Here is a 57,671-nt window from a genome sequence, read left to right on the forward strand (position 1 = left end):
CTGGATACGTATTTCCTAATCTACAGCCTCTATGTCCAAGCATTGGGTTAAATTCTTCCAATTCAGAAATTTTACTCTTAACAGCTTCCAAGGAAATATGCATGTCTTCAGCCAACTCTTTTTGTTGAATTAATTGGTGAGGCACAAATTCATGCAATGGTGGATCTAACAATCTTACCGTAACAGGTAAGCCCTGCATAGCCTCAAAAATGCCTTCAAAGTCTTCACGTTGCATTGGTAATAATTGTTCCAAAGCATGTTTTCTACCTTTAACGGTGTCTGCTAAAATCATTTCACGCATGGCTTTAATACGATCTACTTCAAAGAACATATGCTCTGTTCTAGTAAGACCGATACCTTGAGCACCAAAAGTACGTGCTATTTTGGCATCTTTAGGCGTATCGGCATTGGTTCGTACTTGCATGGTAGCATATTTATCTGATAACTTCATGAGTTCAGCAAACTCTCCACTTAATTCTGGTTCGCTTGTGGCCACTTTACCTTCAATGATATTACCTGTAGAACCGTTTAATGAAATCCAATCACCTTCGTGATATTCTTTACCATCAACGGTTAAGGTTCTTGTTTTATAATTGATTTTCAAAGCACCGGCTCCAGATACACAACATTTACCCATTCCTCTAGCTACTACAGCAGCATGTGATGTCATACCTCCACGAGCAGTTAAAATACCTCGGGCAACATTCATGCCTTCCAAATCTTCTGGAGAGGTTTCAATACGTGTTAGGATGGTGTATTTATATTTATCGGCTTCATCAGCAAAAAATACAATTTGTCCTGTTGCCGCACCAGGTGATGCTGGTAATCCTTGAGCAATCACATGGGCACGTTTTAATGCTTTTGGATCAAAAACCGGGTGCAATAACTCGTCCAATTTGTTTGGTTCAATTCTAAGAAGTGCTTGTTTTTCATCAATTAGACCTTGTTTTAGCATATCCATGGCTATTTTAACCATAGCTGCTCCAGTACGTTTCCCGTTTCTGGTTTGCAACATCCAAAGTTTTCCATCTTGAATGGTAAACTCCATATCTTGCATGTCTTTATAATGGTCTTCCAGTTTTTGTTGGTAGTCATTCAACTCTTTATAAATACTTGGCATCAATTCTTCTAATGATGGGTAATTTTTTGCTCTGTCTTCTTCTTCTACTTTTGCTAATTCTGCCCAACGAAGTGATCCTAATTTTGTAATTTGTTGAGGCGTTCTGGTACCTGCAACCACGTCTTCTCCTTGCGCATTGATTAAATATTCACCATTGAAAACATCTTCACCGGTTCCGGCATCTCTGGTAAAGCAAACACCTGTACCAGAATTATCGCCCATGTTTCCGTAAACCATAGCTTGAACGTTTACGGCTGTTCCCCAATCTGATGGATATCCGTGCATTTTTCTGTAGTAAATGGCCCTATCACTGTTCCAACTATTAAATACCGCTATGACTGCACCCCAAAGTTGGTCCCAAGGGTTTGTTGGAAAATCATGACCTGTACGTTTTTTTACGGCTTCTTTAAAATCATAAACCAAATCCTTTAAATCCTGAATAGTAAATTCAGTATCCAATTGAATATTTCTTTTGTGCTTAAGCGCCTCCATGATTTCTTCAAACGGATCAATATCATCTTTTGATTCTGGTTTCATTCCCAAAACCACATCACCGTACATTTGAATAAAACGACGGTAAGAATCCCATGCAAAACGTTCGTTATTGGTTCTTTTGGCCAGTCCTAAAACCACCTCATCATTCAAACCTAAATTCAAAACAGTATCCATCATACCTGGCATGGAAACACGTGCTCCTGATCGTACTGATACTAACAGCGGATTTTCAGCATCTCCAAACTTGGCATCCATAATGGTCTCAATATTGGCAACAGATTGTTCTACTTCTGGAAGGATCATATTTACTACAGCTTCTTGACCAAGAAGATTATATTCTGTACAGACTTCGGTTGTAATTGTGAAACCAGGCGGCACCGGTATACCAATTAAACTCATTTCAGCTAAGTTAGCTCCTTTGCCTCCTAAAAGGTTTTTCATCTTGCTATTTCCATCGGCCGTTTTATTGCCGAATTTATAGACTCTGGTTTTTACCGACTCTAAGGTTTCCATATGATTCTGTTTTTTTTATGTTTTTTTATCTTTAATGTTGACAAAATTAGATAGTATAAAAGACCCATTCAATGACATAAATCATATAATTGAAGTTTTTTAAGTGTTACATAATGCACTCAATGCTTTAATAACAAAAGCCTTACTACTTGTACCGTGCTTTTTTTTGTCTTGCATTTGTAAATCATTTTTAATTTCCTATTTTGCAAGACACTAAACTTTTTAAATTACACCATGCCTGAGATTACCAGAATTTTTGATATTCCTCAATATCAACTTGAGACATACAATTTAAATGAAGCATTGAACACCAAGTATCATGGTGAATGGGTGTCTATTTCATCTCAAGAATATATCAATCAGGCAAATGCTATAAGTAGGGGCTTGCTTAGGCTAGGTGTTAAACAAAATGATAAGATTGCGGTTATTTCCAGCACAAACAGGACCGAATGGAGCGTTTTGGATATTGGTGCGCTACAAATTGGCGCTCAAAATGTCCCTATTTATCCAACTATTGCCAAGGAAGATTATGAATATATTTTAAATCATTCCGAATCCATTTACTGTTTTGTGTCAGATACTGAGGTTTTAGAAAAACTTAACGCTGTTAAATCAAGCACAAACTTAAAAGGAGTCTATACATTTGATGAGATTGCAGGAGAAAATAATTGGAAAGAAGTTATAGAACTCGGAACGGATGACAGTAACCAAAATGATGTTGATACCAGAAAAAAAAGCGTAAAACCCCATGATTTAGCAACTATTATCTATACATCTGGAACTACCGGAAAACCTAAAGGTGTGATGCTGTCCCATAACAATTTAATTTCCAATGTACTGGATAGTGAAAAGCGAGTGCCTTTTGAATATGGACAATCCAAAGCTTTGAGTTTTTTACCGATTTGCCATGTATTTGAACGCATGATACTCTATTTGTATCAGTATTGTGGTGTCTCCATTTATTTTGCTGAATCCATTGACAAAATGAGTGACAACCTAAAAGAGGTCAAACCCAATGTCATGACAGCCGTACCTAGACTCTATGAAAAAGTTTATGATAAAATTGTAGAAAAAGGTGCTGAATTAAAAGGCATAAAACGTGCTTTGTTTTTCTGGGCAATTGATTTAGGTTTAAAATATGAGCCTTACGGAAAAAATGGCTTTTGGTATGAACTGCAATTAAAGCTGGCCAGAAAATTAATCTTTAGCAAATGGAAAGAAGGTCTTGGCGGTAATTTAGACTTGATGGTTTCAGGAAGCGCCGCCCTGCAACCCAGATTAACACGCACCTTTGCTGCCGCAGGTATGCCTATTATGGAAGGCTATGGCTTAACAGAAACCTCTCCCGTCATATCAGTTAATGATATGAGAGATGGTGGTTTTAGAATTGGAACGGTTGGACGTGTTATTGATAACGTAGATGTAAAAATAGCTACTGATGGTGAAATATTGGTCAAAGGTCCAAACATTATGTTAGGGTATTACAAAGATCCTGAAAAAACGGCTGAAGTAATGACAGATGGTTATTTCCATACAGGTGATATTGGCGAAATTAGCGCCGATGGTTTCCTTAAAATAACTGATAGAAAAAAGGAAATGTTCAAAACCTCTGGTGGCAAATATGTGGCACCTGCGCTTATTGAAAACGAATTAAAACAATCGCATTTTATTGAACAGGTCATGGTGATAGGCGAAGGTGAAAAAATGCCAGCAGCCCTGATACAACCAGACTTTCAATTTATTAAACACTGGATAGAAAGAAAACATAAGGACATCAAGCCTGATAACGTTTCTATAGTAAATTCTCAAATACTTAAAGACCGCATTCAAATAGAAGTGGACAAAGCCAATAAAAAATTTGGACACTGGGAACAAGTTAAAAAGTTTGAACTAACTCCTGAAATATGGTCTGTTGAATCTGGACTCCTTACTCCTACCATGAAATTGAAACGTAAAGAAATAAAGGCACACTACAAAGATCTTATTGAGAAAATATACCGTCCTTAAGGAGTTTTATCTTATTTTGATATTAACAACTATTTAAAATTATAGGTTTAATTTAATAGTATTGATAAATATTTTATTAAAATTTTATGTTTTTATCATTATTTTAATATATTTAACATTACTAACTAATTAATTTCTATACAGATGAAAACAAAAAATTTCCTTGGTTCCGGTATTGCCGGTGGTATTGCAAATTTCTTATTGGGATGGCTTTTTTATGGAATCCTGTTTAAAGACTCATTCCCTCAGCCAGCTGAAAGCCCAAATACAATGCTTTTAATAGCGCTAGGTTCTTTGACTTTTGGTTTATTTATTGCCTACATTTTTACCAAATGGGCACAGATTTCAACCATAAGCTCTGGAGCTAAAGCAGGTGCTGTTATAGGTTTTTTCATATCCTTGTCAATGAATCTATTCAATTTGGCAATGAACAGCGATGCGACTATACAGATGCTACTTACAGACTTAGGAATCTCAATTGTAATGACTGGTATAACAGGTGCTGTTATAGCTTATGTTAACGGAAAAATGGGCTAATACATTATATAATATCATTTTAAAAACGCCTTTATGGGCGTTTTTTTATACACTAAATTCTTTGGCAAAACCTTTGTTAAATTATTATGCGTGCATAATAAATTTTTGTATATTTGGATTTGAAAAAATCAACCATGAAAGACAAAACCATTGATTATGTTCTGAGAACCACTTGGTTAGCAGTCTCAAAAATGTATAATGAGGAAGCACAGAAATTTGAAAGTACCATGGCTACAGGGTTAGCCTTATTAAACATTGATCAAGAAAAAGGAACACCATCAACCGCTTTAGGCCCTAAAATGGGCATGGAAGCCACCAGTTTATCGCGTATCCTAAAAACCATGGAAAAGCGAGGATTGATTGAAAGGCGTGCCAATCCAGAAGACGGCAGAAGCGTTCTGATTCATCTAACAGAATTTGGCAGAGAAAAAAGAGCATACTCAAAGGAAAAAGTGCTCACGTTTAATGAAGCCATCAGAAACAATATTTCTGAAGAAAAATTGAACCATTTTTATGAGGTAGCTGAATTAATCAATGATATGATCACCAATAAGAAAATTTATAATCAAACCTAATAAGTAGATTACTATATATAATGAGCAAACGCAGAATTAAAAAAATAGCCGTTATTGGTTCTGGAATTATGGGAAGTGGCATAGCTTGTCATTTCGCTAATATAGGTGTAGATGTCCTATTATTGGATATTGTACCCAGAGAATTAAATGACGCTGAAAAAGCAAAAGGATTAACTTTAGAAGATAAAGTAGTCAGAAATCGAATTGTAAATGATGACTTGGCCAAAGCTTTAAAATCAAAGCCCTCTCCTATTTATCATCAAAAGTTTGCTGATAGAATTACCACGGGCAACTTAGAAGATGATATTGCTAAAGTAAAGGATGTCGATTGGATCATGGAAGTGGTTGTAGAACGCTTGGATATTAAAAAGCAGGTGTTTGAAAAACTTGAAAAACACAGAGCTCCCGGCACTTTAATAACATCTAACACCTCAGGAATCCCTATTCATTTTATGAGTGAAGGACACAGTGAGGATTTTCAAAAGCATTTTTGTGGAACCCATTTTTTTAATCCAGCACGATACTTAAAATTATTTGAAATCATTCCTGGCCCAAAAACAGACAAATCTGTAATTGAGTTCCTAAAAGGTTATGGCGAACAATTCCTAGGTAAAACATCGGTTATCGCTAAAGACACGCCTGCCTTTATAGGAAACCGAATTGGCATCTTTGGCATTCAAAGTTTATTTCATCAAGTCAAAGAATTGGATCTAACAGTTGAAGAAGTTGATAAATTAACTGGCCCTGTTATTGGTCGCCCAAAATCAGCTACGTTCAGAACCGTTGATGTTGTAGGATTGGATACTTTAGTTCATGTGGCCAACGGTATTTATGAGAATTGCCCAAATGATGAAGCCCATGAACTTTTTAAACTACCGGATTTCATCAATACCATGATGGAAAACAAATGGTTGGGCAGTAAAACCGGCCAAGGTTTCTATAAAAAAGAGGGCAAAGACATTAAAACGCTTGATTTAAATACCTTAGAATATAGAGATAAAAAATCAGCCAAATTTGCAACTTTAGAACTCACCAAAACGGTTGATAAAGTGATTGACCGTTTTAAAATACTGGTCTCTGGGAAAGATAAAGCTGGCGATTTCTACCGAAAGAATTTTGCAGCCATGTTTGAATATGTATCCAATAGGATTCCTGAAATTTCTGATGAGCTCTATAAAATAGATGATGCCATGAAAGCTGGATTTGGTTGGGAGCACGGACCATTCCAAATTTGGGATGCCATTGGCGTCGAAAAAGGTATCGAACTCATGAAAGCCGAGGGCAAACAACCAGCCGCTTGGGTCCATGAGATGATTGCATCAGGAAACACCTCATTTTATACTGTTAAAGATGGTGCTACCTATTATTACGACATTCCAAATAAATCACAAGAAAAAGTACCTGGACAAGACGCCTTCATTATTTTAGATAACATTAGAAAATCCAAAGAAGTCTTTAAAAATTCCGGCGTAGTCATAGAAGATTTAGGTGATGGTATTCTAAACTGTGAATTCCAATCAAAAATGAATACCATTGGAGGTGATGTGCTATCAGGACTCAATAAAGCCATTGATTTAGCCGAAAAAGACTTTGCGGGATTGGTTATAGGCAATCAAGCTGCCAACTTCTCTGTAGGTGCCAATATAGGCATGATTTTTATGATGGCCGTAGAACAAGAATATGACGAACTCAACATGGCCATTAAACATTTCCAGGATACCATGATGCGCATGCGATATTCATCCATACCGACTATTGCAGCACCTCACGGAATGGCTCTTGGTGGCGGTTGCGAATTATCCATGCACGCCGATAAAGTAGTGGCAGCTGCAGAAACCTACATAGGTTTGGTAGAGTTTGGTGTTGGTGTGATTCCTGGTGGTGGCGGTTCAAAGGAAATAGCATTGAGAGCCTCTGATACCTTTAGAAAAAATGATGTGGAGCTCAATGTATTGCAAGAGTATTTCTTAACAATAGGAATGGCAAAAGTTTCTACGTCTGCCTATGAAGCCTTTGATTTGGGCATTTTACAAAAAGGCAAAGATATTGTTGTTGTCAATAAAGATAGACAAATAGCCACCGCTAAAGCCTATGCCAAATTAATGGCCGAACAAGGTTACACAAAGCCTGTAAAACGCAAGGACGTCAAAGTACTTGGAAAACAAGCATTGGGTATGTTTTTAGTGGGAACGGATTCTATGGAAGCAAGTCATTATATTTCAGAACATGATCATAAGATTGCTAACAAACTGGCTTATGTAATGGCCGGTGGCGATTTGTCCGAGCCCACTTTGGTCACCGAACAGTATTTGTTGGATCTAGAACGTGAAGCTTTCTTAAGTTTATGTACAGAACGCAAAACCTTAGAACGCATTCAACATATGTTGAAGACAGGAAAACCTTTAAGAAATTAAAAACATGAAACAAGCATATATAGTAAAAGCATACAGAACAGCCGTTGGCAAAGCCCCAAAAGGCACCTTCCGCTTTAAAAGGGCTGATGAATTGGGCGCAGAGACCATTCAATATATGATGAAAGAATTACCGAATTTGGATGTAAAACGAATTGATGACGTTATTGTTGGTAACGCCATGCCAGAAGGCTCCCAAGGCCTTAACATGGCCCGGTTTATTTCATTAATTGGACTAAACAGTGTGGATGTTCCTGGCGTTACGGTTAACCGTTTTTGTTCTTCAGGTATTGAGACCATTGCCATAGCAGCTGCCAAAATACAGACAGGAATGGCCGATTGCATTATCGCAGGTGGCGCTGAAAGCATGAGTTCCGTACCCATGACCGGTTTCAAACCAGAGTTAAATTACAACACAGTGAAATCCGGTCATGAAGATTATTATTGGGGTATGGGAAATACAGCCGAAGCAGTGGCCAATCAATTCAACGTCTCACGTGAAGACCAAGATGAGTTTGCTTATAATTCTCATATGAAAGCATTGAAAGCGCAAGCAGAAAACCGTTTTCAAGATCAAATTGTACCTATCAAGGTTGAGCAAACGTATGTTGACGAAAACGGTAAAAAAGCTACTAAAACATATACTGTCACCAAAGATGAAGGACCTCGTGCCGGAACAAGCATTGAAGCCTTATCCAAATTACGCCCTGTATTTGCAGCTAACGGAAGTGTAACTGCGGGCAATTCGTCACAAATGAGTGATGGCGCAGCCTTTGTAATGGTCATGAGCGAGGATATGGTGAAAGAATTAAATTTAGAACCTATAGCCCGATTGGTCAATTATGCGGCGGCTGGAGTTGAACCCAGAATCATGGGAATTGGCCCCGTAAAGGCCATTCCTAAAGCTTTAAAACTTGCAGGTTTAAAACAAGATGATCTGTCATTAATTGAACTGAATGAAGCATTTGCTTCGCAATCATTGGCCGTTATAAGAGAATTAAAGCTAAACCCAAATATTGTCAATGTAAACGGTGGCGCCATAGCACTTGGCCATCCTCTTGGCTGTACAGGGGCCAAATTATCCGTACAGCTATTTGACGAAATGCGCAAACAAAACATGAAAAACAAATACGGAGCGGTCACCATGTGCGTTGGAACCGGACAAGGGGCTTGTGGCATATTTGAATTTTTAAATTAAAATATAAAATTAAAAAATGGAAACAACAGATAAAGATATTCTAAGAGGAGGTCAATTTCTTGTAAAAGAAACTAACTGTAACGATGTGTTCACGCCTGAAGATTTTTCAGAAGAACAAAAAATGATGAAGGATGCAGTTAAGGAATTCAATGATCGAGAAATCATTCCCAATAAACCTCGTTTTGAAGCAAAAGATTATGCCTTTACAGAAGCCTGTATGAAAAAAGCAGGCGAATTAGGTTTTTTGGGGGTCGCAGTTCCTGAAGCTTATGGCGGATTGGAAATGGGCTTTGTTTCCACGATGCTTGTTTGTGATTATATCTCAAGTGGTACAGGCTCATTTAGCACCGCTTTTGGTGCACATACCGGAATAGGAACTCTTCCTATTACCCTTTACGGAACTGAAGAACAAAAACAAAAGTACATTCCAAAATTGGCCACAGGAGAATGGTTTGGTTCGTATTGCTTGACAGAACCCGGCGCCGGTAGCGATGCCAACTCAGGTAAAACAACGGCAACAATTTCTGATGATGGTAAAAGTTATAAAATCAACGGACAAAAAATGTGGATTTCAAATGCCGGTTTTTGTCACTTGATGATTGTTTTTGCGCGCATTGAAAATGATAAAAATATCACTGGTTTTATTGTAGAATATGACAAAGAAAACCCTAATGGTATTACACTTGGTGAAGAAGAGCACAAATTAGGAATCCGAGCCTCCTCTACCCGACAAGTATTCTTTAACGACACGGTTGTTCCTGTTGAAAATATGTTATCTGAACGAGGTAACGGATTTAAAATTGCCATGAATGCCCTTAATGTAGGACGTATTAAATTGGCCGCAGCCTGTTTGGATTCTCAAAGACGTATTACCACAACTGCAGTTCAATATGCGACCGAGAGAAAGCAATTCAACACGCCCATTGCAGACTTTGGCGCTATTAAAGTAAAATTGGCTGAAATGGCAACCAGTGCTTATTCTGGAGAATCTGCTTGCTATAGAGCTGCTAAAAATATTGAAGATCGTATTGCCTTGAGAATAGCGGCAGGTAACAGTCATCAAGAAGCCGAACTCAAAGGTGTTGAAGAATATGCTATTGAATGTTCAATATTGAAAGTAGCTGTTTCGGAAGATGTGCAAAACTGTGCCGACGAAGGCATCCAAATTTTTGGTGGTATGGGATTCTCAGAAGACACTCCTATGGAAGCCGCTTGGAGAGATGCCCGTATTGCCCGGATTTATGAGGGAACCAATGAAATAAACCGTATGCTTTGTGTGGGCATGTTAGTAAAAAAAGCCATGAAAGGCCATGTGGATTTATTAGGTCCCGCAACAAAAGTTCAAGAAGAGCTTATGGGAATTCCGTCTTTTGAAACTCCCGATTATTCAGAGTTATTTTCAGAAGAGAAAGACATGATTGCCAAACTTAAAAAAGTGTTTTTGATGGTAGCCGGAGCTGCTGTTCAAAAATTCGGGCCAGATTTAGAAGACCATCAACAATTATTATTGGCCGCATCAGATATATTGATTGAAATCTATATCGCAGAATCTACTATTTTAAGAACTGAAAAAAATGTGAAACGTTTTGGTGAAGCTTCTCAAAAAGTTCAGATTGCCATGGCTAAATTATATTTATACAACGCCGTTTCAATTGTTGAAAAAAATGGCAAGGAAAGTATCATATCATTTGCTGAAGGAGACGAACAACGCATGCTGCTTATGGGCTTAAAACGTTTTGTGAAATATGTGAACTACCCAGATATTGTTGATTTAAGAAAAGAAATCGCCGAAAAAGTAAAAGCTGAAAACAAATATTGTTTTTAATTAATTGTGACTAACTCAAATGCAAAAACGTTCCAAATTTAATTTTGGAACGTTTTTTTATTAATTTTAAAGAAAAATTTCATGAAAAAAATACTGGTTATTCTTTCACTTTTTTTAGCAATTCAAAATCTTTCCGCCCAAACTGATCTTAAATTATATCAAATCATTGATAGTATTTCGTCAAAACGAATTGCAAAAGATATTCAAACACTAGTGGATTTTGGAACCAGAAATACGTTTAGTGATACACTGTCCAACAAACGCGGTATTGGGGCTGCAAGGCGCTGGATAAAATCAGAGTTTGAATCTATTTCAAAAAATTGCAACAACTGCCTGGATGTATTTTATGAAAAAGACTTTGTCACCAAAGAAGGTAACAACAGGGTTCCTCATGATGCTTGGATTGTTAATGTAGTAGCCATACAAAAAGGGACAAAACACCCCAATCATTATATCATTATGAGCGGCGATATTGATTCTAGAAATAGTGACGGACAAGATTTTACAAATGATGCTCCTGGGGCAAATGATAATGCTTCAGGTATGGCAGGAACTATTGAAGCGGCCCGTGTTTTAAGCAAGTACACGTTTGAAAACAGTATAGTATATTTAGGGTTATCTGGTGAAGAACAAGGTTTGTTTGGTGGTCAAGGTATGGCCAAATACGCCAAGGAACACAATTGGAACATAATTGGCATTCTAAATAACGATATGATTGGAAATATTGCCGGAATTGATGGTGTTATAGATAACAGAACATTTAGAATTTTTTCTGAACCTGTGCCGCCTACCGAAACCGATCGTGATCGCCTTTTACGTCGTTACTATGGTGGTGAAGTAGACGGGATTTCTCGTCAACTAGCACGTTATGTATATAAAACCACAAAAACCTACATGCCTGAAATGAATCCTATGATGGTTTATAGATTAGACCGATTTGGTCGTGGTGGCCATCATCGTCCATTTAACGATTTGGGATTTGCTGGAATACGAATCATGGAAGCTCATGAAAACTACAACCGCCAACACCAAAATATTAGAAAAGAAAATGGCATTGAATACGGCGATGTTATAGATTATGTAAACTTTGATTATGCTAAAAAACTAACGGCAGTTAATGCAATCAATCTGGCAAGTCTAGCATGGGCTCCACCCGCTCCAAAAAATGTGGCCATAGGAGGTGTTGTTGAGCCTTCGGTAAAACTTAAATGGGATAAGGTAAATGGTGCCGTTGGATATAAAATATACTGGAGAGACACCACCTCTCCAACGTGGGACAATAGCCGGTATGTAGGTGATATTTCAGAATTTATGCTTGACGGTATTGTTATTGATAATTATTTTTTCGGGATAGCTGCTGTTGGAGAAAATGGATTTGAAAGCCCTGTTGTATTTCCTAAAACTGTATTATAATAAATGATTATGAAATTATACGTGACTGCCACCATCTTATTATTGTTTTGCTTGACTATCAGCGCCCAAGGCTTATTGACAGAAAAACAAATTTTTACACATCAAGACACCCTAAGAGGTAGTATAACACCAGAACGCGCCTGGTGGGATTTAACCTATTATCACTTAAATGTTAAGGTTGAACCAGATACTAAGTTTATATCTGGCAGCAATACCATTCAATATAAGGTTGTTGATACCCAAAAAGATTTGCAAATAGATTTACAACCGCCTTTAAAAATAACCAAAGTGACACAAAATGGAGAAGAATTAAATGTGGTTGATGACGGCAATGCCCATTTTATCAAGCTCAAAAATAACCAGCCTATTGGCAGTATTCAAACCATTGAAGTCTCTTATGAAGGCCACCCCAAAGAAGCTGTTAGAGCGCCATGGGACGGTGGATTTTCTTGGGCAAAGGATGATAAAGGCAATGATTTTGTCGCGACATCCTGTCAAGGTCTTGGAGCCAGTGTCTGGTGGCCTTGTAAAGATCATATGTATGATGAAGTGGATAGTATGCTAATCAGTGTAAATGCTCCAAAAGGTTTAATGGATGTTTCCAATGGAAGGCTCAGGAGCATTGAGCAATTTGGTGACACAAAAACATATAATTGGTTTGTAAAAAACCCAATCAACAATTATGGCGTGAATGTAAACATTGGTGATTATGCTCATTTTTCTGAAGTTTATGATGGCGAAAGAGGGCATTTGGATATGGATTATTATGTATTAAAAGATCATCTTGACAAAGCAAAGGAACATTTTAAGGACGCTCCAAAAATGATGAAAGCTTTTGAGTATTGGTTTGGCCCCTACCCGTTTTATGAGGATGGCTATAAACTCGTGGAAGTACCATATTTAGGGATGGAACACCAGAGTTCTGTTACATACGGAAATCATTTTATGAACGGCTATTTAGGAAGCGATTTATCTGGAACCGGTTGGGGACTAAAGTTTGATTTTATTATTATCCATGAATCCGGCCATGAATGGTTTGCCAACAATATTACATATAAAGACATCGCCGATATGTGGATTCATGAAGGGTTTACAGCGTATTCTGAAAATTTATTTTTAGATTATTATTACGGAAAAGAAGCCTCAGCCGACTATGTTATAGGAACAAGAAAGAACATACAAAACGACCGACCAATCATTGGGCACTACGATGTTAACAATGAAGGTTCTGGAGACATGTATTACAAAGGTGCCAATATGTTGCACACCTTAAGGCAACTTGTTGATGATGATGACAAATGGCGACAAATATTACGTGGACTCAATAAGACATTTTACCATCAAACGGTCACTACCAAACAAATTGAGGATTATTTAAGTCAAGAAACAGGCATTGATTTAACTGCTTTTTTCAATGAATATCTGAGAACCACAGACATTCCCACTTTGGAATATTTATTGGATAAAAACGAACTAAAATACCATTGGACACATATTGTTGACAACTTTGATATGCCCGTTCAAGTGTGGATTAATGATAAAGAACAATGGCTGTTTCCAAAAGCAGATTGGCAGACGATAATTTTAGATTCCAATAACAATGTTTTAAAAGTTGACAGAGACTTTTATGTAAATGTAAACAAGCTGTAAATGCCAGATAACCTTCCTGAATTATTTTTTAAAGGCGATGAGAAACGGCGTAAATAATTTCAAACAATCATTTTTCATCTTTATCTTATTCTATGTGAAAGTTGGGGTTTATAGAAATAATTTCATTGTTATTAAATTTTAAAAGCAAAATAGTTTAGATTTACATGCTCCCTAAGCAACGTACTGTAAAATGAAAAAAGCTATTTCCGTATGTGCCTTGTGTTTAATTTTTTCTTCGTTTTTTGTTTTCAATAGGAATAATTTTACTGACCTAGTTCAAGAAAAACTTCAAAATTACAGCACCAATGAATGGCCTGAAAAAGTTTATGTCCAAACAGACAAACCTTATTATTCTATTGAGGACAACATTTGGTTTTCAGCCTATTTGGTAAATGGTATAACACATACCAAAAGTTCTAAAAGCTCGGTGCTTTATGTTGAACTAATTAATGATAAAGACAGTATCCTTGACAAGAAAAAATTATTTATAAATGATATCAGTGCAGCTGGTGATTTTAAAATTGGCAAAGATTGGGTAGCAGGCAAATATATGTTAAGAGCCTATACCAATTATATGAGAAATAGTGACTCCATACACTTCTTCCAAAAAGAAATACCCATTTTGGCTTTAGACAAGAAAGAGGAACCAGATAGTTTAGAGTATAAAAAAGCATCACAAGATTTTACAATTCCCGAGAAACCAGATTTAAATTTTTATCCTGAAGGAGGTTATTTGGTGGAAAATGTGATGAACAAAGTTGCTATTAAAATCAAAAATGATATTTATAATAAAATAAGCCTTACCGGTAACATTATTGATAGTGACAATAATTTAGTGTCAAAATTTTCAACACTAGATTTTGGCCTTGGTTTATTCTTTTTAAAACCATTACCAAATAAAACATACTATGCTATTGTAGACGTAAATGGTTCTGAATACAAATATCCTTTACCTAAAACTTTGACTCAAGGATATGTATTAAGCGTTAACAATAAAGGAAGTTATTTAATAATTGACATTAAGTCTACAACACCAAAAGGACTTGCCGGTACATATCTTGTGGCTCATCAACGAGGTGAGATGTTATTTAACAAATTGGAGGCTGAAAACAAAAATAATTACTCTCTTAAATTACCCACCACTGAATTACGTGACGGCGTATTACATTTAACACTGTTCAATCCTGAGGGTAATCCCGTTTGTGAACGTTTGGTTTTTGTGGATAATCCTAAAAACAAGGCAACAGTTGAGATAAAAAAAGATAAAGAATTTTTGGGTACAAGGGAAAAAATTTCTTTAAAATTAAATACAAAAGACAACGCCGGAAACAATCTTCCAAGCCATTTATCAATGAGTGTGAGAGATTTAAATTCGTTTCCATACAACAATCGTTCAGAAAATATTAAAACATGGTTATTGCTCAATTCTGACTTAAGAGGAGAAGTTAAAGACCCTGGTTATTTTTTTACAAATGACAATAGTCTTAAAATGCAATATCTTTTGGATTTGGTTATGATGACAAATGGATGGAGCCGTTTTACTTGGCAAAGTTTATTGTACAGTGAAAAAAGACCGTACAAATATCCTGTTGAAAAAGGCATTACCATTTCAGGAACCACCAAATTTTTAAGATCGCCATATACAGCTACATCTACCGAAACCAGATTAACGTTTTTAGGAAACCCAATTACTCAAGAGCCTAGTAAAAAATCTGATTCTGAAGGGAAATTTAGCTTTGGCCCTTTTGTATTTTATGATTCCATACAAACCATAGTGGAGGCAAGACTAACAAATTTTAAATCAACAGAAGATAAAGACAGAAATGTTTTGATTTTGATGGATCAAAATACCCCAAGTCCGAAAGTTAGCAGAAAGAATGTTTTTAAAAGCAATATAAACTCTGAAAGCCAAATTGCTAACTTTTTGAAAATGTCAAAATATATAAGTGATATTAATTTAGAATATGACCAACAAAGGCAAAAACTAGAAGAAATTACCATTATAGCAAGAAAAAAAACCGAAGAAAGCGAAAGACAAAAGGAAATGGATAGTAGGGCACGTTATGGAACTCCCAGTAACAGATTGGATGTAGAATCTGACGTAACTCTAAGCGGACAAAGTGTTTTTAATTTATTGATGCGTTTTCCAGGTATTAATGTTTTTGGAAATACTATTTCCATCAGAGGAGGCGGAGAACCTAAAATACTTTTAGACGATTTTGAGATTGATACTGAATTTTTAACAACTTTATACGCAAATGAAGTCTCCTTTATAAATGTTTATAAAGGAGCCGATGCAGCCATGTTTTCAAATGCAGGTAGTGGCGTGATCGCCATTTATTCCAAAACAGGAAATGGAAGATTTTCTAGAAATGTAAAAAGAAAAGCTGGCATCATAAACTTTGCGGCTCAAGGGTTTTATACCGCCAGAGAATTCTATTCCCCAGATCCTATCAATGGCTTTGAAGCGGCCATCAATGCCGACGTTAGAACGACACTTTATTGGGAACCTGAAATAAGAATAACAGAGCAACAACAAACCAAAGAAATTTCGTTTTTTACATGCGATATGAAAAGTGATTACATTATCGAGGTTGAAGGTGTCTCAGACTCCGGAATTCCATTACATCAAATTAGTACTTTTTCAGTGCAATAGAAAATAGTATTTTTGGTTTAAGATTCTAAAACCAAATTTTAAAACGATTGGAAATTCCTGAACTATATTTTAAAACCGATGAAGAATGGCGAAACTGGTTGCATGACAACCATTATGTTGTAAAAGGCGTTTATTTAATATTTTATAAAGTAGAACACGAAAAAGACAGCATGCGTTGGGAAGATGCGGTGAAAGTGGCCCTCTGCTATGGATGGATTGATTCTACCGTGAAAAGTTTAGGTAATGGCAAACGCCGACAATACTTTACACCCAGAAATGATAAAAGTGTGTGGAGCGCTCTAAACAAACGATATATCAAAGAACTGCTGGATTCAGATTTAATGCATGAGGCAGGTTTGGAAAAAATTAAAATAGCCAAACAAAATGGCAGCTGGACAGCTCTGGATGATGTTGAAAACGGTATCATTCCAGAAGATTTACAACTTGAATTTGATAACAATCCAACAGCTTTTAATAATTACCAAAACTTTGCGCCTTCATACAGAAAGAGCTATTTATACTGGCTCAACCAAGCCAAACGAGACACTACTAGACAAAAGCGCATAGCTGAAATCATAAGCCTTTGTGCTGAAAACATCAAATCAAGAGGTGGTGATTGGTAAAAGTTTTTATGCTGTTCAAAATCCATCAAGAAATTGTTCTTATTACCGCGCTATGCCGTAAAAATATTGGTTTCCATGGTTTGTTGATTAATGGAATTTGCAAATATTTTCAACATACGTTTGGCAATACCGGTCCAACCAAAGTTACGGCGCGCAAACCGAGCACCTTCAACAGATAGTTCATTTCGTAATCTAGGATATAAAAGAGGCATGGACATCATAGCACCAAATTCTACTGGTCGATGCGGATCAGCAAACAAAGCCTGATTACCAAACTTAATCAAATCATACAATCCGCCATGAACGGTAACAATGCTTGGCGTACCGCAGGCCATCGCCTCTATGGCGACCATTCCAAAAGGTTCATATCTCGAGGGCATTGTAAAAATATTGGCAGAGCGGTACACATTGGCCAGATCTTCATCAGCTACATAATTCTTCCATGTTATTTTATCAGAAATACCGAGCTCTCCAGCCAAAGTCTTTAGCTTTTCAATACCCTTGTTATCCTGATCCGATTGATCTCCCCCTATGGCTGCTACCAAACGCGCTTCAGGACACAATTCAAAAACGGTAGGCAAAGCTTGCAAAAGCAAATCGTAACCCTTATTGTGAGCCATACGGCCTAGTGCGAGGATATCAGAAGGATGAATGTCATATTTGGTTCTAATTTTATCATTTTCTTTGGAAGGCACCGGATAAAACCGGTTTTCGTTAATTCCTGGTGGAATCATGCCGCAATTACGCGGCAGCACATCATATTGTTGTGTCAGCAAATCTACTTGAGGTAATGTAGTTGCTATTACATAATTGCACATTTGATATACAAAATACTCTTTTCTGATGCGCTCTTTAAACCGATAGGTTTTCTCCATTTTCTTTTCGTCCATATCACTACCCATTGTATGTCGTTTCCACCAACCCAGTGAATGCGGGGTGTGAACATGTGAAATCCCCAGTTCCTCAGCTATTTTTTGTCCAGCCCAACCAGCATCCCAATAATGGGAGTAAACAATGTCGTATTTTTTACGTTCCTTTTTTATGGCTGCTAAACAGTTAGTTACAAACTTTTTTAAATGGTCATGCATATCTTCCTTTCGGATGAATTTTTTACCTCCAAAAGGAATGCGCCACACACTAAAATTCTCATCAACATGATCGTATTCTGGCTGATCTTCAAACTGACGGGTTACCAAATCCACTTGCTTACCAAGTCGGCTAAACCGTTCAGCCAGTTCCAAAACATAAACCACTTGTCCTCCTGTATCTGGTTTTCCTAATTCAGCATTAGCACCTACATATCCGTGTAAAGAGATCATCAATATCGACTTCATAATTTTTAATTTTTAGTTATTTTTAAATCATGGCAAGCAGAAATATATTGTGCTGCCGACCAAGCTTGATAGGCTTTTCCCATAGGTTTTCCTGTGGTTCCATGTGCCCATTCTGTAAATTCCCAGTCTTCACTAACACCTTCTTTGTTTAATAACGCTAGCTTGTATAATTCAGAAAGTGCCATATCTTTTAAGCCTAATTTATTAATGAATTTCACCCAAAACCCACCCACAAACGGCCAAATGCCACCATTGTGGTAGTGATTGGGCAAATTGAGCAGATTTACCGTGTAATACGGGCGCCAATCGGGGTCGCCCGGGTTTACAACAGGATATACATTGGCTATCGGAAAGGGTTCATTAACACCGGAACCCAACATAAAACGAAGAGTTTGATGTGCTTTTTCTGAATCGACTGCGCCGTGTAAAAAGGCCAACACATTACCCACAGTATCACATCGCCAACTAAAATCAAAAGGGGTAACTTGAGCAATTAAATAGGCCGTATCGCCCAATGTAAACTGCCGTTCTGCAAAAGATACAGACTGAAATAATTTTTGTTGCGTAGAAGGCCAAAAATTTTGCAATATCTCTTTTTTAATGACCTGTGACCAGCGTATATACTCACCAGCTTTTTCATAGTTACCTAACATTTCCAGCATGCGACCAAAACACACATTGGCTCTATACCAAAGAATCTCATCGTAAAGTATATTGTAACTCCTACCAAATAAATCTGTCCAGTCCCCTGCTTCAGGGATTTCCAGCAAGGCATCATTATTGGAATCATGGGCGCCAAGCCATCTCATGGTATCTTGTATGTCTGAGATATGCAAGCGCAGAAACTCAATATCTTTTGTGGCCATAATATATTCATAAAATGCAATGACCACCCAAAGTCCGCTATCTATAGAACAAATCCCACCAACACCAGAATAATCTGGCATATTATCTTTAATACGAACATTAGAAGGAATTTGTCCATTTGGAGTGATATGCTCAAACAACGTAATGAGTGTTTGGCGCTGACACTGCTGAATGTCTTTATCATGCTTGTCAAGAGGCAGTGATCCTATAATGGTTATGGCCCCATCCCTAGCCCAAACACTGTGATAGTTTTCATCGGTACCGTTTGGAATGTTATCCTTTATGGAACAAGCGGAAAAACCAAGTGGTGTAATATTTTTTTTAAGGGCTTCAATGGCTTTTAAGTAGCCCTCTTTAATTAAACCAATTTTTTCGTCGTCTTTCTCTGTAACGATATGGTTGGTTTCTTTTTGAATGAAATAATCTTCGGCACGTGTTTCTTCACAACTAACCATGGCGTCTTCAGGGAGTACATTAAAATAAATCAATCCCTCTATGATACCATCTCCTTTTTCTTTTTCAGAATGATATACTTGCCTGTATTTGGTGTATTTATAGAGTTCTTCATGGGCATTGGCTACCACAATGCCCTTAACAAATTCCAAACCAAACATAGCGGTGTCATTACCACTATCTCCAGCAACCAAAGTATCACTTGCTCTTAACTCAAGTTTTTTTAACAGCCATTGCAAGGCATTCCCTTTATTGGCCCATTTAGGCAGCACATCCAAAAACTTGTCTCCTGAATACACAATATTGACATGCATATCTGCCTTGGCAAAATCCTCTTCAATACTATCAATAAGCTCTGGGCTGGCATCATGAAAATAGTAACTGCGCTTATAAGAATGCTGAAACTTGATTGGTTGTTCACTGATGGGATGGTCTATATTTTTGATAATATCCTCTACAGCTTCTAAATCCCATCCATCATCAAGGATTTCATTAAATTCCTTGACAACGCTTTTCTTTTTGAAATCATAAATAAGTGTTCCTACCCCTGCAATAACGTAATCTGGTTTTGGCAAAACACCCGTATCAACCAAATGAAGTACATCATCGATTAACCGACCCGTATTGTAAGTTAGCAGAACGTCGTTTTTGGGTTTATACTTTTTCCATATTTTGGTGAAGTTGCTTTTTAGCGTATGGAAATCTATTAAGGTATTATCAATATCAAAAGACAAGAGTTTGATGTCATTCTCTTTCTTTAAACTTAAACTCATAATGTTTTAAAATTCTAAAATGTTTATTTGACTTTTTTGGTAAAAAACCAATCAAAAATAACCTGTTAGCTTGCTTAATATACTGAAAAAAATTAAGTACATCCCAAAAATCAGACGATTAAAGGAAGCTAAAACTTATTTTTACGAGTATAAAAATAATGGACGGTGAATACTATGGATTTCGAAATTATATAGCCTTAAACCAATAATTTAAAAATAGTAAAAAGATTAAATTCCACTGATAAAGCTACCATATGGATCTTTAAATTGCGTACCTTCCGTGAAACGATATTTGCTTAATTGTTTAAATTCCACCAAGGCCCAAAGCACAAATTCCTTCACAAAATAACTGTCTTCTTTTGCTAAATTAGGTTGGTGCTCCCCTAGCAAATCATCTAATGGTGAAATCGCATCCAAGAGGGCTTTGTATTCTTTTTCCCTTAGGTCATCCAATAATTCAAAGCCATCTTTTTGGTTGAAAAACCAAGACACGATATCATCATAGGGACTTTCATCATCTTGTTTTTTTAACTTTTCTATTTTAGGAAAAAACTCTTCAAACAAACTTTTTACTGCTTCACCTATTAAATTGTAAGCCACAACTGCTGCGCCTTCCTGCTCGCCTTCATACACCAATTCAACCTTACCAGTTATAGAAGGAATGATACCTATAAAATCACTTAACCTTACCAAAGTTTTTGCATCACCGGATTTTAAGGCCCTTCGCTCTGCCGTGCTTAATAAATTTTCCAATGCTGTTATGCTCAACCGAGCACTGACACCACTTTTGGCATCAATAAAATCACTTTCGCGAGCCTCAAAAACAATTTGTTCTAATAAATCCCTGGCCAAATCGGGTACAATTACCATATCTTTTTGACTTTCAACAATCTTAGCTTCTTGCTCAGTAATCAACCTAGCGGTTTCAATATCGGTTGGATAGTGCGTTAAAATCTGGGACCCAATTCTATCTTTAAGCGGTGTAACAATACTACCTCTATTAGTATAATCTTCAGGATTGGCAGTAAACAAAAACTGGATATCCAATGGCAATCTCACTTTAAAACCTCGTATTTGGATATCACCTTCCTGTAGAATATTAAACAACGCTACTTGTATTCTTGCCTGCAAATCGGGCAACTCATTAATGACAAAAATACAACGGTTAGCTCGTGGAATCATACCATAATGAATCACACGATCATCTGCATAACTTAACTTTAAATTGGCTGCTTTAATGGGGTCAACATCACCAATAATATCCGCCACGGTCACATCGGGTGTTGCTAGTTTCTCGGCAAAGCGCTCACTTCTGTGCAACCAAGCAATAGGAGTATCATCTCCTTTATCCTTGATGAGTTCAATGGCATAACGAGAAATTGGTTTGAAAGGATCATCATTAACTTCGGAACCTTCCACATACGGAATATACTCATCCAACAAGTTAAGCATCAATCGAGCTAAACGTGTTTTTGCCTGACCGCGCAACCCTAACAAATTAATATTGTGGCGTGACAGAATAGCGCGTTCCAATTCTGGAATGACGGTGCTCTCATAGCCATGAACACCCTCAAATGTCGTTTCCTTATTCTTTATTTTCTGAATTAGGTTGTCTCTTAATTCATCTTTTATGGATCTACTTTTATATCCTGAAGCCTTTAATTGTCCTAGTGTTTTTATGCTTTCTATATTCATATTAGCCTCTAATTCTCTTTTTTCTATTGGTTTCATAATCTTCAAAAATCATTTCTCCCAAGCCTTTTAAACCTGTGTAAAATGCTTTGCCTTGATTGGCAAAGGTAAATTCCCTAACAAACTGCATTAAATATGGGTCTTGAGCTATCATAAACGTAGTTATGGGAATGTGTAAACGCCTGGCTTGCTGCGCCATGGCATAGCACTTATTGGTAATGTAAGGGTTCAACCCAACGCTGTCTTTGTAATATTGTCCATCTGACATTCTAAGACAACTCGGTTTGCCATCAGTAATCATAAAAATTTGTTTGTTGGTATTTCGTTTTCTGCGAAGTAAATCCATTGCCAGTTGTAACCCTGCTACGGTGTTGGTATGATAAGGTCCTACTTTTAAATACGGTAAATCCTTGATTTCTATTTGCCAAGCATCATTACCGAACACCAAAATATCTAACGTATCTTTTGGATACCGTGTGGTAATGAGTTCGGCCAACGCCATGGCTACTTTTTTTGCTGGCGTGATTCTATCTTCACCATACAAAATCATACTATGACTGATATCAATCATCAATACCGTACTCATCTGGGATTTGTGAAGGGTTTCCTCTACTACTAAATCGTCTTCTGAAATACTGAAATCTCCAACACCATGATTTATTTGTGCGTTTTTCAAGCTTTCGGTCATCGATACTTTATCCAAAGCATCCCCAAACTGATAGTTCCTAAAATCTCCAGTATGTTCATCGCCCAGGCCTGGACTTTTACTTTTATGGCTGCCTTGACCACTTCGTTTAATGTTCCCAAAAATTTGATCCAAAGCTTGTTGCCGAATAGCACGTTCAGTTTTTGCGGTAATGGCCATGCCTCCACTATTTCCATCAGGGTCAATTTCCTCACGTATGTAACCTTTCTTTTTGAGGTCTTCAATAAAATCATCAATGGTATAATCGGGAGTTGTTAAGCTATATTCTTTATCCAATTCACGTAACCAATCAATGGCTTCATCAAAATCGCCGGATGTATGGGTAATCAGCTCCTTGAAGATGTCAAAGAGTTTTTCAAAAGGAGATTGATTGGGAGCTTCATACGTCTTAAAAACAAAGCCCTTTTTTTTAAACGTCTTTTTTGTCATAGCTGTATAAAATTAATACAATTTGAACAAAATAACACGCGTCCCGTGATTGGATTTATTTATACAGTAAAAAGGAAATCAAATAGAAGGTTACTCAACACGCTTTAGGCCTTCCAAATCAATTATTTTGATTTGTTTGCCAATGGTAGTTATCAAGTCTTCTTTCTTGAATTGTGACAAAACACGTATAGTTGATTCTGTAGCGGTTCCTATAATATTGGCGAAATCTTCCCTTGATAACAACACGCTCAATGTACCATCTGACTTAGTGCCAAAATTATCGTTGATGTAAATCAAGGTTTCTGCCAAACGTTGACGGACCGATTTTTGAGCCATGTTTACTATAATGTCATCGGCTTCTTTTAAATCCATGGCCATTTCTTTCAGTACATCAAACGTAAAAGCCGTATTTTTTTGAAGGTCGTTCATGATTTCTGATTTTGGAATAAAACACACCTCCATATCATTCAATGCTACGGCACTAAGGTTTACACTTTCGTCACTTACCAATGAGCGTTGCCCTATCAATTCACCCTTAACAACCAATTTAATGATTTGATCTTTACCGTTTGAGCTCAACTTAGTCAGTTTACAGATACCTTCCCGAATGCAATAAATGCCTTTAAGCGAATCGCCTTCCTCAAAAATCACCTCACCTTTCTTGACAACTCTTGAGGTTTTACATTCAGAAATTCTGATCAACTCCTCTTGACTCAATGTCTTTAATGAGTTGAATTGTTTAATGATACATTGTTCACACTTACCCATAGTAACATATAAAGAGCAACAAAATTACGTAAAACACAACAAATATCATATTTTATGAATATGACATATATCATATTTCAAACAGTACATTTTTAAAATATTTGCATTTAGGTACAAAAAAGAGCAAATTAGTTTATGGAACATCATTCATGTTTCCACTGTGGTTTAGACACAAAAGATTCTGAAATTATTTTTGATGGAAAATCATTTTGTTGCAATGGTTGTAAAACCGTTTACGAAATTTTTTCAGCAAATGATTTAACCTGTTATTACGACTTACAGCAAGCGCCCGGAGCAACACCAAAAGACATTGAGGGTAAATATAACTTTTTGGAAAACCCAAAAATCATTGAACAACTATTGGAGTTTAATGATGGAAATACCCAAATAGTTACCTTGTATATACCTCATATTCACTGTAGCTCCTGCATTTGGATTTTAGAAAATTTAAACAAAATCCATCCATCTGTAAGTGTTTCCATTGTGAATTTTGGTAAGAAGAATGTAAGGATAACCTATAATGCCGAATTGCTCTCCTTAAAAGATTTAGTCATCCTATTAAACAGTATTGGGTATGAACCTTTTATAAGTTTAGATGATTACAGCACTGGCAAAAAACATATTGACCGTTCATTGATTTACAAATTGGGAATTGCTGGATTTGCCTTTGGAAACGTGATGTTTTTATCGTTTCCAGAATATTTTGATCTGTTTACCAATAAAACTGGAATTAATGAATTTTGGTTAGAACAATACAAACCACTTTTTAGATGGTTGATGTTTGCCTTTTCTGTTCCAGTTGTATTCTATTCCTCTCAAGAATATTTTATTTCAGCATTTAAAGGACTTCGTTCAAAAATTTTAAATATTGATGTGCCCATTGCCTTAGGCATTTCAGTATTGTTTATTAGAAGTACGTTTGAAATCATTTTCAATCATGGCTCTGGTTTTTTTGATAGTTTGACAGGCTTGGTTTTCTTTTTGTTGCTAGGACGGTTCTTTCAGCAAAAAACATATACATTCTTATCGTTTGAACGCGATTACAAATCCTACTTCCCTATCGGAATCACTAAAATAATATCAGACGGCACCGAAGAATCCATTCAGGTATATGATATTGAAAAAGGCGACCGGTTATTGATACGGAATGAGGAACTGATTCCTGTGGACTGTATTTTAATAAAAGGAAACGCGCGAATAGACTATAGTTTTGTGACAGGCGAATCAAAAACAGTCATAAAAAACTCAGGTGATAAATTATTTGCCGGTGGAAAACAGTTGGACGGTAGCATAGAAGTGGATGTTTTAAAATCAGTTGAACAAAGCTACTTAACCCAGCTTTGGAGCAATGACGTATTTAAAACTGACAAAGAAAAAACCTTTACATCCATTACCAATAATATCAGTCAATACTTTACCGTAGTAGTCTTATCCATTGCCTTTATCACAACTGCTTATTGGCTTTTGGTAGATTCCAGTAAAGCCTTGAATGTGTTTACATCCATACTGATAATTGCATGCCCATGCGCCTTTGCATTGTCAGCTCCGTTTACATTTGGAAATATCCTGCGCATTTTAGGCAAGAAAAAATTCTATTTAAAAAATGCCAGCGTTATTGAACAATTGGCAAAAATCAATACCATTATTTTTGACAAAACCGGTACCATAACAGCTAATAAAGATACCCAAATAGAGTATGAAGGCGTTGCACTTTCTACTGAAGAAGAAGCTATATTAAAAAGCACTTTAAGAGGTTCCAATCATCCATTGAGTCGATCGTTATACAATATTTTGGATGAGCATGATATTTTAACTTTGGATTCCTATGAAGAATATTTAGGCGAAGGTATTTCCGGTCAATACAAACAAAGCCACATAAAAGTAGGTTCTGCCCCTTTTGTGGGACGTGCTACTGATACCGCTACGTTAAACACTTCAGTTCACATCAGCAGCAATAACGCTTACAAAGGAAAATTTACTTTTTATAATGCCTATAGAAAAGGATTGTCGCAACTATTCAACCAACTGAAAAAACACTATGATTTGGCGATTCTTTCGGGAGATAATGAAGGTGAGAAAGAAAACTTGACCAAATTATTACCGGCTAAAACAAAACTGTTGTTCAACCAAAAACCAGAAGACAAACTGGAATACATCAAATACCATCAAAGTGAAGGTGCCCATGTTTTAATGGTTGGCGATGGATTGAACGATGCAGGTGCTTTGGCACAAAGCAATGTTGGCATTGCCATTTCAGAAAATGTCAATGTGTTTTCTCCTGCTTGTGATGCCATTTTGGATGCCTCAAAATTTGACCAATTGTATCAATTTATAAAATTATCCAAGACATCTTTAAAAATCATTAAATGGAGTTTTGCGCTATCATTTATATATAATGTTGTTGGCCTTTATTTTGCAGTAACCGGGCAATTAGCTCCAGTAGTAGCAGCTATCTTAATGCCTTTGAGCTCGATTAGCATAGTCAGTTTTACAACTCTTGCAACAAATGTGGCAGGTAGAAAATTAAAATAAAAAAATATGATTTATATCATTTTACATAAAAACACATGAACCTATTTTTAACCCCTAATTTAAAACAAACATGAGTGTCATTTATATTCTGCTTACAATAAGCATTATTGTAGCTGTCATCTTTTTTATCGCGTTTATTTTGGCTGTAAAAAATGGACAATATGATGACAGTTATACCCCTTCGGTTCGTATGCTTTTTGAAGACGAGCTAGTCAAAGAAAAACCAAATAAATCAATTCAAACCAAACAAGATTAACTATTACTACTATGGAAGTACAACAGTTTCAATACGATAATAAAATCGTAAAAAATTTCATCTATGCCACCATGCTTTGGGGCGTTGTGGGAATGTTGGTGGGCTTATTACTGGCCTTTTTATTTTTGTTTCCTACCTTAACAGAAGGCATATCATGGCTTAGTTTTGGTCGTTTAAGACCTTTACACACCAATGCCGTTATTTTTGCTTTTGTGGGAAATGCCATTTTTGCCGGTGTTTACTACTCGTCACAACGATTGCTTAAGGCGAGAATGTTTAGTGACACATTAAGTAAAATCAATTTCTGGGGGTGGCAACTTATCATTGTTGGTGCCGCAATAACATTACCACTTGGTTTCACAACCTCTAAAGAATACGCCGAATTGGAATGGCCATTTGATATCGCCATTGCTTTGGTTTGGGTGGTTTTTGGCTGGAACCTCATTGGAACCATTTTAAAAAGAAGACAACGCCATTTGTATGTAGCCATTTGGTTTTACATCGCCACATTTGTGACGGTTGCAGTACTTCATATTTTTAATAGTTTGGAGTTACCCGTTAGTGCCTTAAAAAGTTACTCGGTGTATGCAGGTGTGCAAGATGCCTTGGTACAATGGTGGTATGGTCACAATGCCGTAGCATTCTTTTTAACCACACCGTTCTTGGGACTGATGTATTATTTTGTGCCTAAAGCAGCCAACAGGCCTGTATATTCTTATAGATTATCTATTGTACACTTTTGGTCATTAATATTTATATATATATGGGCAGGACCTCATCACCTGTTGTATACTGCTCTTCCAGAATGGGCTCAAAACCTCGGTGTTGCATTCTCTGTCATGTTATTAATGCCGTCTTGGGGTGGTATGATAAACGGATTATTGACATTGCGTGGTGCCTGGGATAAAGTTAGAACTGACCCTGTTTTAAAATTCATGGTCGTGGCCATTACAGGTTATGGTATGGCAACTTTTGAAGGCCCAACGCTATCATTGAAAAACGTCAATGCCATTGCCCATTTTACAGACTGGATTATTGCCCACGTTCACGTTGGTGCTTTAGCTTGGAACGGATTCTTGACCTTTGGAATGATTTATTGGTTGGTACCAAGATTATTTAAAACAAAACTATTTTCAACCGGATTGGCCAATCTGCACTTTTGGATAGGCACTTTAGGTATCATTATGTATGCGTTGCCTATGTATGTGGCTGGATTTACCCAAGCCAGTATGTGGAAACAATTCAATCCTGACGGTACATTAACCTATGGTAATTTCTTGGAAACGGTTACAGAAATCATGCCTATGTACTGGATGCGTGCCATCGGTGGCACTTTATATATAACTGGTATGCTTATTTTGGTTTACAACATTATTGCAACCATTAAAGCTGGAAGTACTGTAACCGACGAATTAGCCGAAGCACCTGCATTGGAACGCGTTTCCAAAAAACGTTTGGCAGGCGAAGGATGGCATTCATGGTTAGAGCGCAAACCTGTTAAATTAACCATATTGGCCACTATCGCCATTTTAATTGGTGGAATTGTACAAATCATTCCAACAATCTTGGTTAAATCAAATATTCCAACCATAGCCAGTGTTAAACCATACACACCATTGGAACTTGAAGGACGTGATATTTATATCCGTGAGGGTTGTGTGGGTTGCCATTCACAAATGATTCGTCCCTTTAGAAGTGAAGTGGAACGCTATGGAGAATACTCCAAAGCGGGTGAATATGTCTATGACCATCCATTCCTTTGGGGTAGTAAACGTACCGGGCCGGATTTACATCGTGAAGGTGGTAAGTATTCTGACAACTGGCACTTAAACCATTTGTACGATCCGAGAAGCACCTCCAGTGGTTCCATTATGCCTAGTTATCCATGGCTTATCAAAAACAAACTTGACAAGTCTCAAACAGAGGCAAAAATGAAAACCATGGTCAGTCTTGGTGTGCCTTATACCGATGAGGATATTGCCAATGCCCAACAACAAATGGATGAACAAGGCACTCAAATAGAACAAAGTCTTTACAACGACCCAGATTTTGTTCAAAGCTATGAAGCCGACAAGAAAAATGCTGCCGAAAGTGGTAGTGAGTTTGTTGCAATGAAAGATCGGGAAATAGTCGCTATAATAGCCTATTTGCAACGATTGGGAACTGATATTAAAGTTAAAGATGTAACTAATAACTAATTCAAAAAGAAAGAAATCATGTTGAAATTTGCTAAAAACTACATGGAAACCATTTCAGGCATTGAAATTTATCCAATTATATCTTTACTTATATTCTTCACGTTTTTTGTGATCCTTTTTTGGTGGGTGTTTACAGCCAAAAAAGACTATATCAAAACGGTGAGCCAACTTCCTTTAGACAATAACAACCAAAACGATATTATATCATGAGAAATCTTATTCCATCCTATATTAGAGTTCCTTTAGTGTTCTTTATCATTTTCGGACTCGTAGAATACTTTGTTGATTCAGGCGAGGAACCAGCGTTTATAAAATACCCAATAGTCCTATTATTTTTATTGTTGGTACTATTGGTTCTTATTGCCATTGAAGCCATTATTGGCGCTCTGGAAAACGTGATGTTCCAAAGTTTAACCGAAGAAGGCAAGGCACGCTACATGGCATCAAAAAACAAAGTGCCACAGTTCAACTGGATTAAAAACCTCTATAAAAAATTAGTAGGCACTAAACCTATTGAAGAAGAACATGAACTTATTTTAGACCACAATTATGATGGCATTAAAGAATTGGACAATTCCTTACCGCCTTGGTGGCTATATTCTTTTTACGCATCCATTGTGTTTGCAGCCGTTTATTTGATAAACTTCCATATTTTTGGAAATAACAGTCAATATGATGAATTGGCCGAAGAGTATAAAAAAGCTGAAATCAGTATAGCAGAATACAAAAAGAATGCGAAGGATTTGGTTGATATGAACACCGTAACACTCTTAACAGATGCTGCCGATTTAAATAGTGGTAAGGCTATTTTTATGCAAAACTGTATTCCTTGCCACATGGCTGATGGTGGTGGTGGTATTGGGCCAAACTTAACCGATAACCATTGGATTTTAGGTGGCGGTATTAAAAACGTTTTCCATACCATTACTGAAGGTGGCCGTGACGGAAAAGGCATGATAGCTTGGAAACAAAATTTCAAACCATCAGAAATTCAACAGGTTGCCAGTTATGTATTGTCATTACAAGGCACTACACCTGCCAACCCAAAAGCACCTCAAGGTGATATTATTTGGCCAGAAGAAAATGCACAACCTACTGCTGAAGCAACTACTGATTCTACCACTGTTGTAGTAGATTCAATAGCTCCAGCACCAACAAATTAAAATAAATTTATGGGCCAAGCATAAAAATTGTATTTTATACTTGGCTCTTTCATCTACTTAGCAAACAAAAATGGAGACCCCAGAAAACGAAAAATTCAGAGATTCAATAGGCACGATTACTGAAGAAGGTAAACGCGCTTGGGTATTTCCAAAAAAACCTCACGGCAAATTTTATGAGTACAGAAAACTGGTCAGTTATGTGCTTTTGATATTTTTATTTGCAGCGCCTTTTGTCAAAATCAATGGCAATCAGTTTTTGATGTTCAATATTTTAGAACGTCGTTTTAATATTTTTGGTTTTCCGTTTTGGCCTCAGGATTTCTACTTATTTGTATTGTCCATGATTACAGGGGTCATTTTCGTCACGCTTTTTACGGTGGCTTTTGGACGCATCTTTTGTGGATGGATTTGCCCACAGACTATCTTCATGGAAATGGTATTTAGACGTATTGAATATTGGATTGATGGCGATCGTGGCAAACAAATAAAATTAAAAAAACAGCCCTGGAATGCTGAAAAAATAAGAAAACGTTTATTGAAATGGTTTGTGTTTTTGGTCATTTCCTTTGCTATTGCAAACGTGTTTCTAGCCTATTTAATTGGAGGCGACAAGGTTCTTCAATATATTGTTGAAGGCCCTTCAAAACACTTAAGCACCTTATTTCCTTTGTTGATTTTTACAGCTGTTTTCTATTTTGTGTTTGCTTGGTTTAGAGAACAAGTCTGTATTATTGCTTGCCCTTACGGACGACTGCAAGGCGTTTTATTGGACAATAAATCCATTGTTGTGGCTTATGACCACAAACGTGGCGAAGCAGAAAACGGAAGAAAAAAATGGCGCAATAACGAAGATAGACAAGCATTGGGCTATGGTGATTGTATTGATTGTTTTCAGTGTGTGCATGTGTGCCCAACCGGTATTGACATCCGGAACGGAACGCAATTGGAATGCGTCAATTGTACGGCCTGTATTGATGAATGTGATGACATTATGGAAAAAGTAGGCTTTGAAAAAGGACTGATTCGATATGCCAGTGAAGCTGAAATAGAAAAGAAAGAGCCTTTTAAACTAACGGCACGAATGAAAGGGTATATTGCCGTGCTTGTCATTTTAATTGGAGTGCTCACTGGGTTGTTGTTTTTAAGAAATGATGTAGAAGCCACCGTGTTGCGTTTACCCGGACAATTGTATGAGCATAAAGCCAATAACATGATCAGCAATGTGTTTACCTATAAACTGGTCAATAAAACCACAAAGGAAATTGATGATGTTGTGCTGAAGCTCAGAAAATATAAAGGCACTATAAAATTAGTGTCCACAAAAGACAGTTTTACAGTACCAGCTCAAGGCATTGCTGAAGGTACCTTGTTTATAGAAATCAATAAAAATGAACTGAAAGGTGACAAAAACAAATTAATGATTGAGGTTTACAGCCACGACAAACTGATAGAAACCACAACCGTTAACTTTTTAGGGCCAAGAAGTTATAACTAAAAAAATATACACCATGAAATTTAATTGGGGAACCGGAATTGTTTTAGCATTTATAGGCTTTATAAGCTTTATCATGTACTTTGTTCTAACCATGAATTTTGATAAGAAATTCAATCATGATTTAGTGACCGAGGATTATTATAAAGCTGAATTGGCCTATCAAAAAGACATTGACAAACAAAACAATGCCAAAACGCTCAAGGAAAACATCACCTACACAAAAACAAGTGACGGGTTGCTTATTGAGTTCCCACAAGATTTTGACGCCAAAAAAATTACCGGAAAAGTGTTCCTATACAGACCATCTAACAAACACTTGGATTTTGAAACTCCAATTTCAATATCTGAACCTTATTTGCTCGTACCTGACAAACGTTTATTAGATGGTCGTTGGAACCTTACCGTTGATTGGCAATATAATGGAACACCTTATTTATACAAAGCCTCTATTACTTACTAACATGTTAATTTCAGCATTTGTATTGGGTTTACTGGGCAGCTTTCACTGTGTAGGCATGTGCGGCCCCATTGCATTTGTGCTGCCCGTAGATCGTTCCAATACTTATAAAAAAGTGTTACAGATTGGCATGTACCATTTTGGTAGGCTGCTGTCTTACAGCATTATTGGATTGGTTTTTGGACTCATCGGCAAAGGCCTGTACCTATTTGGTTTTCAGCAACAACTTTCCATTATTATTGGTGTTATTATGATTGTTGCCGCCATTATTCCTTACAAAACATTTAATAAATACAATCTATCCAAGCCCATTTATAGAATTATTTCAAAAGTTAAATCAGGTTTAGGAACGGCTTTAAAGAAAAAGACGCTGGATACCTTTTTAACCATTGGTTTTTTAAACGGCTTTTTACCATGCGGCTTGGTTTACATGGCTGTTTTTGGCGCCATTGCTTGGGGCAATGCTTTTAAAGGAAGCTTGTATATGCTATTTTTTGGACTTGGAACCATCCCTTTGATGACAACTGCTATTTATTTTGGCCATTTTTTAAAAGGTACATTGCGCCAAAAAATACAGAAAGCCATTCCTGTTTTTGTGATATTGATTGGTGCTCTTTTCATATTGCGTGGTCTTGGCTTGGGCATTCCTTACATATCACCTGCCCCAATTGTTGAAATGGCCGGTAGCTCTATGAATTGTCACTAAACCAACATTTTTTGCTTATTCCAAGCGGTACAAATTCAAACCCAAATTAATTTATATTTAATTTTAAAAACCTTACATTTAATGAGATATAAAAATCAAATTAAATATATATGAAAAGACATGCAGAAGCCGTTTGGACTGGTACTGGAAAAGACGGAAAAGGACATTTAACAACTCAGAGCAAGGTTTTGAGCGAAACTCAATATTCATTCTCATCTCGTTTTGAAAACGGTATTGGAACAAATCCTGAGGAATTAGTGGCAGCGGCCCACGCAGGATGTTTTACTATGAAACTGGCTTTTAACTTACAAGCCAAAAACCACACTCCGGAATCATTAAATACATCTTGCACCATTACGCTTGAAGATGGTGCCATAACCAATTCGCATTTGGTGCTCAAAGCAAAAATTAGCGGAATTTCCAATGGGGAATTTGAGGAATTGGTTAAAGATGCCGAACAAAACTGTCCAATTTCAAAATTATTGAAAACAAAAATCACTGTCGATTTTACTTTGAACGGTTAAAAAGCCAAAACATAACTTTATATAAAGAAAAAAAGGAACAGCTTTTAATAACTGTTCCTTTTTTAAAATAGAGATTAGTCACTCAACCTATAAATTATACTTTAAAAGTCATTACTGGTAGGCTGGCATGATTGGCAATATCTTCACCAATGCTTCCTTCCAGAAAATGCGCTATACCTTTTCTGCCATGTGTGGGAATGGCTATGATGTCTGCTCCTATTTTTTTTGAAAAATTCAATATGCCGCTTTCTGGAGTATAATCTGAAATGCAATGGAAATTTTGCATTTGTTTTAAATGTCCATCTGCTGTCATAAAAAAATCCTTGGCACTTTGCTCAATCTCATCACTACTTCTAAATCTATCATTTGGTAAATTGACATAGACGATTGTGATTTTTGCATCATTGAACATCTTAAGCACATTGATATAGGCCTTGATGGTTTCTTTACTAAAATCACAGGCAAAAACAACATTTTTAAAATCTACACTGGCTAATTCATTTTTAACTACCAATACCGGGATATTAGAACTTCTAACAACACGCTCCGTATTGGAGCCAATTACAAGTTCCTTAACACCGGTCACTCCATGGGACCCCATAACAACAAGATCTGCATGGTGTTTTAGGGCTACCTCATTAACTTCAGTAAACACCTTAAACTGCTTTATAATTGGTGTGATTTTAATGTGTTTTAAATAATCCTTTTTTAGGAATAATTTCAATTCTTGTTCTGCCAGTTTATGAAAGAACAAGGCTTTTTCTTTTTGGTCACCGCCTGTAGCTGTCAACATAATGTCCGACATTTCCAGCATATTCAAAACAATGATTTCAGTCTTGTTTTTTCGCGCCAAAGCGGCAGCGGCTTTTAACGCATGTTCTGAATGCTCTGAAAAATCTATGGGAACAATAATCTTTTCCATGACAACTTTTCTTTAATTTTCTTAAATGACGCTTTAAACGGTCATGGAAAACAATTGTACATCTGGGGTTTTTCGTTGCAATAATAAATCAAACGCCATACATATATTTCTCACAAAAGGTTGCCCTTTAGGTAAAACCTTTATGGATGTTGATTGGATTTCCAACAACTCATCCCGTTCCATTTCCTTAAGCTTCATCAACACCTCAGGAATTTCATCAAAACGCATGAGCTCCGCCTCCCATGAGGTTTCAAAACTGCACATCAAATTAAGAATGTGACGCCTTATGATTAAATCTTCCTCATTCAATATATGACCTCTGTAAACCGGTAATCTGTTTTGTTCCAATAGGTCATAATAGTCTTCAATCACTTTTACATTTTGGCCAAACCCATACCAGCTATCACCAATGGATGATACACCCAAACCTATCATAGTTTGTGTTTTGGAGGCCGTATAGCCCATAAAATTTCTGTGCAAACTTTTGTTTTGCATGGACTTATAAAGAGAATCCGATGGCAATGCAAAATGGTCCATGCCAATTTCATGATAGCCTACCTCAGTCAACAGCTGTTTACCCAATTCATATTGTTGCCGTTTCAGTTCTGCTTTGGGTAAGTCAGAATCCTTGAACCCACGTTGACCGTTTCCTTTAATCCAAGGCACATGCGCATAACTGTAAAACGCCAATCTATCAGGGCATAACTCCTTAGTTTTTAAAATGGTTTGCTCTACGTGTTCCATGGTTTGAAACGGCAATCCAAAAATAATATCATGACCAACCGATGTATAACCAATTTCACGAGCTGTTTCTGTGGCTCGCTTAACATTTTCAAATGGTTGGATTCTGTGAATGGCTTTTTGAACCGTAATATTATAATCCTGAACACCGTAACTAACCCGCCTAAATCCAACATCGTACAGTGCTTGCAAATGAGCTTTTGTAGTATTGTTTGGGTGACCTTCAAAACTAAATTCATGTCCTTTTGCTACAACAGCATCTTTTAAAATACCGTTTATCAAGCGTTTTAAGTTTTCTGGCTTAAAAAAGGTAGGCGTTCCGCCACCAAGGTGCATCTCCTTTATGATTGGTTTTTCATCAAACAACTCTAAATACAAACCCCATTCCTTTAAAACGGCATCTATATAAGGTGATTCTACATCATGTTGTTTGGTAATACGTTTGTTACAGCCGCAAAACGTACATAAACTTTCGCAAAAGGGCATGTGAATATACAAACTGATACCTTCTGAAGCATTGCTTTCATTAAATGATGTTTTTACTGATGACGTCCAGTTTTCCAAAGAAAATGTATCGTTATCCCAATACGGAACTGTTGGATAGCTTGTATAGCGCGGTCCCGCAATATTATACTTATTAATTAGTGACTTGTTCATACCTGTAATCTTGGTTCAAAATTAATTTAAAACGTAATTGCAAAATATGATAATAGTCATATTGATTTTTGCAAAAGGCTAAAAATAGCCTTAACTTTAATCGAAATTTAAATTAAAACTTAAAAAAACATTATGAAAAGCTTATCAATTTTTGCAACTGCAGCGCTATTGTGTCTTACAGTAGCCTGTAAAAATGGTAAAAAAGAAACAAAACAAATGACTGAAGAACCTTCTATGGAAAAAGAAACCATGAATTCTGAAATTGAAGTCATTAAAGTTGCCTTAGAGCCAAAAAGCGACAGTCATGTTACTGGTAACATTACGTTTACTCAAGAAAATGGATCGGTAACCATGGTTGCCAATATGGAAGGATTGACTGAAGGCACACATGCCATTCATATCCATGAAAAATCAGATTGCTCAGCTCCTGATGGAACATCAGCTGGTGGTCACTGGAACCCAACCAACCAACCACATGGCAAATGGGGTGCGCCTGAAGGATACCATAAAGGTGATATAGGAAACTTTACCGCTGGTGCAGATGGCAAAGGTTCTATAACTTTCACGACTGACCAATGGTGCATTGGTTGTGGAGACCCCAATAAAGACATCCTAGGAAAAGGCGTTATTGTTCATGAGGGCGCTGACGATTACACATCACAACCCTCTGGTGCCGCCGGAAGCAGAGTAAGTTGCGCTGGCATTATCAAATAAAAGAACAAACACACAGTTTAAAAGCTACTTTATATAAAGTAGCTTTTTTGTTTTTAATTTATTACTTTCGAAAACACAAACACATTGCATGCATTTAGATTTACTAGTTGAAAAATTCCAACAACAAGACGTCAAAGCTTTTGAATCATTGTATAATATGTACAGTAAGAGCATGCACGGCGTGATATACAATATTGTTAGGGATTACGATTTAGCAGAAGAGGTTATGCAAGATGTGTTTATAAAAGCATGGCACAATGCCAGTAACTATTCAATTGAAAAAGGCCGCTTTTTTACATGGATTTTAAATATTGCCAGAAATGCTGCCATTGACAAAACACGCTCGAAAAGTTTTAAGAACACTAGCAAAAACCTCAATGCAGAATTTTTCGTAGATATTCTGCAAGACCAAGATAACTTGGATAATAAAACAGATGCCTTGGGTATAAAAAAATATGTATCTAAACTGGCCAGTAAATGCATTGAAGTCATTGAGCTGTTATATTTTAAGGGATATACCCAAAAAGAAGCCTCAGAAACTTTGGACATGCCCATTGGTACCATAAAAACAAGGAACAGAAATTGCATCAATGAGCTAAGGCTCATGCTCAAAATTTAAAATGGATATAGAGGATTACATAGACTCTGGAATTTTGGAACTGTACGTTGCAGGAGCGCTTTCTGAAAAAGAAAATCAGGAAGTCTATGCTCTCATGCAAAAGCATCCTGAGATTTTAGACGAAGTCTTAAAAATTGAAGCTGCCATAAAAACATTAACCGAGGCTGCTTCACCTGATAAAACACAAGCGTTTGATACTGTTAAAGTACGATTAGGCCTTGAGGATACAGACCATAAGGTCATTACCCTAAAACCAAAAACCAGATATAAATGGTACAGCTTTACAGGTTGGGCAGCATGTATTTTATTTGCCATTGGCTTCTTTTGGTTGGCCAATGAAAACAATCAGCTTAAAAACCAAATCAGTACCACGCAATCCACAAATGAGTTTTTAGAATTTCAAATAGAAAAAGCCAATAAAAGTTTAACCGAATCCAAAAAACTGATTGCAGTATTAAGAGATCGAAATATTATATCCGTGCCTCTTGCCGGTCAAGCGGTATATCCTGATGCGTATGCCAAAGTGTATTGGGACAAAAGCAACAACAACATCTATTTGGATGTTCAAGGCCTACCCACGCCGCCTGAAGGTAAAGTATATCAAGTATGGTCCTTAAAACTCAACCCATTAACACCAACTAGCTTAGGCACTTTGGATAACTTTAAAACCGACGAAAACAAAATATTCACCATTGAAAACGCCAATGATTCTGAGGCTTTTGGAATCACCTTGGAGCCAGCTGGCGGAAGTGAAAGTCCAACGTTAGACCAATTATATACATTGGGAACAGTAACGGCAACATCATAAAACACAACTAGTAATCAAAAACAAAAAATTATGTTAGGAATTTGGCTTTCTAAAAAAGGAAAAACAAAAACATTGCAAACATTACTAATTATTTCTTTTTTATTGATTGGAATAGGAATAGCTCTATTCTTGTGAGTTTATATAAATAAAAGGACACTAGATCTTTAGACTGATTTTGTTTATTATCATTGCAATATTCTTTAATTATCTGCCACAATCTAGCAGAAAAAATATATGAATTCTAAGATTGATTTATTTTTGGAGAAAGCCACCACATGGCAAAAGGAAATGACTGCTTTGAGAAACATTTGTCTTGACTGCGGTCTAACCGAAACCTTTAAATGGATGCATCCTTGTTATACTTTTCAAAACCATAATATTGTTTTAATTCATGGTTTTAAGGACTATTGTGCCCTATTGTTTCACAAAGGCGCTTTATTAAAAGACATGGACCATATTTTAATCCAACAGACAGAAAATGTGCAAGCGGCACGCCAAATACGATTTACTAATATTAATGATATTGAACATCTTGAAAGAACTATCAAAACTTATATTTTTGAAGCCATAGAGATAGAAAAAGCTGGATTAACGGTCAAAATGAAAACCACTTCAGACTATGATATTCCCAAGGAGCTACAACTTAAATTCGATAAAGACCCACAATTAAAATCGGCGTTTGAAGCTTTAACGCCCGGTCGTCAAAGAGGCTATTTGCTCCATTTCTCAAAAGCCAAACAATCTAAAACCCGTGAATCAAGAATTGAGGCGTGCATTCCAAAAATTTTGGATGGAAAGGGCCTCAATGACCGATAACCATAATTGAAAACAGGTTTCCTGAAAACAAAAAGCGCCTGCATGATGCAGACGCCTTTCGACAAACAAACCAACAAAAACCAAAAACTAATACAACCTTAAATAATAAATGAAAGCTTTTGCTTGGTTTTTTCTTTTCACATTCTCTCCTTTTTAAAACTTATACGTTACCGCTCCCTTAATACTAAAAGGAGTGCCGGGTGTAAAATGGATTTCCTCAACTGGTTGGGATTCGCTTTTAAGCCTTGACTCCGTTGCAAATTGTGTTTCGTTCCATTCGGTATTAAAAATATTTTCAATCATCACTCCCAAGGTTAGGTTTTTAAGACCATAATTAGCATTAAAATCAGTGACAAAATAGCCCTTTGCAACAATACTATTATCTTCATTAGCAGGTCTATCATCAAGATATCGATACTTTAATCCACCTGAAAATCCATGATAATCACGAACAGCCAGTCCACCTGTCATGGTAAAATCCGGAGCCAACAGAATAAAGTTTTGTCCCTTAGGGTCTTCTGTGCTTCTGGCATGAGTTAAGGTGGCATCGGTATCAAAAAACAACCAGTCATATAATTGGTAACGCAAGCCAAAGTCCAAACCAAAACGCTCTGTTTTGCCACTAGGCTCTACGATATCAGCATCACCCACATACACAAACTCTTGTTCTAAAAACAGATACCAAATGGCTGAATTTAAAAATAATCTTGGTGTGGGTTTCCACAGTGTTCCAAGATCCATACCGTAGGCTTTGGGCAAAATATCTTTACCTAGCTGACTCACTACTACTCTGGTGTCATTAGAATGAAATCCGATTCCTGATTTCAAATACACTTGCAAATTGCTTGAGGCATTATAGAAAAAGTTCAGTTTAGGACAAACAATCGTTTTGGTTTCCGTTTGAACGGTATACGTGGATTGCAATTTATCATTGTACAAAAACTTGAAATAATCCAATCGCAAGGCTGGGGCTACACGGAATTTTCCAAAATCAAATTCTGCTTTTGTAAATCCACTGATGTTGGTTTGGTTTAAGTCCCCCAGTTTTAAAGTCTCTAAAGTAGTCGTTCTATTTAAGGTTTTAGACAGTTCAATACCATCAACTATATCGTGCCTAAAACTTAAACCAGACGTTATGGTTAAGGGAGTCTTGCCCAAATAGGTGTCTTTTTTAATATCTGTATTGGCGCCAAAAACTTGTCGATTTTCCTTTTGCCGTATTTGATCACCATTTACGGGGTCTTCCAAAAAGAACGTAAAATCGGAATACAGTTCAAATGCGTATTGGGAATAAAAGGCATTCATTTTTAAAGATGTATCGTCTGAAAGATGCTTGTCCAATTCAACATTAACATTACTACGATGTGTTGTACCGCCTTCGGTATCATCAATAGAACCAAACCGGGAAATGTACCCGTTTTCAACTTCACGCTGCGGAATTTGTCCTGATGCATCCCATCGGCTTGTAAAATGCGATACGATGACCGATAGCTTATCGTTGTTTGGCGAAAATGCCACATATTTCCCAAACAAATTCAAACGGTTGAAATTTTGTGGCGACTCAAAAGGACCATCGGTTGCCAAATATTCTGTTGCCAGATAGGCGTTTTGGTTTTTGGTATCTTCAAGTAATTTGAAAAGCCCCAAGGTTCTTATGTAGTTGAATTGGCCTGCAGATACGGTCAAAGAACTTTCCTTTAAATAATCCTTGGTTGAAAAATCCACGTATCCAGACGTATCAAAGTCTCCGTGATTGGCATAATACGGCCCCTTTCCAAAATCTATTTTATTGATAGTTTCGGGGATAACAAAATGCAAATCGCTATACCCTTGACCATGGGCGTGCGATACCATATTGACCGGCATTCCATCTACTGAAATAGCTATATCGGTACCATGATCTATATCAAATCCTCTTAAGAAAAGCTGCTCTGCCTTACCGCCTCCTGCATGCTGGCCAATAAAAAGTCCGGGGACTTTCCTCAAAATTTCCTGAGATGAGTTTACTGGATTTGTTTTTAAATCCAATCGTGAAATAGTACTCACAGGGTTTAAGGTTTGTGAAATGACCAATTCATTCAACTCAAGCGCTTTTTCTTCTAAAACAACCGTTAGCTTTGAATTAAAATTAACTGCATTTAAAACCATATTCTTGGTCTTAAAACCCAAAAGCCCTATTTGCAGGGAATCACCCAGAGTTGTGTTATCCAAAACAAAGGTCCCGTTTTCAGATGAATGGGTATGGCTTAACGAATTTAGGTTATAAATATAAGCACCCTCCAAAGGCTGGCTACTTTCATTCACAACCAGCCCTTTTATTTGTTGAGAATACGCCATATTTATTATAGTCATTGACATGACAATCGTTAAAAGGATTGATACTTTCATGTGCTTTTTTAAAACTAAATATTGTTTATTTTTTCTGTTACAATGGGTCCTAATTCAAATGTGCTTTTTTGCAATTCTTCTTTTAACTTTTCGGCTTCTTTTTCATTTCCGTTAGCTTTATACACCTCAGCCAAATGGTACAATGTATGGGGTTCATAGGTTTTATTAACCACGTGATCTTCCATGATTTTCAAGGCTTCTTTGGCATCACCATGATTGTAATAGGCCCAGGCCAGTAGGTCATAAGACTGCGGTGTAGGTCGGTTTTTAATTTCAGTATTGGCTATGCTAAGCGCTGATTGGATCTGATTTAAATCCTCGGAATATAAAATGGCATTATACTTATTGTACATGTTGCCATAAGCTTTATTATTTACAGCAGTAAAATAGGCGTTCAAGTTGTCATTCTTTGCTTTTACATCGCCCATATATTTGGCTATTTCGGCTTTTAACAGATAATACGATGGTGATGCATTAGTTTTTGAAATGGCATCTAAAATCCGTAAGGCTTCCTTGGGGTTATGCTCGTATGAATACACAATCCATGCTATCCCTTTTTTAGCATAGGCATCATTGGGATTGATTTTAAGGGATTTTAAATAATAGTTATAGGAATCTTCAACCTGCCCGTTATGCCCGTAAAAATCAGCAAGGTTAGTGTACACCCATTCCATGGTCCATTTATTTTTGGTGGCCTCTGCCATTTGTGCGGCTTTTTCCAAATAGGTAATAGCAGCATCCAAATCACCTTGGTGGTCTTTCCATTTTGACAATCGTATGAGAAAGTCGAAATCCTTGTAATTTTCAATCTTATCCAAGTAGGTTTCAACCTCAGCATAGTTGCCCAACTCAAAGTACACATCAAATAACATTTTTTGGGTGGCTTTTAAGCTCTCTCCAATCAGTTCCGCTTTTTTTAAATGTTTTAAAGCTTCTCTAAACTGATGTTGTGAAATATTATTTCGTGCCAGAGCCCTTAAATACCCCGATTTGGAATAATTTGTCCTTTTATTGACTTCTTCTAATTTATGTCCTGCTTCTATAAGGTCTTCTATATTACCTGTCTCCTTAAAAATTAAAGATTGAGATGTTGCAGCTTTAACCAAATACGGAAACTGATTCGGTTCTTTTTCTAGCTTTTTTTCCCAAAATGTGTAATCGTTTTGTGCTAATTGCAACATCTCGTTCTCTTTAGTGTTCAAATAGGCATTGTAATCTTTGCTATTGGTAATCTTTTGTGTTGCTTTGTTGCAGCTTGTTATGGCTAATAATAAAGCCATGACCGCTAGGTTATATATTGGTTTCATAGTGTTGTTGTTTTGTTGTTATTGAGATTAAAATTTCAGGGCATGTAAGTGAGAACATGCCCTGATAAGACAGCATCTACCAAGGCGATGCCAAATATGGAAATGAAGTCAAAAAGGCTTTGTCGTTACCATCAACATGATCGTCAGATAATCCAGGGTTTTCACTAAAGTCTTCACCACCAAAAATCAGTAGCAATTCTACAGTGATCACATCATCATTTAATGCTCGTCCCGTCAATACATTAGTACCATCATAAAATGTAGTAGTTCCATCCAATGAGACATTTAAAACATCTGTGGCCAATAAGCCAGTAAATGTAGCCGCATCTAACCCTAAGGCATTCTTGTCGCCGGCATTTGCATAAGCAGGGCTGAGTGCTTCTAAATTAGATTGAAACATACTTTGAAACATAGCATTTTGCTGTGACGGAGTAGTAACATTAAACGCATCTTTACTGGAGCTCGACACAAAAACCGTATTGACGGCTGGTCTTCCAATTTGATCTTGTTGTGTGTAGGTTCCAGAAAAGTCAGGGTCCATTGGAGTCATCTTATCATCATTGTCATTACTGCAATTAAACATTGTAAGTGTAAACAATGCGGCAGTCGCTAATATTTTTATAGTCTTCATAGTATTTGATTTATGTATTATTATTGTTTTCTTTTTGATTCTACCCATGTATTGATAGTTCCTGAACCGCCTATCATGGTTTTTGGTACTTCAACTACAATGGACATCACATTGGTTCCGGCAAACGTATCGCTACCAGGATTGTTAAAGCTGCTAGCCATACCGCCAATAATGGCACTATACTGGGCAAAGTCCATAAAGAATGGATCATCTCTTGGGCCTGCAAAAAATTTCATTCCATTATTGCTACCCACAATAGCATTGGAGCCGTAAGGGGTGATTGCAACATAGGATTCGTTGTTGGACATGGTTTCAACTTTACTGTTAATACCAGTTTGTGAAGGTGCTGTTGGCCCAAAGAAATACATTTTTCCATCTCTGGGAATGGCTTGGATTACTAAGTCCTCAACATTGTCACCAGTGGTGTCAATATTGAATTCTACCATGACGTTCTCATCAAACATGGCGCTTCCTGTGGCGCCTGGGCTAAGTAACCCTTGCACGTTGGCTACAAACACCAGGTTATCGGTGTTTTCGCCTTGAAAGGCATAAAAATCGGTGATATCACTTGTACCACCTTGTACGGCAGGTGCATCAATATGATCGGCTGCAATCATAAAAAAGCCTGCAATTGCCAGAACTCCGGCACTTAAAATAATTTTTGTTGTTTTCATAATTTTGAGATTTTTGTTAATTATTAATTGGTCTCTGCCTTACCTACGAAGTAATATCAATAGCGGTTTTGTTAAAGTTTTGTTAACAAAAATAGATTCGCTTATAAACTTGAAAGGTTACCTTTGTAACCATTAAGATTCATATTATGACCGTTGAAACGCTTTTGGAAAAACTAATAGCCTTTCCTGTATTGGGAGGTGAACCTAATTTGGATATCATTAATTGGATTAAAGAATATGTTGAAGGGTATGGTGTTTCAACAACCTTGGTATTTAACGAAAAAAAAGATAAAGCATCCTTACATTGCCGGATAGGGCCGGCCGTTGATGGTGGCGTGATACTTTCAGGACATACCGATGTGATTCCCGTGGAAGGGCAAGATTGGAAAACGGATCCGTTTAAATTGGTTGATAAAGGCGATGGCAAATTGTACGCCCGAGGCAGTTGTGATATGAAAGGCTTTATTGCTTGTTGTTTAGCCGTATTGCCCAAAATGATAAAAAGCAATCTTAAAGTCCCTATTTATTTTGCTTTTTCATATGACGAAGAAATTGGATGCCTTGGTGCGCCAGAGCTTATTGAAAGCATTCAATCAACGTATATTGAAACTCCTCAATATGCTATCATTGGCGAACCCACCATGCTACAACCCATTATAGGCCAAAAGGGTATTTACATTCTTGATATCACAATTAACGGTTCGGCTGGGCATAGCAGTAGAATTAAACAAGAAGTAAGTGCTGTTCATGAAGCCGCCAGGCTAACGATGTGGGCCGAAGAAAACATGCAATCGCGTATTGATTTGAACAAACTGGACGTCCGATTTGATCCACCTCACTCATCCTTACATGTAGGCATTATAAAAGGCGGCATTGCCCCCAATATCATTGCAGACAAAGCTTTTTTAACATTGGATATTCGGTCCATTCCACAGGACAACGCATTAGACATTTTTAAGGAACTAAAAATGTATTGCCAAAATAGGGAACGCGAACTGAGACCTATTTTTCCTGAGTTTAAAATAACTTTGAAAGAAAACCATCCACCGGTGCCACCATTAAACACCGATGAAAACGATGATGTAGTGGCACTGTTGCGCAATATTACAGGAAACCACGAATGGAGTACGGTTTCCTATGCGTCTGAAGCTGGTCAATTTGCTAAAGCCGGATTCCGCACTATCATTTGTGGCCCTGGCTCTATTGAGCAAGCACACAGAGCCAATGAATTCATATCAAAAGACCAATTACATAAAGGTGTTTTAATGATCAAACAGTTAGTGAAAGAACTAGAAAACCCCAATAGTTAAATTCATTTTTTTCTATTTATAAATATGGTGTAATTTTACCTACTTAAATTTAGTATCATGAATCCATCAGCAAACGGCTGGATAAAAAAACTTATAAAAGAGCTTTCAGAAAATGACGGTTATTTACAATTGTCCCTAAATAATTTTTATAGGGAACTAAAAACCAGTGGTTTTATTTATGGAAGTAACGTATCGGTTGTCAATGATGCCATTAAAAACAATGATTTCACCCACGAGGAATTAGGCAAAATCAATCTGTTTTTGGCCTTTTATTATATTCACCATAATTCTAAAACCACAACCAATATCATAGATAGCATCATTGGTTTTTATCATGCTATTGATGATTACAAAACCTCTTTTTTTGAAGGATTTTTAGGTCGGAAAAAATCAGCGGCCTTATTGGAAGACATGATCAATAAAAGGGTTCAAATTGATGATAACATCCTCACCAAAAACTTCAATTACTTTATCACAAACGCCTTACTTTTTGTTGATGTGTTGGCCTATCAAGAGTATCTAAAATCGAATAAGATTTCAGAAGCCTATATACAAGAACTTGAAGCTGCCATTGAAACGATTGTATTAATGGTATTTGACACAAAAAAAGACAAATCCAAATACGACGAAAGCTTAATCAAGCTATTTGAATCTTCTTTACGCTACCACAATAAAAGCACATTGACCTATACTAATGTCATTGAAAGTATTACAACTGAATTGGGCAAATATTACATCATTGACATAGCTTGTATGGCCTTTTGGACCGATAAAATTATTGACAGTGAAGAACAAAAGGTATTAAACACCTTAGGACATGACCTTAAGCTCAAACCTGAAATCATTGAAGAATCCATCAAAGACATTGATACGTTTTATATACTCAACAAAGATAAAGTTGCATTGCTGAGCTCAAAAAACATGATCCAAAGTTTTTACGACAACTCTAGTAAAATGGTCATTAACCTCATTAAAAGAAACAGTAAACGCTTGTTGAATGAACTGAGGGAAAGTAAAGAACTCATGGTTTTGCTTACACAATCAACCACAAGGACATTGACTGAAGACGAACAGAAAAAAGTACAAGATCAGTTAATGGATATCATGAAATCCATACCAAGCCTAGCCATTTTCATATTGCCTGGTGGTGCTATTTTGTTGCCATTGTTTGTAAAATTCATTCCCAAACTGTTGCCATCTGCCTTTGATGAAAACAGGATTGAGGAATAAAACCCCTCGAAAACAACTTATCCTGCTTTTTTTCGTTTAGTTTTACACAAACTAACCTCTAAATAATAGCATTCACTTTATGAAATCGTATTCAATCCAAGAACTCAATACCCTATTAAATGGAGTGTTGGTAGGTGATACCTGTCAACGTATTGACGGTCCAGAACAATTAGAAAAAGCAAAAATCAACCATATCACCTTTATTGGAAGCAACAAATACGTGAAACTTTGGCAAGACTCAAAAGCCAGTATCGCCATTGTTAATGACACGTTGGTTATTGAACCTGGCAAAGACCGTGCTTTAATTCGCGTAAAGAATGCCGATTTAGCCATGGCAAAAATATTGGAACTTTTTAATCCTTGCTCACCCGAATTTGATACTAATATCCACCCAACGGCTGTGATTCACCCATCAGCTATTCTTGGAGAAGATTGTAAAATTGGTGCTAATTGTTACGTAGGGAAAGATGTTGTTTTAGGAAACGGAGTCATATTATACCCCAATGTATGTGTGTTTGACGAAACCATTATTGGCGACCACACAACTGTTTGGTCTGGTACCGTAATCCGTGAACGTTGCATTATTGGAAACCATTGTATTTTTCATACCAATGTAAGTATTGGTGCCGATGGATTTGGCTATAGGCCAAGCGACGACGGACGTGGTTTGGTAAAAATACCCCAGATAGGCAATGTAATCATAGGGCATTATGTAGAAATTGGTGCTAACTCCTGTGTTGATAGAGCCAAATTCAGTTCCACAATTATTGGCGACGGCTGTAAAATAGATAACTTAGTGCAAGTAGCCCACAATAGTGTTATGGGACGTTCTTGCATTATGGCAGGCCATAGTGGACTAGCTGGATCTGTTACGCTTGGTGATGGCGTTATCATTGGCGGTAGTGCCTCTATTAAAGACCACACAACCATACACTCGGGTGCTACGGTTGGTGCCGGTTCTGGAGTTATGAACGATGTTCCTGCAGGCCAAACCGTATTGGGTTATCCTGCACAAGAAGCCAGAACCATGCTTAAACAATGGGTAGCCATGAAACGGATGATGAAAAATTGACGCCTTGCCCTACTCTATTTAATAAACCGTTTTAAGAGCACATAAAAACCATATTTTCCGGCCACACCTATAGCCAAATTCAACCAGCTATTTTGGTAAAAGTTGTCTTTTAATTTGTTTTTAGACAGCTTCATTTCTTCTAAAGCAATGTGCCGTTCCAGTTTTAAGCGCTTTAAATCCTGTTCTATATCATGAAACGATTGATAGTTTTTCATAGACTACGAATTAAAAAATTTAATGGATAGCGTTTTGATTACCATGTTGTTTATAAATGCTCTTTTTAAATAAATAACACCTGTTACTAACAGAAAAATACAAGCCGTTATAACGTAACCCAAAGCAAGATTTCCTAAACTGTTTCCTATAAACATGGCCAAAGCAAAGGCCAAAAAGACCAAGGCTATAAATAGTAAACCACCAATAACCAATACTTTTGTTACCAAACTGATAGAAATGCTTAATTGTTGAAATACTTTTAAGGTATAATACTCTTGAGATTTTTTAATGTAAGTTTCACCATTGTTGGTTATTGTTTTGGATGCTTCATTCACAGATTCAAAAATGTTCATTATTTTGCTTTTTGGTATTTTTTGTTTTTACTCTTCAGTTCGCTCAGTTTTTTTTCCAATGAGGTAATGACATCGTCTGTTTTATGGCTCATGTTTGACACGACTGCCTCTATTTGTTGGTCCAATGTTGCTTCTTTATTGCCAGAAACGGTGTCTGCCACTTTTTCCCTTAGATGATCAGCTTCTTCTGCTACTTTATCTTTAACTGCCAAAGCTTCATCTGCTATACGCTGTCTGGTATTTGACCCCTTGTCAGGCGCAAACAAAATACCTAATGTTGCTCCTATTGCTGTTCCTGCTAATATGCCTAATACGGCACTACTTTCTTTTCCCATAATGTTTTTAAATTTTAAAAGGTTAAACGTAATTTTTGAATGTTATACCAATTCAAATTTTAAATAGTTGTACGTATTGAAATTGTGTTGAATTCACAAACGCACTGAAGTAATATGTACTATTTTGTATGATATTGATATACTACATTATACCCTTTATTTCCGAGCTATCCAAACGGTTTAAACATATTTTAACATTTAAAACAAAAAAGCCTGGGCAGAACCCAAGCTTTTTATATCATTATGTATTGTGCGCTTATTTGATTTCAACAAGCTCTAGATCAAACGTAAGGTCTTGACCGGCCAATGGATGGTTGCCATCAACAATGATATGGTCTTCATTCACCTCGGCAACCCTGAATTGGTATTCCCTGCCATCTTCACTTCTTGAGGTCAATCCCATACCAATTTCTGGCTTGATCTCCTCTGGCAATTGGCTGTTATCCACTTTATGGAACAGCTCTTGTTGAATATCACCATAGGCTTCTTCTTTAGGAATATTCACCGTTTTTTTGTCGTTTACTTTCATGTCAATGATGGCTTTTTCAAAACCAGGTATCAGCATGCCTTGTCCTAAGGCTACTTCTAAAGGCTCTTTGCCTTCTGAACTGTCAAACACTTGACCGTTGCTTAATTTTCCTGTGTAATGAACTTTTACCGTATCATTTGCTTTTACTTGACTCATAAATTTTGTTTTCTTGTTAAAAAATAGGCACAAAGCTATCATTTATATATGGAACACCAATAAAATCCAGTAAAAAGTCCTGATACTTAACAGAATAATAACAAAAGTAGGGACTTAAAAAACCTATAGCCATTGCCTTTGTAAGAATTTTTAACTAACTTCGTTTACCTGTGCTGAACGTGTTTCAGTAACTGCTGATATAAACAATTAAAACAATTCATATCATCGCATTAAACGAACAAAAAAACAGACATATGAAAAAAATAATCTTCATTTCATTTATTGCAGCTTTGACAATTAGCTGTAAGAGCAAAGGAACAATCTATAACGACCCAATTCCACAACACGATACTTTAACCATTGCTTCAAAATTCGTGAATGAAAACCGGGTAATTAACATTTGGACACCACCAAACTATAAAGAATCCACTGACAGTTTCCCAGTACTTTATATGCCAGATGGCGGCATTAAAGAAGACTTTCCTCATATAGCCAACACATTGGAAAAATTATTGTCTGAAAATAAAATACCACCATTTATATTGGTTGGAATTGAAAATACAGAAAGAGGACGAGACTTATCAGGCTTTTCAGAAGCCGAATATGACAAACAATTTTGCCCAGTAACGGATGGAGCAAAAGATTTTAGGGCATTTATTTCGGAAGAGTTAATGCCTGAAATAAATAAAAAATATAGAACAACAAGCAGAAAAGGAATTATCGGAGAATCCCTTGCAGGGCTTTTTGTTATGGAAACATTTTTTACAAAACCAAAAACATTCGATTTTTATATTGCCATGGATCCTTCACTGTGGTGGAATGACCACTATTTAACAAAAAACGCTGATTCATTATTATCTAAATTCCCTGACCAAAAATTAAAGCTATGGTTTGCGGGTTCAAGTGCAGAAGATATTTCAGAATTCACCAATAAAGTGGAACAAACCTTGAAAGAGAGTTCTCCACAAAAATTGACTTGGAAATATTCGGACGAGCCAAATGAGAAACATAACACAATTTTCAGAGCAACAAAAGAAAAAGCCCTGATTTGGTCATTAAATGAATAAAACCTATAGACAAAAGCGCGTAAAACGTTAGACGAAACTTTTAAAAAAACATCTTGTTTACTCCAACCAGGCCTTAAAATCTATGGGAATTGTGTTAATGTGAATTTTTAATTAAATTCGTTAACAATTGGACACAGACAATCAAAACGAGTCCGCATGAAGCCATTTAAGATTAACCAAATATGAATTCGAGAAACCTGTCAATAATTGCTGGCGTTAGCTATCTGATAATTTTTTTCGCTGCGATATTCGCCAATTTCTTTGTACTTGAATCCATTACCAAGTCTCCCGTTGAAACCATTCAAAATAATCAGCTTATTGTCAGATTTGGAATACTGGCATTTTTAGTTGTTGTTGTTTTTGATGTTGTTGTTGCATGGGCGCTTTATAAATTATACCAAAGCCATTTCTTATCTGGCTTAAGTACCTTATTTAGGATGATGCATGCCGCTATCATGGGTGCTGCCATATTTGCACTTCCAATGGCATTGACGTCAACAACAGCTCCTGAAATTTTAAAGCAAATTGACATGTTCAATACTATTTGGTTAATTGGTTTGTTCTTTTTTGGGTTACACTTAATCCTTCTTGGCAGAATACTTAAAAAACCGGTTATCATTGCGCTTTTTTTATGCATTGCAGGCTTGATCTACATGATTGATACAGCAGCCCATTTTTTACTTGCAAACTACCATAACTATCAATCTTTATTCTTGGCTCTTGTGGCCATCCCCAGTATTGTTGGTGAAATGGCTTTAGCAATATGGCTACTGATAAAAGGTGGTAAAAACCAGACTGAAACTTAAAAATATGGTACAATTATTCAGAAAGGTTAGACAAAATCTATTGTCCGAAAACAAGTTCACCAAATATTTGGTTTATGCTTTGGGAGAGATCATTTTAGTGGTTATTGGCATATTGATTGCGCTCGCCATCAATAATGGCAATCAAAACAGGATAAACAAAGAAAATGAACAAACCTATTTAGCGGGATTACAGGAAGAGTTTCAAACAAGCAAAAGCAAACTAACAGAATTGATAGCGGTCAACCAAAGCAATTATGCAGGAGCTAAAAAAATACTGGAACACACCAACACAAAAAATAATCCCATATCTGAAGCCACGTTTTCAAAATTATTATACAATACTTTTTCCAAGGACATTGCCTTTAACCCAAACAATTCCCTTTTACAAGAAATGGTTAACTCAGGTAATTTAAAAAACCTGTCAAACACGCAATTGAGAAAACAGCTAACAAACTGGATTTCAACTATGGAAGACATTTCCAGGCAAGAAGAAGAACTTAGTATTCAAAGAGAAAAGGTGCTTGATATGTTTAGAACCAATGAAAATAGCCTAAAAACCATTTTTAAACAAGCAGGGATTTATGACAATATTGGTTTGCCAACAAACGAAACGGATGTTAGCAATTTAGGATTGTTAAATTCCACAGAATTTGAAAATAACGTCTTGATGTTTATTCTTACTTGTTACGCAACAGAAAAAGCGCACTATAATCCTTTAATGCAAGATTTAGATGCTATTTTGAATTTGATAAAAAAAGAAATAAACTAATTAAATTCCATACAGAAGTTAAAAAGAAAGCTTCCTTTTCAAAACCATTAATAACTATTCCAACCAGGCCTTAAAATCCTTTACTCGCTCGCGTGCCACGATTACCTCATCATCATTATAGGTGTTTAACTTAATTTGTAACCGGGAGTTGGTATAGCTAACCATATCCTTAATGGCATTGATGTTTACAAAAAACTTACGGCTAATGCGGAAAAACGTTTGGGGTTCCAAATCATTTTCCAAAAGTTCCAAGGTGGTATCCAACAAATAACTACGCCCTTCATTTGTGTACAAATACGTGCCTTTGTTTTCGCTATAGAAACATTCAATGTCCTCAATATTAATGAGTTTTAAATGCTGCCCCACTTTTACCGAAAAGCGTTTTTTATAGTCTCTGTCAATGGGATTGACCAATAGTTTTTTTATGTCGTTAAAATCCAAGGTCACGGCTTGTTTTTGTGGCAAGCGTTCCTGATACTTTTTTATGGCTTTTGCCAGTTCATCGTCATCAATGGGTTTTAACAAATAGTCTATACTGTTGAGCTTAAAGGCTTGCAGAGCATACTCATCATAGGCTGTGGTAAAAATAACGGCGCTTTTGATGTCGATGGCTTCAAATATTTCAAAGGATAAACCGTCACTTAATTGGATGTCCAAAAAAATCAAATCGGGATGCGCATTGTTTTGAAACCATATAATGCTTTCCTCTACGGAATGCAACATGGTATTGGCTTCAATGCCCAAACTGCTCAACATGCGTTGCAACCTTCTAGCTGAGGGCTTTTCGTCTTCAATAATGATTGTGTTCATTCCCATTTCTTTTTATCTTTTTCCATATACTCTTTGATCTTGCGTTGTTCCCAGTTTTTACCAAAAAGAAAATCGGGCCCAAAGACGCCTAGGAAATGAAAAAATAGCCCAATTCCCCAAAAAATGGCCGTGGAGAATGTTCCGAAACTCCAAAAGTTGTCATTATTCCTACCGATTAAAAAAAGCAAAAATAAATTGACAATAACATACGATGCCAAATGCCAATAGAATCCAACAATCTTTTTTACTTTTTTTTGTGCTCTCAAATACGCATCTTCACGATGAAAATCGTTTTGAGATGTGTAATTTTCTTCTTTATCTGTTCTAAAACGTGTCATAATTCTTAATTTTTAACATTACTCCCAGTGCTGTTCTTCTTCCTCACGCATGAATTGTTCAATCTTACGTTGTTCCCAGTTTCCTCCAAAAATACCATTGTTTACATATACATGATAGGCATGAAAAGACAGGCCTACGCCCCAGCCTATTATAGGAAACCAAAACCAATGAAATCCCCAATAGGTGTTATAATTAATGAAAATCAAAAACGGAATAAATAAGCAATAGGTTATCAAGTGGTAATAAAACCCTTTTAATGCTTCTACGCGCTTACGGGCCCTGTTGTATTTTTCTTCCATATTGTTGTCTAGTTGTGGTCTCATTTGTGTTTCTTTTTATTTCCAACGGGTATCTTGATCGTCTTCGCTTTTCATGAATTGTTTTATTTTACGCTCTTCCCAATCACGTCCAAAAACGCCCTCACTTACATACACTTTAAAGGCGTTAATAACAAGGCCAATTCCCCAGCCTATCATAGGAAACCAAAACCATTGGAATCCCCAATAGGTTTTATAATTAATGAAAATTAAAAACGGAATAACTAAGCAATATGAGATAATACCGTAGTAAAACTCCTTGAGGTCGTCAATGTGTTTTCGCGCTCTTAAATAGCTACTATCTACTTTTGAATTTGATGTTTCAGTCATGATTGATATTTGTTTAGTTAGCATTGGTATTGCCACGGCAAAACGGCTTGCTTGTTGATTGATGTTTACTTTTTTATTGGTCAGCAGATGATAGCGCTGTTTGATGTTTTCCAGCCCTACGCCACTGCTCTTTTTTACTATTTGTTTGGGTTGTAGATTGTTTTCAACTACCAAATACCCATCGTCCTCAAAAATTTTAATGTGCAAAGGATGGTTTGGCGTGACCATGTTATGCTTGACTGCATTTTCCAAAAGCAACTGCAAGGACAACGGCACCACTTTACTCTCAGGGTTTGTTGCCTTATCTGGTATTTCAAAAACAATACTGTCTTCAAACCGCATTTTAAGCAAGGACATATAGGTTTTGGCAAATTCGAGTTCCTCATCAACGGTAACCAATTCCTTGTTTTTTTGTTCCAAAACGTAGCGGTACACTTTTGACAAGGAGGTTGTAAATTTTTGGGCATTCTCGGGGTTTTCCTCAATTAAGCTGGTCAACACATTCAAGCTATTGAACAGAAAATGCGGATCCAATTGGTTTTTTAAGGCATCAAACTTAGCACTGGCTGTACCAGCAATAACCTTTTGTTCCTTGATTCTGTTTTGCTGATATCTATTGTAAAAATAGACAACATGAAAAATGGCAACAATGGTCAAGGTAATCCACAAACCAAATTGATAATACCTTATCTTTTCATGCGAAATAAACTCAACAAAGGTTTTGCCATACAATAACATGGCCGTTAAGGCTCTTAAGGCAAAAAGACCTATTAGCGTAATGATGGTTGAACCAAAAATACCAATAACAATTCTTTTAACCCTGTCTTTCCTGTTCCATTTAAGCGTTTCTAAATAATCAAAGAAAAACATGTTGGAATACCCCAAAACAAAGGAATACAGCTGATAGAAAACAAAATCGATTAAAAACTCATTGACAGTTTTATAGTGAAACCCTCCTGAATATAAGTTGCCGACTATAAAAACCGAACACCCAATAATGAATGTTATGATGATATTTTTAACTGATTTTGTCATATATAGGTTTTAAATTTTTAGAACTACTTTCTACAGGCCTCTAACAGCATTCTTGTTCTGTCTTCACCCCAATTGGGAGAAAACGGCGTTTCAGGCTTAAAGTTAGCAAAAAGATCTAAAGCCCTTTCCAGTTCTGAACAAAATGGCGCTATGTCCTGGCCAAAATATTTGGCGCCACCAATACCCCATTCGGCCTTGCAATACACCACACGTGGATTGTTTGGCGCAATCTGTTCTGCTTGTGCGTAAATTGATGCTACTTTAGCTGACAAGGCTGGCCCATAAGTAGCTCCGTCAAAAGCTACCCATGCTGTGTACAACAAAGCTTGAAGCACTAAAATCTCTGGATTGTTTTTTGAAATGGCAGTGGCGTCGTTAATTAAGTCCTGCGCTTTTTTAAGTTGAGCGGTTAATTTGTCTTCGTCCTTTTCACCAAAACTATTCACGATATTAATTTGAGCAGCATAATATGGTGGCAGCCAATTGTCTGGTTCGGCATTGGCAATGCGCTCAAACATGTTGGAGGCTTCTACTGAGTTATTGTTTCCCCAAAGTTCAAAGGCTTTTTGCATGCCTTTTTCATAATTTGTTTGCGCGGTAATTAAACCGGTTACGAGTGTTACTAAAATAATGGCTAATTTTTGCATAGTGGTTGTTTTTAAATTACACAGCAAATATGCAACAGATTATTTCTAAACGGAAAATAGTTTAACCGAATCGTCATTTTATTAGGATGAGATGTGATTGCATAGGTGAGAATGCAAAAAACCACTTTAAAATCAAACATGAATCTTAAAGTGGTTTCAACAAACGTGTTTTGTCATGGACACTAAAATCAATCCAAGTAAAACAATTTATATAACTATTTTAACTAGCCATAAATTTAAAGACAATAGGAACACTATAAGGTACTTTTACGGCTTTACCCCGTTGTTTGCCTGGCGTCATTTTTGGCAACAAACTAATAATGCGTTCTGCTTCTTTTTCCAAGACTTTATCAGGACCTCTTGATCTGATATTGGTAACATATCCTTTTGAGTCAATCATAAAAATCACAAATACTTTTCCTTGTATTCCAAGGTCCAAAGCAGCATCTGGATAATTGAAATTCTTGGTGACATGCTCTTCCATTTTTTCTTGGAAACAAGCGCGCCTTTGACTTTTAGCTACATGCTCGCAACCTGGAAAAACAGGGATGTCCTCAATAACTGAAAACGGAACTTCAACATCCTCTTCCACATCCTCTACAGCAACATCAGCAACATCAACTGGTTCAGCAATTTTATCGTTTTGGTCTGTTTCAGTACTTTCTATTACGGTCTCCTCTATTTCAACAACATCTTCTACTACCTGTATAGATTCTTGTATGGCCACGGGTGGTGGCGGTGGTGGAGGTGTGTTGACATTTACTATGGGAATATCTTCCTCTATTTCGGCATCCATGCTCACGATATCTTGATTCACTTCAGATTTATCATAGGTTTTATATTCCAATAATTGCCAAGTAATAAATAGCATGATATTAAGTCCTATGGCAAAATAAAGACTGCTATTACGTCCGATTTCCATTTCTGGATTTTTCTTTGCTTCCATGACTAAAAACTATTGAGTTAATAGCATAAATTTAGACTAAAAAAAACCTAAAAAATATGATAAATGTCATGCGAAAACCCCTAATTTGAGAATATGATAATTAGCGGTTTTTAAAAATCTGATGAAATTATGATATACTCAAAAAACGATGTATTTATAAATTATCCAATTGATTGCTTTTCTTGTCTTCACTAATAGTCCAGAAAAAGCCGACAAAAAAGAACTGATCAGCAGCTGGCTGTAAAGTTCGTCTATCAAAATTACCATTCATGTTTGGCGTGTTGGCGTATTGATAACCGTTTATATTTTTGAACCCTAACACATTATTAACGGATGCATACAGTATTTTTTGAGGACTTATCAGGTATGCCCAATTGAGACTTAGGTTGTTGTATGATTTTGTCTTTTCGTTAAGAAATCCTGATGTGTTTGGGTTGGTGTAAGTCCTGCCAGAAGCAAAGGCATAGCTAAACCCAACCTGGCTTCTCCAATCATTAATCCAGTATTTACCAACCAAAGACAGGTTATGGGTATTGGCAAAATTGGGTTGTGCCTTACTTGGATAATTTCTATAATCCCGTTTGGTATCCAAAAACGAATAGCTAACCCAATAATCAATATTTTTTAGGCTTTTGCTATCTCTCCAAAAGAAATCAATCCCTTTTGCAAATCCGTAACCATCATTATTGAATGTACTATCAAAACTGGCGTAATCCGTATCATATTTCACTAAATTGTTGTAATCCTTAAAATAGGCTTCTGCCCTAAAAATCTTGCGATCTGCATTGTACTGATAGTTTAAAATATAATGTGATGTGTTTTGGGCCTTTAAATCTTGGTCAAACTTTAAAATATAACTGGATGGATTTTGATAAAAACGACCATAGGCTAATGACAGCTGACTTTTGTTGGAGGTTTTGTAAGCTACAGACAGTCTGGGAGCCAATGTAAATTCCTTAAACAAGGCACTATATTCAGAACGCATGCCCGTTTTAAATGCCAATTTTTTGGATAAGAATATATCTGCTTCCACAAATGCGGCTACTATATTGTCTTGATACCCATATTCTGTATTATTTGTTTGAAAATCAGAAAACCCTTCATTAAAATCTGACGCTAAATATTCAGCTCCAACATACAGTTTAAACCGATTGCTAAACCGCTTTTTAAATTTCAGTTTCGCATGGATATCATTTTCAGTATCATCTACAAGCATATCCGTGAAATTTAAGGTGTTATTGCCATGTGTATAGCTCAAGCCCCCAAACACGCTCCAAGTATCGCTTAAATCGCCTTGATATGAGCCGTTAAAATACAGGTTATTATTTTTCAATTTGAAATGCGATCCCTCAGGTTCGTTAATGTCTTCTTGTGTCAATTCAAAATTTGTGGCATCAAAAGCCGCATATAATTTTAATAGTCCGGAATCAAACTTTTTTCTAAATACGGATTCACCCGAAGCCGTTTCATACGGTTTTTTCCATTGGTTCCTGCTAGGGAAAATCTCGTTATAAGGTGCCAAATTGATATAGGATGCATTGACACTCAACGAACTGGTTTCCCATTTTTGGGTATTCCCTAGTGTTGCCCCTAAGCTCATGATACCGATATCTGTTTTGTCCTGATCGGGTTCATCAATAGTGTTTAACAACAGCACACTAGACAAAGCTTGACCAAATTCAGCCGAATAACCACCTGTTGAAAACGTAATGCCATCAAACAAAAAGGGCGAATAACGGCCACGTGTGGGT

General features: G+C 36.6%; 52 protein-coding genes (2 of these 52 only partly in view). 29 read left to right on the forward strand and 23 right to left on the reverse strand.

Annotated features, from left to right (window positions below):
* Positions 1-2,128, reverse strand: the 5' portion of a protein-coding gene (gene ppdK / locus IEW94_RS06385) for a pyruvate, phosphate dikinase (protein WP_188651126.1). It extends 602 nt beyond the left edge of the window; the window shows 2,128 of its 2,730 coding nt (coding positions 1-2,128); its start codon is at positions 2,126-2,128; the stop codon falls past the left edge of the window.
* Between the two features lie 234 nt (positions 2,129-2,362).
* Between ppdK and IEW94_RS06390 the strand changes: the two genes are divergently transcribed.
* The 10 genes from IEW94_RS06390 to IEW94_RS06435 all read left to right on the forward strand — a co-directional run bounded on the left by IEW94_RS06390 (position 2,363) and on the right by IEW94_RS06435 (position 17,023).
* A complete protein-coding gene (locus tag IEW94_RS06390; protein ID WP_188651128.1) occupies positions 2,363-4,135 on the forward strand; it encodes an AMP-dependent synthetase/ligase in 1,773 nt (590 codons plus the stop codon).
* Positions 4,136-4,279: 144 nt separating this feature from the next.
* On the forward strand, positions 4,280-4,672 hold the full coding sequence (locus IEW94_RS06395) for a hypothetical protein (protein WP_188651130.1): 393 nt from the start codon (positions 4,280-4,282) through the stop codon (positions 4,670-4,672).
* A gap of 134 nt (positions 4,673-4,806) precedes the next feature.
* A complete protein-coding gene (locus tag IEW94_RS06400) occupies positions 4,807-5,247 on the forward strand; it encodes a MarR family winged helix-turn-helix transcriptional regulator (protein ID WP_188651136.1) in 441 nt (146 codons plus the stop codon).
* Between the two features lie 20 nt (positions 5,248-5,267).
* Positions 5,268-7,661 (forward strand): 3-hydroxyacyl-CoA dehydrogenase/enoyl-CoA hydratase family protein, encoded by a 2,394-nt coding sequence (locus tag IEW94_RS06405; protein WP_188651138.1) that lies wholly within the window; start codon positions 5,268-5,270, stop codon positions 7,659-7,661.
* Between the two features lie 4 nt (positions 7,662-7,665).
* Positions 7,666-8,856 (forward strand): acetyl-CoA C-acyltransferase, encoded by a 1,191-nt coding sequence (locus tag IEW94_RS06410; protein WP_188651140.1) that lies wholly within the window; start codon positions 7,666-7,668, stop codon positions 8,854-8,856.
* A gap of 16 nt (positions 8,857-8,872) precedes the next feature.
* Positions 8,873-10,681: an acyl-CoA dehydrogenase FadE gene (locus IEW94_RS06415; protein WP_188651142.1), complete on the forward strand. Its 1,809-nt coding sequence runs from the start codon at positions 8,873-8,875 to the stop codon at positions 10,679-10,681.
* An 81-nt stretch (positions 10,682-10,762) separates the two neighbouring features.
* Positions 10,763-12,094 carry a M28 family peptidase gene (locus IEW94_RS06420; protein WP_188651144.1) on the forward strand — a complete coding sequence of 444 codons (1,332 nt, stop codon included), beginning with the start codon at positions 10,763-10,765 and terminating at the stop codon, positions 12,092-12,094.
* Between the two features lie 9 nt (positions 12,095-12,103).
* Positions 12,104-13,744 carry a M1 family metallopeptidase gene (locus tag IEW94_RS06425; protein WP_188651146.1) on the forward strand — a complete coding sequence of 547 codons (1,641 nt, stop codon included), beginning with the start codon at positions 12,104-12,106 and terminating at the stop codon, positions 13,742-13,744.
* Between the two features lie 190 nt (positions 13,745-13,934).
* The gene (locus IEW94_RS06430; protein ID WP_188651148.1) at positions 13,935-16,400 is read left to right on the forward strand and encodes a TonB-dependent receptor; all 2,466 of its coding nucleotides are present in this window, start codon (positions 13,935-13,937) and stop codon (positions 16,398-16,400) included.
* Positions 16,401-16,447: 47 nt separating this feature from the next.
* Positions 16,448-17,023, forward strand: a complete 576-nt coding sequence (locus tag IEW94_RS06435) for a YdeI/OmpD-associated family protein (RefSeq protein WP_188651150.1) — start codon at positions 16,448-16,450, stop codon at positions 17,021-17,023.
* A 50-nt stretch (positions 17,024-17,073) separates the two neighbouring features.
* On the opposite strand, the gene IEW94_RS06440 is transcribed toward IEW94_RS06435, so the two are convergent.
* The 5 genes from IEW94_RS06440 to IEW94_RS06460 form a co-directional block, all read right to left on the reverse strand.
* A complete protein-coding gene (locus IEW94_RS06440; RefSeq protein WP_188651151.1) occupies positions 17,074-18,357 on the reverse strand; it encodes a glycosyltransferase in 1,284 nt (427 codons plus the stop codon).
* A 5-nt stretch (positions 18,358-18,362) separates the two neighbouring features.
* Positions 18,363-20,450, reverse strand: a complete 2,088-nt coding sequence (locus IEW94_RS06445) for an HAD-IIB family hydrolase (RefSeq protein ID WP_188651153.1) — start codon at positions 20,448-20,450, stop codon at positions 18,363-18,365.
* A 228-nt stretch (positions 20,451-20,678) separates the two neighbouring features.
* Positions 20,679-22,145, reverse strand: a complete 1,467-nt coding sequence (locus IEW94_RS06450) for a magnesium chelatase (RefSeq protein WP_188651371.1) — start codon at positions 22,143-22,145, stop codon at positions 20,679-20,681.
* A gap of 1 nt (position 22,146) precedes the next feature.
* A complete protein-coding gene (locus tag IEW94_RS06455) occupies positions 22,147-23,277 on the reverse strand; it encodes a vWA domain-containing protein (RefSeq protein ID WP_188651155.1) in 1,131 nt (376 codons plus the stop codon).
* A gap of 90 nt (positions 23,278-23,367) precedes the next feature.
* Positions 23,368-24,045, reverse strand: a complete 678-nt coding sequence (locus tag IEW94_RS06460) for a Crp/Fnr family transcriptional regulator (protein ID WP_188651157.1) — start codon at positions 24,043-24,045, stop codon at positions 23,368-23,370.
* A gap of 135 nt (positions 24,046-24,180) precedes the next feature.
* Between IEW94_RS06460 and IEW94_RS06465 the strand changes: the two genes are divergently transcribed.
* The 9 genes from IEW94_RS06465 (at position 24,181) to IEW94_RS06505 (ending at position 33,376) form a co-directional block, all read left to right on the forward strand.
* Positions 24,181-26,577 (forward strand): heavy metal translocating P-type ATPase, encoded by a 2,397-nt coding sequence (locus tag IEW94_RS06465; protein WP_188651159.1) that lies wholly within the window; start codon positions 24,181-24,183, stop codon positions 26,575-26,577.
* A 70-nt stretch (positions 26,578-26,647) separates the two neighbouring features.
* Positions 26,648-26,833 carry a cbb3-type cytochrome oxidase assembly protein CcoS gene (gene ccoS / locus IEW94_RS06470; RefSeq protein ID WP_188651161.1) on the forward strand — a complete coding sequence of 62 codons (186 nt, stop codon included), beginning with the start codon at positions 26,648-26,650 and terminating at the stop codon, positions 26,831-26,833.
* A gap of 11 nt (positions 26,834-26,844) precedes the next feature.
* Positions 26,845-29,031 (forward strand): cytochrome-c oxidase, cbb3-type subunit I, encoded by a 2,187-nt coding sequence (gene ccoN / locus IEW94_RS06475; protein WP_188651163.1) that lies wholly within the window; start codon positions 26,845-26,847, stop codon positions 29,029-29,031.
* Between the two features lie 18 nt (positions 29,032-29,049).
* On the forward strand, positions 29,050-29,241 hold the full coding sequence (locus tag IEW94_RS06480; RefSeq protein ID WP_188651165.1) for a CcoQ/FixQ family Cbb3-type cytochrome c oxidase assembly chaperone: 192 nt from the start codon (positions 29,050-29,052) through the stop codon (positions 29,239-29,241).
* Entirely contained in the window at positions 29,238-30,194 is a 957-nt protein-coding gene (locus tag IEW94_RS06485; RefSeq protein WP_188651167.1) for a cbb3-type cytochrome c oxidase N-terminal domain-containing protein, read from the forward strand. Before IEW94_RS06480 ends, IEW94_RS06485 begins: the two co-directional genes overlap by 4 nt.
* Before the next feature lie 70 nt (positions 30,195-30,264).
* Positions 30,265-31,689, forward strand: a complete 1,425-nt coding sequence (ccoG, locus tag IEW94_RS06490; RefSeq protein ID WP_188651169.1) for a cytochrome c oxidase accessory protein CcoG — start codon at positions 30,265-30,267, stop codon at positions 31,687-31,689.
* Between the two features lie 13 nt (positions 31,690-31,702).
* Entirely contained in the window at positions 31,703-32,149 is a 447-nt protein-coding gene (locus IEW94_RS06495; protein WP_188651171.1) for a FixH family protein, read from the forward strand.
* A gap of 1 nt (position 32,150) precedes the next feature.
* A complete protein-coding gene (locus IEW94_RS06500; protein WP_188651172.1) occupies positions 32,151-32,852 on the forward strand; it encodes a sulfite exporter TauE/SafE family protein in 702 nt (233 codons plus the stop codon).
* Positions 32,853-32,962: 110 nt separating this feature from the next.
* Positions 32,963-33,376, forward strand: a complete 414-nt coding sequence (locus tag IEW94_RS06505) for an OsmC family protein (protein ID WP_188651174.1) — start codon at positions 32,963-32,965, stop codon at positions 33,374-33,376.
* Positions 33,377-33,470: 94 nt separating this feature from the next.
* Here the strand turns inward: IEW94_RS06505 and IEW94_RS06510 are convergent, their stop codons facing one another.
* Together IEW94_RS06510 and hemN are read right to left on the reverse strand one after the other, a co-directional pair.
* Positions 33,471-34,298, reverse strand: a complete 828-nt coding sequence (locus tag IEW94_RS06510; RefSeq protein ID WP_188651176.1) for a universal stress protein — start codon at positions 34,296-34,298, stop codon at positions 33,471-33,473.
* Positions 34,299-34,331: 33 nt separating this feature from the next.
* Positions 34,332-35,696 carry an oxygen-independent coproporphyrinogen III oxidase gene (gene hemN / locus IEW94_RS06515; protein WP_188651178.1) on the reverse strand — a complete coding sequence of 455 codons (1,365 nt, stop codon included), beginning with the start codon at positions 35,694-35,696 and terminating at the stop codon, positions 34,332-34,334.
* A gap of 132 nt (positions 35,697-35,828) precedes the next feature.
* Between hemN and IEW94_RS06520 the strand changes: the two genes are divergently transcribed.
* The 4 genes from IEW94_RS06520 to IEW94_RS06535 all read left to right on the forward strand — a co-directional run bounded on the left by IEW94_RS06520 (position 35,829) and on the right by IEW94_RS06535 (position 38,653).
* Positions 35,829-36,410: a superoxide dismutase family protein gene (locus IEW94_RS06520; protein WP_188651180.1), complete on the forward strand. Its 582-nt coding sequence runs from the start codon at positions 35,829-35,831 to the stop codon at positions 36,408-36,410.
* An 88-nt stretch (positions 36,411-36,498) separates the two neighbouring features.
* Positions 36,499-37,029, forward strand: coding sequence for an RNA polymerase sigma factor (locus tag IEW94_RS06525; RefSeq protein ID WP_188651182.1), 531 nt, complete (start codon positions 36,499-36,501; stop codon positions 37,027-37,029).
* Position 37,030: 1 nt separating this feature from the next.
* Complete coding sequence (locus IEW94_RS06530) at positions 37,031-37,837, forward strand: anti-sigma factor (RefSeq protein WP_188651184.1); 807 nt, start codon at positions 37,031-37,033, stop codon at positions 37,835-37,837.
* Between the two features lie 234 nt (positions 37,838-38,071).
* Positions 38,072-38,653, forward strand: a complete 582-nt coding sequence (locus IEW94_RS06535; RefSeq protein WP_188651186.1) for a YdeI/OmpD-associated family protein — start codon at positions 38,072-38,074, stop codon at positions 38,651-38,653.
* 153 nt (positions 38,654-38,806) lie between these two features.
* On the opposite strand, the gene IEW94_RS06540 is transcribed toward IEW94_RS06535, so the two are convergent.
* The 4 genes from IEW94_RS06540 to IEW94_RS16970 all read right to left on the reverse strand — a co-directional run bounded on the left by IEW94_RS06540 (position 38,807) and on the right by IEW94_RS16970 (position 43,653).
* Positions 38,807-41,041, reverse strand: a complete 2,235-nt coding sequence (locus IEW94_RS06540) for a TonB-dependent receptor (protein ID WP_188651188.1) — start codon at positions 41,039-41,041, stop codon at positions 38,807-38,809.
* A 14-nt stretch (positions 41,042-41,055) separates the two neighbouring features.
* A complete protein-coding gene (locus IEW94_RS06545) occupies positions 41,056-42,348 on the reverse strand; it encodes a tetratricopeptide repeat protein (RefSeq protein WP_188651190.1) in 1,293 nt (430 codons plus the stop codon).
* A gap of 76 nt (positions 42,349-42,424) precedes the next feature.
* Positions 42,425-42,979: a DUF4331 family protein gene (locus IEW94_RS16965; RefSeq protein ID WP_188651192.1), complete on the reverse strand. Its 555-nt coding sequence runs from the start codon at positions 42,977-42,979 to the stop codon at positions 42,425-42,427.
* Between the two features lie 20 nt (positions 42,980-42,999).
* Positions 43,000-43,653: a DUF4331 family protein gene (locus tag IEW94_RS16970; protein WP_188651194.1), complete on the reverse strand. Its 654-nt coding sequence runs from the start codon at positions 43,651-43,653 to the stop codon at positions 43,000-43,002.
* A gap of 146 nt (positions 43,654-43,799) precedes the next feature.
* Here IEW94_RS16970 and argE point away from each other — a divergent pair, with 146 nt between their 5' ends.
* From argE to lpxD, 3 genes are all read left to right on the forward strand, one after another.
* Positions 43,800-44,963 (forward strand): acetylornithine deacetylase, encoded by a 1,164-nt coding sequence (gene argE, locus IEW94_RS06560; protein ID WP_188651196.1) that lies wholly within the window; start codon positions 43,800-43,802, stop codon positions 44,961-44,963.
* A gap of 57 nt (positions 44,964-45,020) precedes the next feature.
* Positions 45,021-46,193: an LETM1-related biofilm-associated protein gene (locus tag IEW94_RS06565; RefSeq protein ID WP_188651198.1), complete on the forward strand. Its 1,173-nt coding sequence runs from the start codon at positions 45,021-45,023 to the stop codon at positions 46,191-46,193.
* Between the two features lie 79 nt (positions 46,194-46,272).
* Positions 46,273-47,265: a UDP-3-O-(3-hydroxymyristoyl)glucosamine N-acyltransferase gene (gene lpxD / locus IEW94_RS06570; protein WP_188651200.1), complete on the forward strand. Its 993-nt coding sequence runs from the start codon at positions 46,273-46,275 to the stop codon at positions 47,263-47,265.
* Positions 47,266-47,279: 14 nt separating this feature from the next.
* Here the strand turns inward: lpxD and IEW94_RS06575 are convergent, their stop codons facing one another.
* The 4 genes from IEW94_RS06575 to IEW94_RS06590 form a co-directional block, all read right to left on the reverse strand.
* Complete coding sequence (locus IEW94_RS06575; RefSeq protein ID WP_188651202.1) at positions 47,280-47,480, reverse strand: DUF6327 family protein; 201 nt, start codon at positions 47,478-47,480, stop codon at positions 47,280-47,282.
* A gap of 3 nt (positions 47,481-47,483) precedes the next feature.
* Entirely contained in the window at positions 47,484-47,834 is a 351-nt protein-coding gene (locus IEW94_RS06580; protein WP_188651204.1) for a hypothetical protein, read from the reverse strand.
* Positions 47,834-48,169: a YtxH domain-containing protein gene (locus IEW94_RS06585; RefSeq protein ID WP_188651206.1), complete on the reverse strand. Its 336-nt coding sequence runs from the start codon at positions 48,167-48,169 to the stop codon at positions 47,834-47,836. The genes IEW94_RS06580 and IEW94_RS06585 overlap by 1 nt, the downstream gene beginning before the upstream one ends.
* Positions 48,170-48,425: 256 nt before the next feature.
* The gene (locus IEW94_RS06590; protein ID WP_188651208.1) at positions 48,426-48,854 is read right to left on the reverse strand and encodes an FKBP-type peptidyl-prolyl cis-trans isomerase; all 429 of its coding nucleotides are present in this window, start codon (positions 48,852-48,854) and stop codon (positions 48,426-48,428) included.
* Between the two features lie 254 nt (positions 48,855-49,108).
* On the opposite strand from IEW94_RS06590, the gene IEW94_RS06595 reads away from it, so the two are divergent.
* From IEW94_RS06595 to IEW94_RS06605, 3 genes are all read left to right on the forward strand, one after another.
* On the forward strand, positions 49,109-49,921 hold the full coding sequence (locus IEW94_RS06595) for an alpha/beta hydrolase (protein ID WP_188651210.1): 813 nt from the start codon (positions 49,109-49,111) through the stop codon (positions 49,919-49,921).
* Between the two features lie 182 nt (positions 49,922-50,103).
* Positions 50,104-50,727 carry a DUF4386 domain-containing protein gene (locus tag IEW94_RS06600; RefSeq protein ID WP_188651212.1) on the forward strand — a complete coding sequence of 208 codons (624 nt, stop codon included), beginning with the start codon at positions 50,104-50,106 and terminating at the stop codon, positions 50,725-50,727.
* A gap of 4 nt (positions 50,728-50,731) precedes the next feature.
* Positions 50,732-51,496 carry a DUF6090 family protein gene (locus tag IEW94_RS06605; protein WP_188651214.1) on the forward strand — a complete coding sequence of 255 codons (765 nt, stop codon included), beginning with the start codon at positions 50,732-50,734 and terminating at the stop codon, positions 51,494-51,496.
* 54 nt (positions 51,497-51,550) lie between these two features.
* On the opposite strand, the gene IEW94_RS06610 is transcribed toward IEW94_RS06605, so the two are convergent.
* The 7 genes from IEW94_RS06610 to IEW94_RS06640 form a co-directional block, all read right to left on the reverse strand.
* Positions 51,551-52,306, reverse strand: coding sequence for a LytR/AlgR family response regulator transcription factor (locus IEW94_RS06610; protein WP_188651216.1), 756 nt, complete (start codon positions 52,304-52,306; stop codon positions 51,551-51,553).
* Positions 52,303-52,644, reverse strand: a complete 342-nt coding sequence (locus tag IEW94_RS06615; protein ID WP_188651218.1) for a 2TM domain-containing protein — start codon at positions 52,642-52,644, stop codon at positions 52,303-52,305. Before IEW94_RS06615 ends, IEW94_RS06610 begins: the two co-directional genes overlap by 4 nt.
* 18 nt (positions 52,645-52,662) lie before the next feature.
* On the reverse strand, positions 52,663-52,968 hold the full coding sequence (locus tag IEW94_RS06620; protein ID WP_188651220.1) for a 2TM domain-containing protein: 306 nt from the start codon (positions 52,966-52,968) through the stop codon (positions 52,663-52,665).
* A gap of 12 nt (positions 52,969-52,980) precedes the next feature.
* Positions 52,981-54,327 carry a histidine kinase gene (locus IEW94_RS06625; protein WP_188651222.1) on the reverse strand — a complete coding sequence of 449 codons (1,347 nt, stop codon included), beginning with the start codon at positions 54,325-54,327 and terminating at the stop codon, positions 52,981-52,983.
* 23 nt (positions 54,328-54,350) lie between these two features.
* Positions 54,351-54,974, reverse strand: coding sequence for a hypothetical protein (locus tag IEW94_RS06630; RefSeq protein WP_188651224.1), 624 nt, complete (start codon positions 54,972-54,974; stop codon positions 54,351-54,353).
* 220 nt (positions 54,975-55,194) lie between these two features.
* A complete protein-coding gene (locus IEW94_RS06635; RefSeq protein WP_188651226.1) occupies positions 55,195-55,920 on the reverse strand; it encodes an energy transducer TonB in 726 nt (241 codons plus the stop codon).
* A 154-nt stretch (positions 55,921-56,074) separates the two neighbouring features.
* Positions 56,075-57,671, reverse strand: partial view of a TonB-dependent receptor gene (locus IEW94_RS06640; RefSeq protein ID WP_188651228.1) — the 3' portion only. It continues 557 nt past the right edge of the window; only the last 1,597 of its 2,154 coding nucleotides appear in the window; its start codon lies off the right edge, out of view — the gene reads right to left on this strand; the stop codon is at positions 56,075-56,077.

It is taken from the genome of Yeosuana aromativorans, from assembly GCF_014646655.1.
Taxonomy (GTDB): Bacteria; Bacteroidota; Bacteroidia; order Flavobacteriales; family Flavobacteriaceae; genus Yeosuana; species Yeosuana aromativorans.

Coding starts and splice junctions, on each gene's coding strand:
- IEW94_RS06495 (WP_188651171.1), top strand. CDS start 31,703: ATGAAATTTAATTGGGGAACCGGAATTGTTTTAGCATTTATAGGCTTT.
- IEW94_RS06565 (WP_188651198.1), top strand. CDS start 45,021: ATGAATCCATCAGCAAACGGCTGGATAAAAAAACTTATAAAAGAGCTT.
- IEW94_RS06500 (WP_188651172.1), top strand. CDS start 32,151: ATGTTAATTTCAGCATTTGTATTGGGTTTACTGGGCAGCTTTCACTGT.
- IEW94_RS06480 (WP_188651165.1), top strand. CDS start 29,050: ATGTTGAAATTTGCTAAAAACTACATGGAAACCATTTCAGGCATTGAA.
- IEW94_RS06430 (WP_188651148.1), top strand. CDS start 13,935: ATGAAAAAAGCTATTTCCGTATGTGCCTTGTGTTTAATTTTTTCTTCG.
- IEW94_RS06410 (WP_188651140.1), top strand. CDS start 7,666: ATGAAACAAGCATATATAGTAAAAGCATACAGAACAGCCGTTGGCAAA.
- IEW94_RS06520 (WP_188651180.1), top strand. CDS start 35,829: ATGAAAAGCTTATCAATTTTTGCAACTGCAGCGCTATTGTGTCTTACA.
- IEW94_RS06600 (WP_188651212.1), top strand. CDS start 50,104: ATGAATTCGAGAAACCTGTCAATAATTGCTGGCGTTAGCTATCTGATA.
- IEW94_RS16965 (WP_188651192.1), bottom strand. CDS start 42,979: ATGAAGACTATAAAAATATTAGCGACTGCCGCATTGTTTACACTTACA.
- ccoG (WP_188651169.1), top strand. CDS start 30,265: ATGGAGACCCCAGAAAACGAAAAATTCAGAGATTCAATAGGCACGATT.
- IEW94_RS06585 (WP_188651206.1), bottom strand. CDS start 48,169: ATGGGAAAAGAAAGTAGTGCCGTATTAGGCATATTAGCAGGAACAGCA.
- IEW94_RS06440 (WP_188651151.1), bottom strand. CDS start 18,357: ATGAAGTCGATATTGATGATCTCTTTACACGGATATGTAGGTGCTAAT.
- IEW94_RS06535 (WP_188651186.1), top strand. CDS start 38,072: ATGAATTCTAAGATTGATTTATTTTTGGAGAAAGCCACCACATGGCAA.
- IEW94_RS06425 (WP_188651146.1), top strand. CDS start 12,104: ATGAAATTATACGTGACTGCCACCATCTTATTATTGTTTTGCTTGACT.
- IEW94_RS06620 (WP_188651220.1), bottom strand. CDS start 52,968: ATGAGACCACAACTAGACAACAATATGGAAGAAAAATACAACAGGGCC.
- IEW94_RS06465 (WP_188651159.1), top strand. CDS start 24,181: ATGGAACATCATTCATGTTTCCACTGTGGTTTAGACACAAAAGATTCT.
- IEW94_RS06450 (WP_188651371.1), bottom strand. CDS start 22,145: ATGAATATAGAAAGCATAAAAACACTAGGACAATTAAAGGCTTCAGGA.
- IEW94_RS06390 (WP_188651128.1), top strand. CDS start 2,363: ATGCCTGAGATTACCAGAATTTTTGATATTCCTCAATATCAACTTGAG.
- IEW94_RS06530 (WP_188651184.1), top strand. CDS start 37,031: ATGGATATAGAGGATTACATAGACTCTGGAATTTTGGAACTGTACGTT.
- IEW94_RS16970 (WP_188651194.1), bottom strand. CDS start 43,653: ATGAAAACAACAAAAATTATTTTAAGTGCCGGAGTTCTGGCAATTGCA.
- ccoS (WP_188651161.1), top strand. CDS start 26,648: ATGAGTGTCATTTATATTCTGCTTACAATAAGCATTATTGTAGCTGTC.
- lpxD (WP_188651200.1), top strand. CDS start 46,273: ATGAAATCGTATTCAATCCAAGAACTCAATACCCTATTAAATGGAGTG.
- IEW94_RS06420 (WP_188651144.1), top strand. CDS start 10,763: ATGAAAAAAATACTGGTTATTCTTTCACTTTTTTTAGCAATTCAAAAT.
- IEW94_RS06415 (WP_188651142.1), top strand. CDS start 8,873: ATGGAAACAACAGATAAAGATATTCTAAGAGGAGGTCAATTTCTTGTA.
- IEW94_RS06485 (WP_188651167.1), top strand. CDS start 29,238: ATGAGAAATCTTATTCCATCCTATATTAGAGTTCCTTTAGTGTTCTTT.
- IEW94_RS06575 (WP_188651202.1), bottom strand. CDS start 47,480: ATGAAAAACTATCAATCGTTTCATGATATAGAACAGGATTTAAAGCGC.
- IEW94_RS06395 (WP_188651130.1), top strand. CDS start 4,280: ATGAAAACAAAAAATTTCCTTGGTTCCGGTATTGCCGGTGGTATTGCA.
- IEW94_RS06545 (WP_188651190.1), bottom strand. CDS start 42,348: ATGAAACCAATATATAACCTAGCGGTCATGGCTTTATTATTAGCCATA.
- IEW94_RS06525 (WP_188651182.1), top strand. CDS start 36,499: ATGCATTTAGATTTACTAGTTGAAAAATTCCAACAACAAGACGTCAAA.
- IEW94_RS06610 (WP_188651216.1), bottom strand. CDS start 52,306: ATGAACACAATCATTATTGAAGACGAAAAGCCCTCAGCTAGAAGGTTG.
- IEW94_RS06400 (WP_188651136.1), top strand. CDS start 4,807: ATGAAAGACAAAACCATTGATTATGTTCTGAGAACCACTTGGTTAGCA.
- IEW94_RS06590 (WP_188651208.1), bottom strand. CDS start 48,854: ATGAGTCAAGTAAAAGCAAATGATACGGTAAAAGTTCATTACACAGGA.
- argE (WP_188651196.1), top strand. CDS start 43,800: ATGACCGTTGAAACGCTTTTGGAAAAACTAATAGCCTTTCCTGTATTG.
- IEW94_RS06615 (WP_188651218.1), bottom strand. CDS start 52,644: ATGACACGTTTTAGAACAGATAAAGAAGAAAATTACACATCTCAAAAC.
- IEW94_RS06635 (WP_188651226.1), bottom strand. CDS start 55,920: ATGGAAGCAAAGAAAAATCCAGAAATGGAAATCGGACGTAATAGCAGT.
- IEW94_RS06460 (WP_188651157.1), bottom strand. CDS start 24,045: ATGGGTAAGTGTGAACAATGTATCATTAAACAATTCAACTCATTAAAG.
- IEW94_RS06595 (WP_188651210.1), top strand. CDS start 49,109: ATGAAAAAAATAATCTTCATTTCATTTATTGCAGCTTTGACAATTAGC.
- hemN (WP_188651178.1), bottom strand. CDS start 35,696: ATGAACAAGTCACTAATTAATAAGTATAATATTGCGGGACCGCGCTAT.
- IEW94_RS06455 (WP_188651155.1), bottom strand. CDS start 23,277: ATGACAAAAAAGACGTTTAAAAAAAAGGGCTTTGTTTTTAAGACGTAT.
- ccoN (WP_188651163.1), top strand. CDS start 26,845: ATGGAAGTACAACAGTTTCAATACGATAATAAAATCGTAAAAAATTTC.
- IEW94_RS06405 (WP_188651138.1), top strand. CDS start 5,268: ATGAGCAAACGCAGAATTAAAAAAATAGCCGTTATTGGTTCTGGAATT.
- IEW94_RS06505 (WP_188651174.1), top strand. CDS start 32,963: ATGAAAAGACATGCAGAAGCCGTTTGGACTGGTACTGGAAAAGACGGA.
- IEW94_RS06625 (WP_188651222.1), bottom strand. CDS start 54,327: ATGACAAAATCAGTTAAAAATATCATCATAACATTCATTATTGGGTGT.
- IEW94_RS06540 (WP_188651188.1), bottom strand. CDS start 41,041: ATGAAAGTATCAATCCTTTTAACGATTGTCATGTCAATGACTATAATA.
- IEW94_RS06630 (WP_188651224.1), bottom strand. CDS start 54,974: ATGCAAAAATTAGCCATTATTTTAGTAACACTCGTAACCGGTTTAATT.
- IEW94_RS06445 (WP_188651153.1), bottom strand. CDS start 20,450: ATGAGTTTAAGTTTAAAGAAAGAGAATGACATCAAACTCTTGTCTTTT.
- IEW94_RS06580 (WP_188651204.1), bottom strand. CDS start 47,834: ATGAACATTTTTGAATCTGTGAATGAAGCATCCAAAACAATAACCAAC.
- IEW94_RS06510 (WP_188651176.1), bottom strand. CDS start 34,298: ATGGAAAAGATTATTGTTCCCATAGATTTTTCAGAGCATTCAGAACAT.
- IEW94_RS06605 (WP_188651214.1), top strand. CDS start 50,732: ATGGTACAATTATTCAGAAAGGTTAGACAAAATCTATTGTCCGAAAAC.